Genomic DNA, 57671 nt, shown 5'->3' with positions numbered 1-57671 from the left:
TACTTTTCGCTGCATTTAGCCGCAGAAATATCCGGATTCGCGCACCAGGTCTCAGTGCAGCCCAGGACTTCCGGTATCAAATCCGTTACAAATTAGCGCCAGGCGACGTTCGGTTTAAGCAATGCGCCAATACAAGGTCGCCCAAGGAATGAGGCGCGCATTGTGCAACTGCCCCCGTTTTTTCATCCCTCAAGGAAGATCACCGTGCTCAAGCCCCTCACGCTTGCCGTCAGTCTCGCCAGCGTTCTGCTGTCCACCCAGGCCTTCGCCTATGAATACGGCGAACACGCCGCCACCACCCTCGACAAACTGATCAACGACTACCCCGGCCGCTACCGTGGCACCGCCAACTTCGCCGGTGCCGCCGACTGGATGCAGAGCCAGATGGGCAGTGCCTACGGCATCAGCCGCCAGGACTTTTCCTGGACCGCCGGCGGCAACAGCCGCAGCTCGCAAAACGTGGTGGCCTACGCCGCCGGGACCAAGCCGCAATACGTGGTGGTCGGCGCGCACTTCGATACCTATTTCGGCCGCCCGACCCTGCAAGGCCTGGACGACAACGGTTCCGGCGCCAGCGTGCTGACCGAAATCGCCCGCAACCTCGGCGGGCTGCAGCTGGAAAACGGCTTGCAGGTAGTCGGCTTCGGCGCTGAAGAGGAAGGCCTGCGTGGTTCCAGGGCGTTCGTCGACGCCCTCAGCGCCAGCCAGCGCGCCAACATGCTGGCCATGATCAACCTCGACAGCCTGATCACCGGCGACATGATGTATGCCCACGCCGGCCAGAACAGCAGCGCCAACCCGGCCCTGGCCTCGTTGCGCGAACATACCCTGCGGATCGCCAGGGAACTGCAGATCAATCTGTTCACCAACCCCGGCCTCGACCCGGCATACCCGGCGGGCACCGGCTGCTGCAGCGACGGCGAAGCCTTCGAAGGGCTGAACATCCCGATTCTCTACATCGAGGCCACCCACTGGGAAATCGGCGACCTGGACGGCTATACCCAGACCACCAACCCGGCCATCCCCGGCGGCTCCACCTGGCACGATCCCGCCGAGGACAATAAGGCGGTGCTGACCAACGCCTTCGGCCAGGAACGCATCGACCAGCGCCTGCGCGATTACTCGCGCCTGCTCAGCCGCCTGGTCCTGGAGCTGACCAATGCCGACCTGCTGGCCTCCACCGCTTCCGGCGGAGCCGTGGCGCGCAACCAGCAGGATCATCTGCAACGCCAGCATCAGGCCATGGTCCGGCTGCACGACCGGCGCTGGCTGACCTTGCAGGCGATGGGACGGGAAGTCGGCAGTTTCGATGGCGAGATCGGCATCGACGGCGAATACAGCCCCGACAGCGGTTTCGACAGCGCGCCCAATCCCGAGGCGCGTCGGCTGGGGGTGCATGCCTTGGGCGACTACCAGCTCAATTCGAGCCTGAACGTCGGCGCCAGCCTCAGCTACCAGAACGGTCGCGACAAGCTCGAGCACCGCGGCAAGCTCGACAGCGACACCTGGCAGGCGGCGGTCTACGCCTTGCTCAACGATGGCGGCCCGCAATGGCTGGCCGGCGACCTGAGCGTCGGTCGCACCCGTTTCGAGTCCAAGCGCAACCTGGTGATCCAGGCCAATGGCGGCCCGGTGCTGCTGAACCAGAAACTGACGGGCGATACCGACGCCCTGACCCTGGGCGCCCGCGTGCTCGGCGGTTACGACTTCGACTTCGGTGCGATCAAGAGCGGCCCCTTCGCCGGCCTGGATTACACCCACTACCGCATCGACCGCTTCCACGAGAAACAGGACCTGCGCACGGCGCTGAGTTATGAGGAGCAGTCATTCGATTCGCTGGAAGCCAGCCTCGGCTGGCGTGTTCGCGGTGCCGTGGCCCTGCCTTATGGCATGAGCTTGCTGCCTTATGGCGACCTGGCCTGGGTCAAGGAGTTGGCGGATGGCCGCCTGGACGACCTGGACCTGACCAGCCGCGCCGATGGTCAAGTGCGCGTGGCTCGCCTGGGCGGCGTGGACAAGAGCTTCGGCCGCGCCCAGCTCGGCAGCCAGCTGGCGATCACCCCGCAGCTGGGGCTGTACGCCGAGGTCAGCGGCCGGCTCGGTCATGCCGAAGGCAGCCAGACCGGCTACTCCCTCGGCGTGCAATGGCAGTTTTGAACGCACTTGGGTAGCCGCTGCCGAACCTGCGAGCCTGCGTACGAGGTGGGCGGTATTGCGACGCAGTCCTCGCAGGTTCGGGGTATGCGAATTGCCTGAACAGAAAGGTCGCCTGGTTTTACGGCCGCTGCGCGCCCGGGCGCAGCCTCGCGGGCTCGGCAGCGGCTACAGGGTTACGGGGTTACTGGGCGGGTTTCTTGAAGACGTAGAACAGGTTCGGTTCGCTGACCAGGTACAGGGTGCCGTCGTCGTCCATGGCAATGCCTTCGGCCTGCGGCACCGTGGCCTGCAAGCCTTGCCGGCCCTTGCGCAGCGACATGGTGCTCAGGGGCCGGCCATCCACGTCCAGTTCCAGCACCAGCCACGACTCATCCGACAGCGCCAGCAGATGCCCGGTGCGCTCGTCGTATTGCAGGCTGGACAGGTCACGCACGAACAACCCGGCATCGCGCTTGGGGTTGTTGACCACATGCACCGCGTAGGATTTCTCCGGGTCGTAATGCGGGAAACCCTTGACCTCGTAGATCAGCATCGGGTCGCGTTCCTTGGCGACGAACAGGCGCTTGCCCACCGAATCGTAGGCCAGGCCCTCGAAGCCCTTGTTGCCGCTCATATGCACGCCCAGGGTCATCTGCTCGGCGTCCGCCGCGTCGAGGAACACCGTGTCCTCCTCCAGATGGATCTTGATCAGCCGCTGCTGGCGCTCGTCGGTGATCACATAGGTGTCGGCGCTGATGAACTCGACCGCTTCCGGGTCGCCAAACCCGGTCAGGGCGATGCGCCGCAGGATGCGCCCGTCGAGCGACAGCTCGATCAGCTCGGCATTCTTGTTGGTCACGGTGAACAGGCTTTTGCGCACCGGATCGTAAGTCAGCGCCGAGACGTCATCCAGGCCTTCGATCTTTTGTGCTTCGAGGGTCACCCGATAGCCATCCAGGCCAATGGCGTCGGTGTTGGCTGGCTGCGACATGACCCGCCAGTTGAACCACAGGCGCTCGAAGTAGCGGTGGTGCTGCCCGGCAATGCCCAGCAGCACCAGCACGATAAAACACAGGAGGAGGAACAGCGGTTTGGGATAGGCGAGTCGACGCATGGTGGCAAGCTCAAATACAAATCAGGCGGATGAAATATCACGGCCGGATGAATTTAAACTTAATCGCAGCGGGCGTATGCCGGATTATGGCCTTTTGCCGCCAGAAACCTCTGAATCAGTGCTTCTCAAAGCGATAGAACAGGTTGGGTTCGCTGACCATGTACAGATTGCCCTGCTCATCCATGGCCACGCCCTCGGCCCGTGGAATGGTGTCTTTGAGGCCATTGAAACCGCCCAGCAAGGTCATGAAGCTGACCTGCTCGCCGGTTTCGTCCAGCTCCAGCAACATGTGCGAATCGGCGGATAGCACCAGGGTATGACCGGTGCGAGGGTCGATGCTCAGGGCGGACAGGTTGCGCAGATCCAGCTCATCGCTTTCCAGTTTCTGCTTGTCACCCTTGAGGGTCTGGCTGCCGTCGCTGTTCCAGGTGAACAGTGCCGGCGGACGCTCCTCGCCCAGCAGTAGCTGCTGCTTGCGTGCATCCCAGGCCACGGCCTCGAATGCCTTGTTCTGGTCCTGCGAAGGCCCCAGGTCGTATTTCGGGAAGTCGGAAATATTCAGCTCGCGGGTATTGGCATCCACCTTGACGATGGTCAGCAGGTGATCGCGCTCGTCGACAATCCCCAGCAGGCCGTTCCCCATGACCGTCACCCCTTCCGGGTTGCTCCAGCCCACCAGCGGCATCTTGCGCAGCACATCGCCCTGCAGGTTCAACTCGACCAGGAACGGGTTCTTGCCCATCACCGAAAACAGGGTCTTGGTCTGCGGGTTGTAGGCCAGGTCGGAGGCCTCGTCCTTCTCCATGCCCGGCAGTACCTTGGCGTCGATGACCGCGCGGTAATCCGGCAGCCAGACACTTTCCTGGCGCTCGGCCGGGGTTTCGAAACGCTCCAGCACCCAGAGCAGGCCACGGTCGTCCCAGTGCATGGCGATCGCGACGCCATACATCACCACGCCTGACAGCAGCAGCCAGGAGTACCAGCGCATGGCGAACAATCCGCGGCGGCGAACAGTGTGAAGCTCGGGGGTGTGAGGCACGGACATGGGACGCGTTCCAGAAAACCAGCTATGGGTAATAGCACATCGGGGCAGACTCAGACGTCTGTAATCGGAAAATTATCCAGAACGGATGTGAAAAAAACGGCAAAAGGTCGGAAATGCCCCAGCGCCGGTACTTTCGCTGAAGAGGCCCGCCCATTGCAGGCGGGCCTCGCGTCGAAAACCACTGGATCAGCTAACGCGACTCTCGAAGCGGCTGACGCCCGGCAGCTCCAGCACCAGCTCGTCGCCCACGTTCAGCGGACCGACGCCCACCGGCGTACCGGTCAGGATCACGTCGCCCGCCTGCAGGGAGAAGCAGCCGGCCATGTACTGGATCATCGGTACGATCGGGTTGAGCATGATGCTGCTGTTGCCGTCCTGGCGGACCTCGCCGTTGATGGTCAGGCGAATATTGATGTCGGTCAGGTCCGGGAACGTACTGCCGACCACAAAGGGCGCCAGCACGCAGGCGCCGTCGAAGCACTTGGAGATTTCCCACGGCAGGCCCTTGGCCTTGAGCTCGGCCTGCTTGTCGCGCAGGGTCAGGTCCAGGGCCGGGGCGAAACCGGAAATGGCATCCAGCACTTCTTCACGGCTGGGCTGGGTCGACAGCGGCTTGCCGATCAATACCGCGATTTCCGCCTCGTAATGCACAGAGCCACGCTCGGTGGGGATGGCAAAACCGCCTTCCAGCGGCACCACGCAACTGCCCGGCTTGATAAACAGCAGCGGCTCGCTCGGCACCGGATTGTCCAGTTCCTTGGCGTGCTCGGCATAGTTGCGCCCGATACACACGATCTTGCCGACCGGGAAATGAATACGGGTACCGTCGACATACTGGTGCTGATAGCTCATTACCGACTCCTGCTCGTTTGGTTCATCAGGTACCGCTGCTTGAGTGACCCTGGGGTCAAACAGCGAAAATCTTGCCCGGGTTCATGATGCCGTTCGGGTCGAACACCGCCTTGACCGCCTTCATGTAGTCGATTTCCACCGGCGAACGGCTGTAGGTCAGGTAATCGCGCTTGGTCATGCCCACCCCGTGCTCGGCGGAAATCGAGCCGTTGTACTTCTCGACAGTCTCGAACACCCACTTGTTGACGGTGGCGCACTTGGCGAAGAACTCGTCCTTGCTCAGGTCGTCCGGCTTGAGGATGTTCAGGTGCAGGTTGCCGTCACCGATATGGCCATACCAGACCACTTCGAAGTCCGGGTAGTTTTGCGCGACGATCGCGTCAATATCCTTCAGGAAAGCCGGCACCTTCGAAACCGTGACCGAAATGTCGTTCTTGTACGGGGTCCAGTGCGAGATGGTCTCGGAGATGTACTCGCGCAACTTCCACAGGTTCTGCAGTTGCTGCTCGCTCTGGCTCATCACGCCGTCCAGCACCCAGCCCTGCTCCACGCAATGCTCGAAGGTGGCCAGGGCGTCGTTGGCCACGTCCTCGTTGCTGGCTTCGAACTCCAGCAGCACATAGAAGGGGCAGTCGGTCTCGAACGGCGCTGGGACGTCGCCGCGGCCGAGGATCTTGGCCAGGGCCTTGTCGGAGAAAAATTCGAAGGCGGTCAGGTCGAGCTTGCCCTGGAAGGCATGCAGCACCGGCATGATCGAGTCGAAATCCGGCGTACCGAGCACCATCGCCGTGAGGTTGTTCGGCGCGCGTTCCAGGCGCATGGTGGCCTCGACCACGAAGCCCAGGGTGCCCTCGGCGCCGATGAACAGCTGGCGCAGGTCATAGCCGGTGGCGTTCTTGACCAGGTCCTTGTTCAGCTCCAGCAGGTCGCCCTTGCCGGTGACCACTTTCAGGCCGGCCACCCAGTTGCGGGTCATGCCGTAGCGAATCACCTTGATCCCGCCGGCATTGGTGGCGATATTGCCGCCAATCTGGCTGGAACCGGCGGAAGCGAAGTCCACCGGGTAATACAGGCCGCTTTCTTCGGCGCGGTTCTGCAACTGCTCGGTCACCACGCCCGGCTGGCAGACCGCGGTGCGGTCGGTCAGGTTCAGGTCGAGGATCTGGTTCATGTAGTCGAAAGACACCACCACTTCGCCATTGGCCGCCACGGCGGCGGCCGACAGGCCGGTGCGGCCGCCGGACGGCACCAGCGCGACCTGGTGCCGGTTGGCCCAGCGCACGATGGCCTGGACCTGCTCGATGGTCTTGGGAAAGACGATGGCGCTCGGCGCCGGGGCGAAGTGTTTGGTCCAATCCTTGCCGTAAGCATTCAGGGAGTCGGCATCGGTCAGGACCTTGCCAGCCTCGACCAGGGTCTTCAGCTCATCAATCAGCGCAGGATTGGTCATCGACAGAACTCTCGAACAATTCATGGTCATCCTGAGAACGCTTCACGTCGCAGGAACGAGTGTTTCGCGGGGTCCGTATGCTAGCATACGACCCCCCGCAGAATAGTGCCGAAGGGCGTTCTGCGGCGACGGCTTTCCTGCCGTCCGGGTCAGCATCTGTTGACCATTTCCTGCCATTTTTCTCCGGGACACAGGTTTACGCAGATGAGCAAGACTTCTCTCGATAAGAGCAAGATCAAGTTCCTTCTTCTCGAAGGCGTCCACCAATCGGCTGTCGACGTCCTCAAGGCCGCGGGCTACACCAGTATCGAGTACCTCACCGGTTCTCTGCCGGAAGCCCAGCTGAAGGAAAAGATCGCCGATGCGCACTTCATCGGCATTCGCTCCCGCACCCAGCTGACTGAAGAAATCTTCGATCACGCGAAGAAGCTCGTCGCTGTTGGCTGCTTCTGCATCGGCACCAACCAGGTCGACCTCGACGCGGCTCGCGAGCGCGGCATCGCGGTGTTCAACGCACCGTACTCCAACACCCGTTCCGTAGCCGAACTGGTGCTGGCCGAAGCGATCCTGCTGCTGCGCGGTATCCCGGAGAAGAACGCCTCCTGCCACCGTGGCGGCTGGATCAAGAGCGCGGCCAACTCCTTCGAGATCCGTGGCAAGAAGCTGGGCATCGTCGGCTACGGCTCGATCGGCACCCAACTGTCGGTCCTGGCCGAAGGCCTGGGCATGCAGGTGTTCTTCTACGACACCGTGACCAAGCTGCCGCTGGGTAACGCCACTCAGGTCGGCAACCTGCACGAGCTGCTGGGCATGTCCGACATCGTCACCCTGCACGTTCCGGAAACCGCTGCCACCCAGTGGATGATCGGCGAGAAGGAAATCCGCGCCATCAAGAAAGGCGGCATCCTGATCAACGCCGCCCGCGGCACCGTGGTCGAGCTGGACCACCTGGCCGCAGCGATCAAGGACAAGCACCTGATCGGCGCCGCCATCGACGTGTTCCCGGTGGAGCCACGCTCCAACGACGAAGAGTTCGAAAGCCCGCTGCGTGGCCTGGACAACGTGATCCTGACCCCGCACATCGGCGGCTCGACCGCCGAAGCCCAGGCCAACATCGGCCTGGAAGTGGCGGAGAAGCTGGTCAAGTACAGCGACAACGGTACTTCGGTATCGTCCGTGAACTTCCCGGAAGTGGCCCTGCCGGCTCACCCTGGCAAGCACCGCCTGCTGCACATCCACGAGAACATCCCGGGTGTGATGAGCGAGATCAACAAGGTCTTCGCCGAAAACGGCATCAACATCTCCGGTCAGTTCCTGCAGACCAACGAGAAGGTGGGCTACGTGGTGATCGACGTCGACGCCGAATACTCGGAGCTGGCGCAAGAGAAGCTGCAACACGTCAACGGCACCATCCGCAGCCGCGTGCTGTTCTAAGCACTCGCTGGCAATAAAAAGGGAGGCCCTGGGGCCTCCCTTTTTGTTTACAGGCAGTTTCGTTTACAGGCAGTTTTTACCGTCCGCGCTTACTTGACGGTGATGGTGATCTTTTCCGAAACGATTGGCGGGTCGAACGGCACGTGGTTCTTGTCGCCCAGCTCCAGCTGCAGGGTGTGCTTGCCCGGGGCCAGGGTCAGCTCGGTTTCGGTCTGGGCCTTGCCGAAGTGGATATGCTGGGCGTCGGCCGGGATCGGCATGTTTTCGGCTGGCAGTTTGTCGACGTCGACCAGCAGGTGGTGGTGCCCGGTGTGCGGAGTCTGGTCGCCGGCGGGCGCCAGGGAGATGTCGCTGACGCCGAACTTGACCTTGAAGGTCTTGGCCACGGTATCGCCATTGACCGGGGTGACGATAAATACAGAAGCGCCTTCCGGCGCCTTGGTGCGAGGAATATCCGCCGCACAAGCCAGCATCGAAGCCCCCAGCATCAGGCCGGCCAATGCAGCACGAGATATAAAGGTTTTCATTCTACTCTCCAGTTTTTCCGCAAAATCGGTACGGTTATGACAACTTCGTGGCATATCGTTGTCGAAGGGCAATCAACACCATAGCAAAGCGAGCCTGAACAGCGCATCGCACATATAAATTCAAGGAGTGACCATGCGTTTCCTGCCTGGCCTGATACTTTTGCTACCTCTTGTGAGCACTTACGCTCAAGCCGAACTGATCGACGATGTGAACGATCGCGGGGAACTGCGTATCGCGCTGGAAGCCAACACCCCGCCCTTCAATTTCAAGGACGACGGCAAACTCACCGGCTTCGAAGTCGAGCTGGGCCAACTGCTCGCCCGGGAACTGGATGTGCGGGCGGACTTCGTGGTCGCCGACGCTGCCGACCTGCTACCTGGCGTCGAAAGCGGCCGCTACGACATCGCCATCAATCACGTAGCAATGACCCCGGAACTCAAGGATCGTTTCGACTTCAGCGAGCCTTACAGTTATTCCAGCGCACAATTGATCGTACGCAAGGAAGAACAGCGCGCGCTGGGCAGCCTGCAGGCGCTCCAGGGCCAGGCCCTCGGTGTGGCCCAGGGCAGCCAGTTCGCCGAGCAGGCACGCACCGTGGAAGGCATCGACCTGCGCAGCTACCCGAACGCCCAGCAACCCATCAAGGATGTGGCCGACAAGCAGCTCGACGCCGCCATCAGCGACCGCCTGCTGATCCCCTACGCCATTCGCGACAGCCGCTTGCCGGTGAAGGAAGGCGCCAAGGTCGGGCCGACCCTGAGCCTGGCGATCCCGTTCCAGAAAGGTAACCCGGCGTTCCAGGCGAGCCTCGATGGCGCGCTGCAACGCATCAAGGCCGATGGTCGGTTGATGGCGTTGTCGGAAAAATGGTTCGGCATGGATGCGAGCAAGCCGCCCAAGCCTTGATGTGGTAGTCGCTGCCACAGGCTGCAGCCGCGGAAAACTTGATATCGCAGAGCTCCTGCGGAGCTTTCGCAGCCTGCGGCAGCGGCTACAGGGGCTAGAGCGCCGCCAGGGCCGCGGCGGCCTCGGCCAGTTCCAGCTCGCTGAACACTTGCACCCCGGCGCGCTTGAGCAAGGCGGCGGTGACGCCCTCGCCGCTGACCTTGACCGCGCTGAAGCTGCCGTCATAGGTCAGCAGATTGCCGCAGGACGGGCTGTTGGCCTTGAGCACGGCGATGCGAATCCCGTGCTCGCGTACCAACTCCAGCGCCTGCCGGGCGCCACTGAGGAACTCGGCGCTGACATCCTCGCCCTCGGTAGTAATGACCTGTGCCAGGCCATCGAGCACTTCACCGCCCTGCCCGCCGGGTATTTCCGCAGCCGCCCGTGGCGTCGGCAAGCCGCCGGCGACTTCCGGGCACAACGCAACCACCCGGCCCTCGGCCTGCCAGCTCGCCAGTTGATCGAACGGCCCGCTGGCGCCACCGTCGTAACGCACGCGGTGGCCCAACAGGCAGCGACTGACCAGGATCTTGTGCATGATCAGAACGGCTCGTTGCCACGCCGGCGGAACCAGCCCGTCAAGGACAGGCGCTCCCGAGTCGCGGGCAGGACTTCGTGGGGCACCTCGCCGGAGAGGAACACCACCAGCCGGCCGCCGGCGGGATCCACGTCGTATTCGCTCTCGCCATCGAAGTACATGCGCAGTTGCCCGCCCTGCTCCGGCAGCCAGTCCTGGTTGAGGTAGATCACCGCCGACACCATGCGCCGGTCATCGTCGCGGAAACGGTCGACGTGCTTGAGGTAGAACGCCCCTGGCGGGTACAGCGCGAAGTGGCTTTCGAAGTCTTCCAGGCCGAGGAACAACCCACGGTTCAGCGCCTCGCGCAGGCTGTCCATCAAGCCCAGGTAGGTATCACAGCAGTCGGCCTGGCCGGGCTCGAGCCACTGGATGTGATCGCCACGGATCCCCTCGCGAATCTCCTGCGCCGGGCCACGGCCAACCGCCGCTGGCGCCAGCCCGCCTTCGGCCGCGCGCTTACGGCACTCGGCCGCCAGCTCCAGGGTCAGGGCTTCTGGCAGGAAGATGTTCTGCTGCGACCAGCCACGGGTGGCCAGGTCATCGACAATGCGTAACAGCAGGGGGTGATCAGAGGGTATTTGCATGGCGCGCATAGTATCCACACCCAGATGAATTCGACAGATCCGCGAGATAATTCTGACCAAGCAGCCTGGCGCCGCCTCTGTTCGTCGTTCGATCGGACAGTTTGCGTACTGAACCTGATACGAATTCTCGACAACCATCGCCTCGCCCCGGAGAATAGTGGGCTGCCGACAGGAGTCCTTATGCGCCGTTTGCTTTTTTCACTGTTGATGTTCTGTGTGTTGCCCGCCTGGGCAGACGGCCACGACCAGTTGTACAAGGTCGCCGGCTGGCCGGAACAACGCGCGCATTTCAACGATGCCCTCACCGCCGCCCAGCAGCGTTACCAGAATAGCCTGCCACCAGCGGTCTATCAGGCCCTGGTCAATAACAGCAACCAGCGCTTCGCGCCGCAGGCCATGGACCGCCGCGCCCAGGCGCAGTTGCGGCAGAACCTCACCGACCCGAAACCGGCCCTGGCGTTTTTCCAGTCGCCGCTGGGGCGCAAGATCGTTGCCGCCGAACTGCTGGCAACCCGCCGCGACCAGTTGGCGAAAAACGCCCAGGGCCTGCCGAAGATGCAGGCCAGCGATACCCGCCAGCTGATCATCGGCCACCTGGCCCAGGCGCTGCCGGCCCGTGAAGCCGGTGCGGAAGTCAGCCTGGCGATCGCCGGCGTGGCTGCCGACAGCCTGAGCCAGATGATCCCCGGCCTGCTGGGTGCCGGCCAGGCGCAGAACATGCTCAACGGCCAGCGCCAGCGGCTGATGGCGCAGATCGGCAACGACCTGAACAACACCCTGCTGTACGTCTATCGCGACCTGTCCGACCCCGAGCTGGAAGAGTTCGCCAACTTCGCCGAGTCCGCCGAAGGCAAGGCCTACTACCAGGCCGCCCTCGCCGCGATCCGCGCCGGGCTGGCCGTCGGCCAGAGCACTTCCAGCCTCACGCCCTAAACACCTCTTGTAGCCGCTGCCGCAGGCTGCGATAGGTCCGTAGGACCTCAGTGGTCGCAAGATCGGCGCGACCGTGCCGGTCGATCGCAGCCTGCGGCAGCGGCTACAGGCGCGTGAATACCGTCAAAGATGCTGGTTCAGGAAGGCGAAGTATTCCTGGCGAATGCGCGCCGCCTCGTTCGCCAGGTGATGCCGTGCCTCGGGCAGCATCAGCACCTGGGGCTGCTGGAACTTCTGCCGGATCACCTGCAGGTTGTGCTGCCAATCCACTGTCATGTCTGCCTGCCCCTGAACGATCAGCGGCTGCCGGCTGCTGCGCGGGGCCAGCTCGATGCGCTTGATCCACTGCGCCAGCGCGCCGACCCAGGCGGTCGGCAAGCGCAGGGGCTGCAACGGGTCGCGCTGCAGGAACGGCAGGAAATCGGGGTCGGTGGAGTTCTCGCTGAAGCGCCGGGCAATGCCTTTGACGAAAGGCCGGAGCATGTAATAGCTGAGCTTCGACCAGCCCCAGGCGCGCGGGCGCACCAGCGGCGAGAGCAGGATCACCTGGCCCTGGGCCGGGCTCTGCGCGCCCTGGTTGAGCAGATGATCGATCACGATCGCCCCGCCCGTGCTTTGCCCGCACAGGTGCCAGGGCTGGGGCAGATCGAGGGACCTGGCTTCGTCGAACAAGCCTTGCAGCACCGCCTGGTACACCGCGAAATCATCGATGCTGGCCCGCTCGCCGCTGGACAGGCCATGGCCCGGCAAGTCGCAGGCAATCACCGCCCACTGCCGCTCCAACGCCCACTCGATCACATGCCGGTACAAGCCCATGTGATCGTAGAAACCGTGTAACAGAAACAAGGTCGCCACCGGCTGCTCGGGCCACCAGACCTGGCCAACCACCTCAAAACCACCGACCGCGAAACGCCCCAGCCCACGCTTGACCGGCAGATCCAGCCCATAGAAACGCTGATAGGCCTGCGCCTGGGCCGAGAGCGGTTGCGCCTCGGCCAGGGGCCGCAGGCTGGCGCGCAGAAGGTCGGGGTCGAAGGTCGCAGGCATAAGGGTTTTCCCAGGGTGGCGCGGAACGCGAAACAGGCTTTATCGGCCTGCGATATTCATCTGTCGGGGCAAGCATGGCAAGCTACGCGACCTTCGAGGAATGATCCGTATGCGTCTGCCCTACCGCACGACCCTGCTTGCCAGCCTGCTCGCCCTCCTGTGCGCCGGGGTGCTGTGGGTCGCCTACGACTGGTTCCAGGGACGTTTTCTGCGCACCTTCAGCGAACACACCGCGGTGTTTTCCGGCGACCCGCTGCAACTGCCGCCCGGGCTGGCCGGCGAAGGCGCCATCCGCCTGGTGCATTTCTGGGACCCGGCCTGCCCGTGCAATGTCGGCAACCAGCAGCACCTGGCCGAGTTGATCGAACACTACGGTCCGCAGGGCGTGGAGTTCTACTCGGTGCAGAAGGCCGGCAGCCACGGCCAGTTGCCCGCCACCCTGAGCCGCCTGAAAATCCTCGACGGCCTGCCCGGCTCGGAGCAGATCCCCGCCAGCCCGGCCGTGGCGATCTGGGACCGCAACGGCACCCTGGCCTACTTCGGCCCCTACAGCGAAGGCCTGACCTGCAATTCCAGCAACAGCTTTATCGAACCTATCCTCCAGGCCCTGCACGAAGGCCGCGCGGTCAGCGCCACCCACACCTTGGCGGTGGGCTGTTATTGTCCATGGCCGAAACAGACGGATTAAGGCATTCCTGACTTTTCGCAGACAACGGATGCCCGGCACAGAAGGCCTGTGCTAAATGTTTGCCTTCCCTACGGCAGGCAAATCGCAGAAAGAACAAGGAGTCGCCATGAAACGCAGCCTGACCGTACTCGTCGTCCTGATCCTCGCCCTTGCTGCCGGAGGGGGCTGGTACCTGTACAGCAAGCAGCCATCGCGCCAGGGCCAGGTCGAGCTGGAGCGCCTGCAGGGCTCGGTCACGGTGCGCTACGACGAACGCGGCGTGCCGCATATCCGCGCGGAAAACGAAACCGACCTGTACCGCGCGCTGGGCTATGTCCATGCCCAGGACCGGCTGTTCCAGATGGAAGTCATGCGGCGCCTGGCCCGCGGCGAGTTGGCCGAGATACTCGGCCCCAAACTGCTCGACACCGACAAACTGTTCCGCAGCCTGCGCATCCGCGAACGCGCCGACAGTTACGTCGCCGGGCTGGACCGCCAGTCCCCTGCCTGGAAGGGCCTGCAAGCCTACCTGGACGGGGTCAACCAGTATCAGAACAGCCATCCGCAACCGATCGAATTTGATGTCCTGGGGATTCCCAAGCGTTCCTTCACCGCCGAAGACAGCATCAGCGTGGCCGGCTACATGGCCTACAGCTTCGCCGCGGCCTTCCGCACCGAACCGCTGCTGACCTACGTGCGCGACCAGCTCGGCAGCGACTATCTGAAAGTCTTCGACCTCGACTGGCAGCCCAAGGGCGCCCTGGCCAAGGGCCGCGGCCCGCTGGCGCCAAGCCTGGCCGCCAGCGACTGGCAGGACCTCGGTGCCATAGCCCGGCTGAGCGAACAGGCCCTGGCCGACGCCGGCCTGCCGCAATTCGAGGGCAGCAACGCCTGGGCGGTGTCCGGCAGCCGCACCAAGAGCGGCAAGCCATTGCTGGCCGGCGACCCGCACATCCGCTTCGCGGTGCCGTCGGTGTGGTACGAGGCCCAGCTGTCGGCACCGGGCTTCGAACTCTACGGTCATCACCAGGCGCTGGTGCCCTTCGCCTTTCTCGGCCACAACCTGGACTTCGGCTGGAGCCTGACCATGTTCCAGAACGACGATCTGGACCTGATCGCCGAGAAGGTCAACCCGAACAATGCCAACCAGGTCTGGTACCGCGGCAAGTGGGTCGACTTGGTCAACAGCGAGCAGCAGATCGCGGTGAAGGGCCAGCCGCCGGTCACCCAGATCCTGCGCCAGTCGCCCCACGGGCCGATCGTCAACGACGTGCTCGGGGCCAATGCCGGCAAGACGCCGATCGCCATGTGGTGGGCCTTCCTCGAAACGCCGAACCCGATCCTTGACGGCTTCTACCAGCTCAACCGCGCCGACACCCTGGCCAAGGCCCGCAGTGCCGCGTCCAAGGTCCAGGCGCCGGGCTTGAACATCGTCTGGGCCAATGCCAAGGGCGACATCGGCTGGTGGGCCGCGGCGCTGTTGCCGAAGCGCCCGATTGGCGCCAAGGGCACGTTCATCCTCGACGGCAGCACCTCGCTGGCGGACAAAGAGGGCTTCTACCCGTTCAGCGCCAACCCCCAGGAAGAAAACCCGGCGCGCGGCTATATCGTTTCGGCCAACTTCCAGCCGGTCTCGCCCACCGGCATGGAGATTCCTGGCTACTACAACCTCGCCGACCGTGGCCAGCAACTGGACCGCCAGCTCGGCGACAAGAGTGTGAAATGGGATATCGACGCCAGCCAGAAACTCCAGCTGGGCACCACCACCGCCTATGGCCCACGCCTGCTGGCACCGCTGCTGCCGGTCCTGCGCGAGGTGGTGAGCGACCCGCAGGAGCTCAAGCTGGTGGAGCAACTGGCGCAGTGGAAAGGCGACTACCCGCTGGACTCCACCAGCGCCACCCTGTTCAACCAGTTCCTGTTCAACCTCACCGACGCGGCCTTCCATGACGAGCTGGGCGACGCCTTCTTCGACACCCTGCTGTCCACCCGGGTGATCGACGCCGCGCTGCCACGCCTGGCCGCCTCCGCCGACTCGCCGTGGTGGGACAACCGCAACACCCTGGGCCAGGAGAGCCGCGCCGACACCGTCAGGGTCGCCTGGCGCGCCAGCCTCGCTCATCTCAAGGCGACCTTTGGCGACGACTCGACGAAGTGGCTGTGGGGCCAGGCGCATACCCTGACCCACGGCCATCCGCTGGGCCTGCAGAAGCCCCTGGACCGGGTGTTCAACGTCGGCCCGTTCGCCGCGCCGGGCACCCACGAAGTACCGAACAATCAATCGGCCAAGATCGGCCCGGCGCCCTGGCCGGTGACCTATGGTCCGTCCACCCGGCGTCTGATCGACTTCGCCGACCCGGCCCACAGCCTGAGCGTCAACCCGGTCGGGCAAAGCGGCGTGCTGTTCGACAAGCACTATCAGGACCAGGCCGAGGCCTATATCGAAGGGGTGTACCAGCAGGCGCACTTCAACGAAGAAGAGGTCACGGCCAATACCCACAGCACCCTGAAGCTGTTGCCGGCGCGGACGGCGCAGTAACCTCCGTGGTGAACGACGCCTGACCCGCAGCAGCCAGCTTGGCTGGCAATCCAGTCGACGCGGCACTCAAGGCCGGGGCCACCCGTGAAGAGATTGCCGCCACCCTGGCCACCGCCATCTCACTGAATGCCGGAACGGCCTATGTCTATTCACTGCACGCCCTGGCGGCATACGACTCGCTGAAGAGCCGAGGCGTTTTCTGCTGTAGCCGCTGCCGCAGGCTGCGATAGGTCCGAAGGACCTCGGCGACCTTGAGACCGCTGCGACCGTTCCGGTCGATCGCAGCCTGCGGCAGCGGCTACCCCCGAAAACGACATCGCCCCTGAACAGGGGCGATGTCTTGTCGCGGTCAACGCCTTCCGGCTGTCGCGTATCAGGCCGCTTCCGGGGCCTGTGCGCGGCGCACGTCCGGCTGCTTCCAGGAATCGGCCGCGGCCTCTTCGATGGCTTGCTGGATGGCGCGCTTGCGGCGCTCTTCGGCCTGGCGGCTGAAGTACCAGACGAGGAAGGTCACCAGCGACACCGCCAGCAGGATCAGGCTGGCCACAGCGTTGATCTCCGGTTTCACCCCGAGACGCACCGCCGAGAACACTTCCATCGGCAAGGTGGTGGAACCCGGGCCGGAGACGAAGCTCGCCAGCACCAGATCGTCCAGGGACAGGGCGAAGGACATCATGCCGCCGGCCGCCAGCGATGGCGCGATCATCGGGATGGTGATCAGGAAGAACACCTTCCACGGCCGCGCGCCCAGGTCCATGGCCGCCTCTTCGATGGACAGGTCCAGCTCACGCAGACGCGCCGACACCACCACCGCCACATAGGCCGCGCAGAACGTGGTGTGGGCGATCCAGATGGTGACGATGCCACGCTCCTGCGGCCAGCCGATCATCTGCGCCATGGCCACGAACAGCAGCAACAGCGACAGGCCGGTGATCACTTCCGGCATCACCAGCGGCGCGGTGACCAGGCCGCCGAACAGGGTGCGGCCCTTGAAGTGGGTGATACGGGTCAGGACGAAGGCCGCCAGGGTGCCCAAAGCCACCGCGGCGATCGCGGTGTAGCAGGCGATCTCCAGGGAGCGCACCACCGAGCCCATCAGTTGCGAGTTGTCCAGCAGCCCGACGTACCACTTCACCGACCAGCCACCCCAGACCGTCACCAGCTTGGAGGCGTTGAACGAGTAGATCACCAGGATCAGCATCGGCAGGTAGATGAACACCAAGCCCACCACCAGCATCAGGTTCGAGAAACTGAAGCGCTTCATTCCTTGCCCTCCATTTCTTTAGCCTGACTGCGGTTGAAGAGAATGATCGGCACAATCAGGATCGCCAGCATCACCACTGCCAGGGCCGATGCCACCGGCCAGTCACGGTTGTTGAAGAACTCTTGCCAGAGCACTTTACCGATCATCAGGGTTTCCGGACCGCCGAGCAGTTCCGGGATCACGAACTCGCCCACCACCGGGATGAACACCAGCATGCAGCCGGCGATGATGCCGTTCTTCGACAGCGGCACGGTGATTTTCCAGAAACTGTTGAAGGTGCTCGAACCCAGGTCCGAAGCGGCTTCCAGCAGGCTGGTATCGTGCTTCACCAGGTTGGCATAGAGCGGCAGGATCATGAACGGCAGGTACGAATAGACCACGCCGATATACACCGCCAGGTTGGTGTTGAGGATCTGCAGCGGCTCGTCGATCAAGCCCATGCTCATCAGGAAACCGTTGAGCAGGCCGTTGTTGCTGAGGATGCCCATCCAGGCATAGACGCGGATCAGGATCGCGGTCCAGGTCGGCATCATGATCAGCAGCACCAGCACGGTCTGCAGCTCTTTGCGGGCGCTGGCGATGGCATAGGCCATCGGGTAGCCGATCAGCAGGCACAGCAGCGTGCTGAAGAACGCCATCTTCAGCGAGCCAAGGTAGGCGGCGATATACAGTTCGTCGTCGCCGAGCATCGCGTAGTTGCCCAGGTTGAGCAGCACCTGCAGCTTCTGGTCGATGAAGCTGTAGATCTCGGTGTACGGCGGAATGGCCACGTCCGCTTCGGCGAAGCTGATCTTCAGGACGATGAAGAACGGCAGCATGAAGAACAGGAACAGCCAGAGGAACGGAACCCCGATGACCATCTGGCGGCCACCGGGAATTATTCGATTGAGGCGGCGCTTGAGCTTTCGCATGTTCATGAGCGCAGTACCACGCCGCTGTCGTCTTCCCACCAGACGTACACCTGGTCGCCCCAGGTCGGACGCGCGCCGCGCCGCTCGGCGTTGGCCACGAACGACTGCACCAGCTTGCCGCTCGGCAGCTCGACGTAGAACACCGAGTGGCCGCCGAGGTAGGCGATGTCGTGCACCTTGCCGCTCGACCAGTTGTATTCGCAGGTCGGCATGTCCGGGGTCACCAGGAGTTTTTCCGGGCGGATGGCGTAGGTCACCGACTTGTCCTGCACCGAGGTGCTGATGCCGTGGCCCACGTAGATGTTGCGGTCCAGGTCCTTGCAGGTGATGGTCGCGTGGCCTTCGGCGTCGTCGATCACTTCACCTTCGAAGATGTTGACGTTGCCGATGAACTCGCAGACCAGGCGGCTGGTCGGGGTTTCGTAGATGTCGATCGGGCTGCCGATCTGGGCGATCCAGCCCAGGTGCATGATCGCGATGCGCTCGGCCATGGTCATGGCCTCTTCCTGGTCGTGGGTCACCATCACGCAGGTCACGCCGACCCGCTCGATGATCTCCACCAGTTCCAGTTGCATCTGCGAGCGCAGCTTTTTATCCAGGGCGCCCATGGGTTCGTCGAGCAGCAGCAGCTTCGGCCGCTTGGCCAGGGAGCGGGCCAGGGCCACGCGCTGGCGCTGGCCGCCGGAGAGCTGGTGCGGCTTGCGCTTGGCGTACTGGCTCATCTGCACCAGCTTGAGCATCTCGGCCACGCGGGCATCGATCTCGGCCTTGGGAATCTTGTCCTGCTGCAGGCCGAAGGCGATGTTCTGCGCCACGGTCATGTGCGGGAACAAGGCATAGGACTGGAACATCATGTTGATCGGCCGCTCGTAGGGCGGCATGTCGGTGATGTCCACACCGTCCAGGTAGATGCGCCCCTCCGTGGGCCGTTCGAACCCCGCGAGCATCCGCAGCAGGGTGGACTTACCCGAGCCAGAACCGCCGAGCAGGGCGAAGATCTCGCCTTTCTTGATTTCCAGGGACACATCGTCCACGGCAATCGTCTCGTCGAACTTCTTCGTGACCCGGTCGATTTTGACCAACACCTGCTTCGGTGTCTGGTCGCCCTCGAGGGCTTTCTTGTAGGCGCCGGAGGCAACTGCCATTTACGAAACTCCCAACAGAATTTGCAGTTCGCCCCATGCGGGCGAACTCTGGATAGTTTGAGCGATTGACGCTATTTGCCCGACTTGACCTTGGTCCAGCTGCGGGTCATGAGTCGTTGGATCTTGGGCGGCAACTCTGAGTTGACGTACAGCTTGTCGACAATCTCCTGCGCCGGGTAAACGGCTTCGTCCTTGCGGACCGACTGGTCCATCAGCTCGCCCGCCTTGGGGTTCGGGTTGGCATAACCGACGGAATCGCTGACCTGGGCGATCACCTCAGGCTTGAGCAGGTAATTGATGAAGGCATGGGCCTGCTTGACGTTACCGGCGTCCTTGGGAATGGCCAGCATGTCGAACCAGAGGTTGCCGCCTTCCTTGGGAATCACATAGGCGATTTCGATGCCCTTGCCGGCTTCGGCGGCGCGCGCCTTGGCCTGGAACACATCGCCGGAGAAACCCGCGGCCACGCAGATTTCGCCATTGGCCAGGTCGGAGATGTATTTCGAGGAGTTGAAGTAGGTCACGTAAGGCCGCACCGCCAGCAACTTGGCTTCAGCCTTCTTGTAGTCGTCGGGGTTCTGGCTGTTGGGGTCCAGGCCCATGTAGTTGAGCACCGCCGGGAGCATTTCATCGGCGGAGTCGAGGAAAGCCACGCCGCAGCTCGACAGCTTCTTGATGTTTTCCGGCTCGAACAGCATGGCCCAGGAGTCGATCTTGTCCACGCCCAGCGCGGCCTTGACCTTCTCGACGTTGTAGCCGATGCCGTTGGTGCCCCACAGGTAAGGCACGGCGTACTGGTTGCCCGGGTCGTTCTTTTCCAGACGCTTGAGCAGCACCGGATCGAGATTGGAATAGTTGGGCAGCTGCGCCTTGTCGAGCTTCTGGAACGCCCCGGCCTTGATCTGCTTGCCCAGGAAGTGGTTGGACGGCACGACCACGTCATAACCGGTACGACCGGCGAGCAACTTGCCTTCCAGGGTTTCGTTGGAATCGAACACGTCGTACAGCGGCTTGATGCCGGTGGCCTTTTCGAAGTCCGCCAATGTGCTCTGACCGATATAGTCAGACCAGTTATAAATATGCACGGTCGGCGCGGCATAAGCGCTGACGGCCAGCGTCAGCCCGGCGCCCACCAGCATGGCTTTGCGAAATAAAGAAATAGGCAAGTGGAGGTCCTCTCAACAATTGGGCCTGAGTTGCCCGCACTACATGACAGCCAAGAGCTGCCCAGCAACAAAACCGGCGCGCAACTTACCTTCGATAAACCGATCCAGCAAAACTTTCTGTCATTTAATTGCACCGCTGACCGCCCTCGCGGGGACGACGGCCAGCGGTTGCTGCCTCAAACCGGTTTATTTGCCGGATTTGATCTTGGTCCAGCTGCGGGTCAGCTCACGCTGGGTGGCGGCCGGCAGATCGGCGATCGCATACAGCTTGGCCTGCACGTCTGCGGGTGGGTAGATGCCCGGATCGCTGGTGATGTCTTTTTCTACCAGTGCCGTTGCGGCGGCGTTGCCGTTCGGGAAACGCACGGCGTTGGTGATGCTGGCCATGACTTCAGGCTTCTGCAGGTAGGTCATGAACTTGTAGGCGCCCTCGACGTTTTCCGCATCCTTGGGGATAGCGACCATGTCGTAGAAGGTGCCGGCGCCTTCTTTCGGAATGACGTAGCTGACTTTCACCTTGTCGCCGGCTTCGGCGGCGCGGGACTTGGCCTGCTGCACGTCACCCGAGTAACCGACCGCTACGCAGATGTTGCCGTTGGCCAGGTCCGAGATGTACTTGGAGGAGTGGAAGTAGGTGATCGAAGGACGGATCTTGAGGAACAGCTCTTCGGCTTTCTTGATGTCGTCTTTCTTCTGGCTGTCGGTCGGCAGGCCCAGGTAATGCAGGGCGACCGGGAGCATTTCGGTTGGCGAGTCGAGGAAGCTCACGCCGCAGCCCTTGAGCTTGGCGATGTTCTCGGGCTTGAGCAGGGTGTCCCAGGAATCGATCTTGTCGACGCCCAGCGCAGCCTTGACCTTCTCCGGGTTGTAACCGATGCCGATGGAACCCCACATGTATGGGAAAGCGTGCTTGTTGCCCGGGTCACTGACCGAAACCGCCTTGAGCAGATCCTGGTTCAGGTTTTTCCAGTTGGGCAACTTGGAGACGTCCAGCTCCTGATAAACACCGGCCTTGATCTGCTTGGCCAGGAAGTTGTTCGACGGCACGACCACGTCGTAACCGGACTTGCCTGCCAGCAGTTTGGCTTCCAGGGTCTCGTTGCTATCGAAAACGTCGTAGACCACCTTGATCCCGGACTCTTTCTCGAAGTTCGCGATGGTGTCAGGTGCGATGTAGTCGGACCAGTTGTAAACGTGCAGCACTTTGTCGTCTGCCTGGGCCACTGCCGCCATCGCGCCCATCAGGGACATGGCGAGGAGGGTCTTGCCAGCTTTCTTCATACCTATTGCCTTCATGCGTCATGCTCCAATTATTCTTTTTAACCTTGTGTTCAGCGACCGGTTGCCAGGCAACTAAAAACAGGCGGTAGTCTGGCAAGTTCCAAGGCGGGCTTTCAACAGAAGACCCCATCCTTTATGGCCGCCCCGAGCGAAGTACCGTGGGTACTCCGCTCAGAGCCTAGCACTTAGCCCTGTAACGCACTCAAGGTCAGGTCCAGGCACTTGCGGGCCTTGCTCACCAGCTCATCGATCTCCTCCCTGGTGATCACCAGGGGCGGAGCAATGATCATGGTGTCGCCCACGGCGCGCATGATCAGGCCGTTGTCGAAGCAGAACTGCCGGCAGATCATTCCGACGCCTTTTCCGACATACCGCGCACGGGTGGCCTTGTCCTGAACCAGCTCGATGGCGCCCAACAGGCCGACTCCGCGAACCTCACCCACCAGCGGGTGATCGTTCAGTTCCCGCAGGCGTTTCTGCAAATACGGTGCCGTTTCTGCCTTGACGCGCTCGATAATTTTTTCGTCGCGCATGATGCGGATGTTTTCCAGGGCCACGGCGGCGGCCACCGGGTGCCCGGAATAGGTGAAACCGTGATTGAAATCGCCACCCTCGTTGAGCACCGCCACCACTTCGTCGCGCACGATCAGGCCACCCATGGGGATGTAGCCGGAGGTCAGGCCCTTGGCGATGGTCATCATGTCCGGCTTGAGGTCGTAGAAATCGCTACCGAACCACTCACCGGTACGCCCGAACCCACAGATCACCTCGTCGGCGACGAACAGGATGTCGTACTTGGCGAGGATTTCCTTGATCCGCGGCCAGTAGCTTTCTGGCGGCACGATCACGCCGCCCGCGCCCTGGATCGGCTCGGCAATGAAGGCGCCGACGTTATCGACGCCGACTTCGAGAATTTTTTCTTCCAGCTGGTTGGCCGCCCAGATCCCGAACTCGCCCGGGGTCATGTCGCCGCCTTCACCGAACCAGTAAGGCTGCGGGATATGCACGATGCCCGGGATCGGCAAGTCGCCCTGTTCGTGCATATAGGTCATGCCGCCCAGGCTCGCGCCGGCCACGGTGGAGCCGTGATAGCCGTTGACGCGGCTGATGATGGTTTTCTTCTTCGGCTGGCCCTTGATCGCCCAGTAGTGGCGAACCATGCGCAGCATGGTGTCGTTGCCTTCGGAACCGGAGCCGGTGAAAAACACATGGTTCATGCCCTTGGGGGCCACATCGGAGATGGCCTTGGCCAGTTCCAGCGCCGGCGGGTGGGCGGTCTGGAAGAACAGGTTGTAGTACGGCAGCTCGCGCATCTGCTTGCTGGCGGCGTCGGCCAGTTCTTCGCGGCCGTAGCCGATGGCCACGCACCACAGCCCGGCCATGCCGTCGAGGATCTTGTTGCCCTCGCTGTCCCAGAGATAAACGCCCTCGGCGTTGGTGATGATCCGCGGGCCCTTCTCCTTCAATTGCTTGAAGTCGCTGAACGGGGCCAGGTGGTGCTCGCTGCTGAGGGTTTGCCACTCACGGGTTTGCGGGTTGTTGCTGATCATTGGAACTCTCCTGATTTTCCGGTGAGGGCGCCGCCAGTGACAGCGGCGCCCCGCGCATCAGACGGCGAAGAGCAGGAATTCCCGCTCCCACGAACTGATGACGCGCTTGAAGTTTTCATGCTCGGCCCGCTTGACCGCGACGTAGCCAGTGATGAATTTCTTGCCCAGGTACTTCTCGATGGTCTTGCTGTTTTCCATGCGCTCCAGGGCGTCCTCGATGGTCAACGGCAGGCGCAGGTTGCGGCGCTCGTAACCGCGGCCGACCACCGGCGCGCTCGGGTTGTGGCCTTCGACCATGCCGATGAACCCGCACAGCAGGCTGGCGGCGATGGCCAGGTAAGGGTTGGCGTCGGCGCCCGGCAGGCGGTTTTCCACCCGGCGGTTCTGCGGCCCGGCATCCGGCACGCGCAGGCCCACAGTGCGGTTCTCTTCGCCCCACTCCACGTTCACCGGTGCCGAGGTGTCCGGCAGGAAGCGGCGGAACGAGTTGACGTTGGGCGCGAACAGCGGCAACAGCTCGGGGATGAACTTCTGCAGGCCGCCGATGTGGTTGAGGAACAGCTGGCTCATGGTCCCGTCTTCATTGGAGAAGACGTTCTTGCCGGTCTCGATGTCGATGATGCTCTGGTGCAGGTGCATGGCGCTGCCCGGCTCGCCGGTCATCGGCTTGGCCATGAAGGTGGCGGCCACCTCGTGCTTGAGCGCGGCTTCGCGCATGGTGCGCTTGAACACCAGGATCTGGTCGGCCAGGGACAGGGCGTCGCCATGACGGAAGTTGATCTCCATCTGCGCCGTGCCGTCTTCGTGGATCAGCGTGTCGAGGTCCAGCTCCTGCAGTTCGCACCAGTCGTAGACGTCCTCGAACAGCGGGTCGAATTCGTTGGCCGCTTCGATGGAGAACGACTGGCGACCGGTTTCCGGGCGCCCGGAACGACCGACCGGTGGCTGCAACGGGTAGTCCGGGTCGTCGCTGCGCTTGGTCAGGTAGAACTCCATCTCCGGCGCCACGATCGGCTGCCAGCCGTGGTCGGCGTAAAGTTTCAGGACCTTCTTGAGCACGTTGCGCGGCGACAGCTCGATCGGGTTGCCCTGCTTGTCGTAGGTGTCGTGGATCACCTGGGCGGTCGGCTCGATGGCCCAGGGCACGAGGAATACCGCGTTCTGGTCCGGGCGGCAGACCATGTCGATGTCGGCCGGGTCCAGCAGTTCGTAATAGATGTCGTCTTCGACATAGTCGCCGGTCACCGTCTGCAACAGCACACTCTCGGGCAGGCGCATGCCTTTTTCGGCGATGAACTTGTTGGTCGGCGAGATCTTGCCCCGGGTAATCCCGGTCAGGTCGCCAATCATGCATTCGACTTCTGTGATCTTGTGGTCTTTCAACCAATCGGTGAGCTGGTCGAGGTTGTTACTCATAAATGCCTCTAGGCGTGAGTTTCCTGGCTCTTATAAGCCAGGTTTTTGTGACGCATTGGCGTCGCGTTGCATTACCCGCTGGCGACAGGCATCGCCAAATGCCTGGAAGATGGCGAGGTAGTGAGGGTTAGAGCTTACCTGCCATTCGGGGTGCCATTGCACCCCCAAAGCAAAAGCCTTGCCTCCCTCGATCGGCGCCCCCTCGACAGAGAAGGCTTCAATCAACCCGTCGGGTGCCAGGGCCTCTATCTTCAGGCCCGGCGCCAGACGTTCAACGCCTTGGCCATGAATCGAATTGACTTCAATCTGCGCCGGCAGGCCGAGGCCGGCCAGCACCCCGCCCGGCTGTACATGCAGCGCATGGGCCGGAGCGTATTGCACTTCCACCGGCTGGCTATCGTCCTCGCGGTGGTCCATGAACGGGCCGGCTTCGTGGACCCGCTGATGCAGGCTGCCGCCGAAGGCCACATTCATTTCCTGAAAACCGCGGCAGATCCCCAGTACCGGAACCCCGGCCGCCACCGCGGCGCGGATCAGCGGCAGGGTGCTGGCATCACGGGCAGGGTCGTGCGCGGTTCCCGGCGCGCTGGCGGGACCGCTATAGTGAAAAGGTTCGATATTGGAGGGTGAACCGGTAAAGAGGATGCCATCCAGACCGTCCAGAATATCGGACGGGCTCAGAATATCGGCCAGGGACGGGAGGATCATGGGCACGCCCTTGGCTGCTACTGCCACTGCGCGGACGTATTTGTCGCCACTGATGTGATAAGCATGCAGACCGATCTGCCTGGAGCAGGCGGTGACGCCGATTAACGGCAGGCGAGACATGAAACACCCCGGTATTATTGCTGTTATGGGTTTAAATCGAGCTTAGCCTTGTTCATTTTTTTACACAACACCCCCGTAAAAAATACAACACGGCCCGCTCAAGGCCGTGGCGGCCAAGCCCTCCGAAGCCATAAAAGCGCCCCAAAAATGCCCCGCAGGCGCTTTTTTAGGGCAAAAAAGGCCTCGCTTGACTTCGGCATGCCGTTCGGGTTGACTGAAACCTGAAAAGATCAATGATTGATATTTTTAACAACAAAGGTGTTGCATCATGTCGGTACCCCCGCGTGCCGTTCAGCTTAACGAAGCGAACGCGTTCCTTAAGGAACATCCTGAGGTTCTGTACGTTGACCTTCTGATTGCGGATATGAATGGTGTGGTGCGCGGCAAGCGCATCGAACGCACCAGCCTCCACAAGGTTTACGAGAAAGGCATCAACCTGCCGGCCTCTTTATTTGCTCTGGATATCAATGGCTCGACGGTGGAAAGCACCGGCCTGGGCCTGGACATCGGCGACGCCGATCGAATCTGCTATCCAATCCCCGATACCCTGTGCAATGAACCCTGGCAGAAGCGCCCCACCGCGCAACTGCTGATGACCATGCACGAACTCGAAGGCGACCCTTTCTTCGCCGACCCACGCGAAGTGCTGCGCCAGGTCGTTGCCAAGTTTGACGAGCTGGGCCTGACCATCTGCGCGGCTTTCGAGCTGGAGTTCTACCTGATCGACCAGGAGAACGTGAATGGCCGGCCACAGCCACCACGCTCGCCAATCTCCGGCAAACGCCCGCATTCGACCCAGGTCTACCTGATCGACGACCTCGACGAGTACGTCGACTGCCTGCAGGACATTCTCGAAGGCGCGAAAGAACAAGGCATCCCGGCCGACGCCATCGTCAAGGAAAGTGCTCCGGCGCAGTTCGAAGTGAACCTGCACCACGTCGCCGACCCGATCAAGGCTTGCGACTATGCGGTACTGCTCAAGCGTCTGATCAAGAACATCGCCTACGACCATGAGATGGACACCACCTTCATGGCCAAGCCTTACCCAGGCCAGGCGGGTAATGGTCTGCACGTCCACATTTCGGTCCTGGACAAAGACGGCAAGAATATTTTTGCCAGCGAGGATCCCGAGCAGAACGCCGCACTGCGTCACGCGATCGGCGGTGTGCTCGAGACCCTACCGGCGCAGATGGCTTTCCTCTGCCCGAACGTCAACTCCTACCGTCGTTTCGGCGCGCAGTTCTATGTGCCGAACTCGCCGAGCTGGGGCCTGGACAACCGTACCGTGGCCATCCGCGTACCGACCGGTTCTTCCGATGCCGTGCGCATCGAACACCGTGTCGCCGGTGCCGATGCCAACCCGTACCTGCTGATGGCTTCGGTGCTGGCGGGCGTGCACCACGGTCTGGTCAACAAGGTCGAGCCGGGCGCGCCAACCGAAGGCAACTCCTACGAGCAGAACGAGCAGAGCCTGCCGAACAACCTGCGCGATGCATTGCGCGAGCTGGACGACAGCGAAGTCATGGCCAAGTACATCGATCCGAAATACATCGATATCTTCGTGGCCTGTAAAGAAAGCGAGCTGGAGGAGTTCGAGCACTCGATCTCCGACCTCGAGTACAACTGGTACCTGCACACCGTGTAAGCGGCTGCAGCAAAAAAACGCCACCGGCCGCAAAGGCCCGTGGCGTTTTTTTATGGCCGCTGTAGCCGCTGCCGCAGGCTGCGACCGGCTCCGCAGGAGACGCGCTCTTGAGGGCCTCGGAAGGCCCTTCGGGCCTTGTCGCAGCCTGCGGCAGCGGCTACAACGATCGCGCCTGACCGTGCCTCATGACCTCGCGTACAATGCCCGCTGCCCCGCAGGAGACTCCCATGACACGCGTAGCCACCCCCCGCAAACCCCGCGCACGCAGCCAGGCCCGGATCGACTCGATACTCGATGCCGCCCGCACCCTGCTTGCCGCCGAGGGCGTGGCCAGCCTGTCGATCTACAGCGTGGCCGAGCGCGCGGAGATCCCGCCCTCCTCGGTCTACCACTTCTTCGCCAGCGTTCCCGCCCTGCTCGAAGCCCTGACCGCCGACGTCCACGCCGCCTTCCGCGCCTGCCTGCAAGAGCCCATCGACCACGCCGCCCTGGGCAGTTGGCATGACCTGTCGCGCCTGGTCGAACAGCGCATGCTCGCCATCTACAGCGCCGACGCCGCGGCCCGCCAGTTGATCCTGGCCCAGCATGGCCTCACCGAGGTCACCCAGGCCGACCGCCAGCACGACATCGAACTGGGCGACCTGATGCACAAGCTGTTCGACCAGCACTTCCAGCTGCCTGCGCTGCCCACGGACGTCGATGTGTTCGCCCTGGCCATGGAACTGGGCGACCGCGTCTACGCGCGCTCGGTCCAGCAACATGGGCAGATCACTGAGCGCATGGCCGAGGAAGGCATGCGGGTGTTCGATGCCTACCTGGGGCTGTACCTGCCGCCTTACCTGCCCAAGCGCACGGCCCTGTAGCCGCTGCCGAGCTAGCGAGGCTGCGCCCGGCCGCAACGCGGCCGTGAAACCTGGCCATGCATTCCTTCAGATAAACCGGCTGGCGAAGGCTGCGTCGGAATGCCGCCCACCTCGATCGCAGGCTCGGCAGCGGCTACAGCCGTCATCGCCCACAAAAAAGCCCCGAAGGGCTCACGCCATCCGGGGCCGGTTGTCGCGCACCGATTACAACTTGGCGATCGACACCTCGGTGGACTTCACGAACGCGATTACTTCGCTGCCGATCGCCAACTCCAGCTCCCGGACCGAACGGGTGGTGATCACCGACGTGACGATGCCGGAGGCGGTCTGCACGTCGATTTCCGAGAGCACGTCGCCTTCGACGATTTCCTTGATGGTGCCTTTGAACTGGTTGCGAACGTTGATGGCCTTGATAGTCATGATGTTGATTCCTGTCGTGGTAGAGGGTGTGAGGTTGTTACTGAGCCCAACGCAACTGCGTGGGCAAGGGTGAAACGGGTTCCGGCTCGGGCGGCGACCCGGGCAGCGACAACACGCGGTTGAGTACTTCGGCTTCCAGCGCCGCCAATCGATGGGAGCCACGCACCCGTGGGCGCGGCAGCTCCACCAGCAGATCGAGACCGACCTCGCCTTCTTCGATCAGGATCACCCGGTCGGCCACCGCCACCGCTTCGCTGACGTCGTGGGTCACCAGCAGGACGGTGAAGCCATGCTGCTGCCACAGGCGCTCGATCAGTTGCTGCATCTCGATCCGGGTCAGGGCATCCAGCGCGCCCAGGGGCTCGTCCAACAGCAACAGGCGTGGCTGGTGGATCAGCGCCCGGGCCAGGGCCACCCGCTGCTTCTGGCCACCGGACAAGGCGGCCGGCCACTCATTGGCGCGATCGGCCAGGCCTACCGCCTCCAGGGCTTCCAGGGCCTGGGGGCGCCAGTCGCCCTTGAGGCCCAGGCCGACGTTGTCGATGACTTTCTTCCAGGGCAGCAGGCGCGCCTCCTGGAACATCAGGCGGGTGTCCTCGATGGCCTGGCTCAGCGGCGCGGCACCGGCCAGCAATTCGCCGCCGGTGGGTTTGTCGAGGCCGGCCAGCAAGCGCAGCAAGGTGCTCTTGCCGCAGCCGCTACGGCCGACCACCGCGACGAATTGCCCGGCCGGAATGTGCAGGTCGATCTCGCGCAGCACCTGGCGCGAACCGAAGGTCTTTTGCAGTTTGCGCACCACCAGCGGAATACCGCGCAGCAGGCGTGGAGGTTGTTGAGCCGTCATTGCGCACCTCCCTTGGCCACTTGATAGGCCGGATGCCAACGCAGCCAGGCACGTTCCAGGCCGCGCGCGGCGAGGTCCGCCAATTTGCCGAGCACGGCATACAGGACGATGGCCAGTACCACCACGTCGGTCTGCAGGAACTCCCGGGCGTTCATCGCCAGGTAGCCAATGCCGGAGCTGGCGGAGATGGTTTCCGCGACGATCAGCGTCAGCCACATAAAGCCCAGGGCGAAACGCACGCCCACCAGGATCGAAGGCAAGGCGCCCGGCAGAATCACCTGGCGGAACAGGGCGAAGCCGGACAGGCCATAGCTGCGCGCCATTTCCACCAGCGCCGGGTCGACGTTGCGGATGCCGTGATAAGTGTTCAGGTAGATCGGGAACAGGGTGCCCAGGGCCACCAGGAAAATCTTCGCCGACTCATCGATGCCGAACCACAGGATCACCAGGGGAATCAGCGCCAGGTGCGGCACGTTGCGGATCATCTGCACCGAGCTGTCCAGCAGGCGTTCGCCCCACTTCGACAGGCCGGTGATAAAGCCCAGGGCCAGGCCGATGCCGCCGCCGATCAGGAAACCGATCGCCGCGCGCCAGCCGCTGATAGCCAGGTGGGTCCAGATTTCGCCGCTGCGCACCAGGCCGACCCCGGCTTCGATTACCGCGCTGGGTGCCGGCAGGATCCGCGTCGACAGCCAGCCGGCCGAGACCGACAACTGCCACACCGCCAGTAACAGCAGCGGCAGGGCCCAGGGCGCCAGGCGATGGAACAAGGTTTGTCTGTTCATGGCCACGCCTCAGCTCTGGGACGCAGCTTTGGGGATGATGTCGTTGGCGACCATTTCGCCGAACGGGCTGACGTAGCCGGCGCCCCTGGGCAGCTCGGAACGTTCGATATCCAAGTGCGGGAACAGCAGTTCGGCCACCCGGTACGACTCTTCCAGGTGGGGGTAACCGGAGAAGATAAAGGTGTCGATACCGAGGTCCGCGTATTCCTGCATCCGCGCCGCCACGGTCGGGCCATCGCCGACCAGCGCGGTGCCCGCGCCGCCCCGCACCAGGCCGACGCCGGCCCACAGGTTGGGGCTGACTTCCAGCTTGTCACGGCGCCCGCCGTGCAGGGCCGCCATGCGTTGCTGGCCGACCGAATCGAAACGCGCCAGGGACGCCTGGGCGCGGGCGATGGTGTCGTCGTCCAGATGGGAGATCAGGCGCTCGGCCGCCTGCCAGGCCTCGGCGTTGGTTTCACGCACGATCACATGCAGGCGAATGCCGAAGCGCACGCTGCGCCCCTGCTTGGTGGCCTTGGCCCGGACCTGCTCGATCTTCTCGGCCACCGCGGCCGGTGGTTCGCCCCAGGTCAGGACCATGTCCACCTGCTCGGCGGCCAGGTCCTGCGCGGCTTCCGAAGAGCCGCCGAAGTACAGCGGCGGACGCGGTTGCTGGATCGGCGGATAAAGCAGCTTGGCGCCCTTCACGCTGATGTGCTGGCCGTCGTAGTCGACGGTTTCGCCTTCCAGCACCCGGCGCCAGATGCGGGTGAATTCCACCGAAGCCTGGTAGCGCTCTTCATGGCTGAGGAACAGGCCGTCGCCGGCCAGTTCGTCCGGGTCGCCGCCGGTCACCAGATTGAACAGCGCCCGGCCGCCGGACAGGCGATCCAGGGTTGCCGCCTGGCGTGCTGCCACCGTCGGAGAAATGATCCCCGGACGCAGGGCGACCAGGAACTTCAGGCGCTGGGTCACCGGGATCAGCGAGGCCGCCACCAGCCAGGAGTCCTCGCAGGAACGTCCGGTGGGGATCAGCACGCCGCCGAAACCGAGGCGGTCGGCCGCCTGGGCGATCTGCTGCAGATAGCCGTGGTCGACGGCGCGAGCGCCTTCGGCGGTGCCAAGGTAATGGCCGTCGCCGTGGGTAGGCAGGAACCAGAAAATATTGAGGCTCATGGAGTTGTCTCCTAAGGGGATCGAGTTACGGCGCTTTGGCAACGGCGGCTGGAGGCGTCCAGATCACGTCTTTGATGCTCAGGGGTTTGGGAATCAGCTTGAGCTGGTGGAAGCTGTCGGCGATTTTCTGCTGGGCCGCCACCACGTCCGGGGTCAGAAAGTGCGCGCCATAACCCTGGCGTTTCACCGAGGTCAGGGTGATGTCCGCCGGCAGGCCGAGCAGTGGCGCCACCTGCTGGGTCACCTCGTCCGGGTTGGCCTTGGACCACTCGCCCACCGCGCGCACTTCTTCCACCAGGGTCTTGATCACCTCGGGGTGCTGCTGCGCGTAGGGTTTGGTCGCCAGGTAGAACTGGTGGTTGTCGACGATGCCGCTGCCGTCACGCAGGGTGCGGGCTTGCAGCTGCTTCTCGGCCGCCGCCTGATAGGGGTCCCAGATCACCCAGGCATCGACGCTGCCACGCTCGAAGGCGGCGCGGGCATCGGCGGGCGGCAGGAACACGGTCTGGATGTCGCTGTACTTGAGGCCGGCGTCTTCGAGGGCGCGGACCAGCAGGTAGTGCACGTTGGAGCCCTTGTTGAGGACCACCTTCTTGCCCTTGAGCTCCGCCACCGACTTGATCGGCGAATCCTTGGGCACGAGGATCGCTTCGCTGGTCGGCGCCGGTGGCTCGTAGGCCACATACAACAGGTCGGCACCGGCGGCCTGGGCGAATACGGGCGGGGTCTCGCCGGTGACGCCGAAGTCGATGGAGCCGACGTTCAGCCCTTCCAGCAGCTGCGGGCCGCCGGGGAATTCGGTCCATTGCACCTGCACGCCCTGCTCCGCCAGGCGCTTCTCCAGCGAGCCCTTGGCCTTGAGCAGCACCAGGGTGCCGTATTTCTGATAGCCGATACGCAGGGTTTCGGCCGCTTGGGCTTGAACGATGGCGCCGAAGGACACAGCCGCAGCAAACAGAGCGACCAGACCACGACGCAAAATCACAGGGCGCATGGCGCTCTCCTTTTTGCTGTTGGGTTTTGGCTGCACCTGCTAGGCCGTTGGCGGCTAAGTAAGGCCAGTACTTCAGATTCGGGTAGGACTCAAATACTCCAGCGAGCACTCAACAAACGGTCATTCAACAGATTCGGGTCCAGCGGCTTGGGACGCCGCGCCATGGCGCTGTGGAACTGTTCCAGGGCTTCGCGCAGACGCTGCTCCAGCGCCGGCGCCAGCTGCGCCTGGGCGCTACCCTCGCCGTAGGCGATCTGGCTGTCTTCGGCGAAGATGCCCTGGAGCATCTCCTGGGCCTTGAGGGCCGACAGCACCGGCTTGAGCGCGTAGTCCACCGCCAGCATGTGGGCGATGCTGCCGCCCGTGGCCATCGGCAGCACCACCTTGTGGTTCAGGGCGCGTTCCGGCAGCAGGTCGAGCACGGTTTTCAGCGCGCCGGAAAACGATGCCTTGTAGACCGGGGTGGCGATCAGCAGGCCGTCGGCCTGTTCGATCTGTTGCAACAGGTCGATCACCATCGGGCTGTCGAAGCGCGCGTGGAGCAGGTCCTCGGCCGGGAAATCCCGCACCTGATAGTCGACCACTTCCACACCTTGTTGCTGCAACCAGCGTTTGGCGTGTTCCAGCAGCACCCCGGAGCGGGAGCGTTGGCTGGGACTGCCACCGAGTGAGACGACCAGCATGCAGAGGTTTCCTTTAGCGGTAATGGGCGATTCGCGGTTTGCGATCTCGCTGAGCTGAGCAGACCTTAACAGCCTATTTATATATCCATAAATCTTATTTTTTCATTTGTTTATTCTTTAAATGAATATAAGAAAAGCCGTTTTCCAGGCAAAAAAATAGGCCGTCGAAACGGCCTTAAAACCCCTGCTTTGTGGATACATCAATCTTTGTAGGAGCGAGCTTGCTCGCGAAGCGGCGTACCTGACACGCCGCGTTGACCCCATCGCCAGCAAGATGGCTCCTACAGCAACACGCCGCCGCGTAATCGAAAACGGCTTAGCGATTCGGTTGCGGAGTCAGGCGCAGGTAGGGTTTGACCGCGCGATAGCCTTTGGGAAAGCGTTTCTTGATTTCCTCTTCGTCCTTGAGCGACGGCACGATCACCACTTCATCACCGTCCTGCCAGTTGGCCGGGGTGGCCACCTTGTAGTTATCGGTGAGCTGCAGCGAGTCGATCACCCGCAGGATCTCGTGGAAGTTGCGCCCGGTACTGGCCGGGTAGGTGATGGTCAGGCGCACCTTTTTGTTCGGGTCGATGACGAACAGCGAACGCACGGTCAGGGTGTCGTTGGCATTCGGGTGGATCAGGTCGTACAGGTCCGAGACCTTGCGGTCGGCGTCGGCCAGGATCGGAAAGTTGACGAGGGTGTTCTGGGTTTCGTTGATGTCCTCGATCCACTTGTGGTGCGAGTCCACCGGATCCACCGACAGGGCAATGGCTTTCACGCCGCGCTGGGCGAACTGCTCCTTGAGCTTGGCGGTGAATCCCAGTTCGGTGGTGCATACCGGGGTGAAGTCCGCCGGATGGGAAAACAGCACGCCCCAACTGTCGCCGAGCCACTCGTGGAAGCGAATCTTGCCGGCACTGGAATCCTGTTCGAAGTCGGGGGCGATGTCGCCAAGTCTGAGGCTCATGTTGCTGCTCCTGTGAGTGCGTTATGAGCCCTACTGTGCCTGCGCCTGGGAATATTTAAAAAGAATAAATATCGATTTATTTAGACCGTAAATGAATATTAAAAATCTCTTCACTGGATTCGCACACGCCCAGGGCACACCATCCTCGACAAGGTTCGAGAAGGCCTTGAGTAGCTGTAAAGAGGGGTTTCGGGGAGGACCTGCGGGGGTGGGTCCGACCTGGATGACAACACCTCGCCCGGCATTGCGCCGGGCGAGGTTTTAACGTCGGATTACAACAGCGGGATCGAGTAGCTGACGATCAGGCGGTTTTCGTCCTGTGAGCGCTGGCCCGGAATGTCGTTACGCCACATGGCGTTTTTCCAGGTCAGGCCCAGGTTCTTCAGCGGACCTTCCGGAATCACGTAGGCCACGGTCAGGTCGCGTTCCCACTCGCTGGCGTTGGTCGCCGAAACAGTCCGCTGAGGGGTAACGGAACCCTCTTTGCCGGAAGTGTCGATGTTGTCGCCACGCAGATAGATCACACCAGCGGTCAGGCCAGGCACGCCTACCTTGGCGAAATCGTAGGAGTAGCGAGCTTGCCAGGTACGTTCGCCAGCACGGGCGAACTTGGCGATCTGCATGTCGGTAGTCAGGTAAGCCGACGAACCGTCACCCTGGTTCAGCCAAGGGAAATCGCTGTCACCGTTACTGACCTGGTAGCCACCACCGAAGGTATGGCCGGCAACCGAGTACAGGAACAAGCCGCTGATCAGGTTGTTATCAACCTTGCCCTTGGTGATGCCGGTACCGTAGTCGCCCGTGGTGTAGTAGGCCGAGTCGTGGCCGTTGGCACCGTCGTCACGGCTGTTGAAGTAGCGCAGGTCAGACTTCAATACGCCCGGGCCGATAGCCCAGTTGTGCAGCAGGCCAACGAAGTGCTGCTTGTAGAAGTCTTTCAGGTTGCCGTAGTAGTACTGAGCGGTCAGATCTTTAGTGATCTTGTAGTCACCACCACCGTAGATGAACTTGTTGCTGTCGCGACCAGCAGCGGTGTGCGCGTTGGCACCGGCAATCGACAGTTCTTCGTTGTTGCTGGAGTTACGACCCTTGGCATGCTCGATCTGACCGCCAACCAGTGTCAGGTCCTTGATGTCGTTCGAGGTGATCTGACCGCCCTGGAAGGTTTGCGGCAGCATACGACCATCGTTGGTCACGATAACCGGCAGTTTTGGCTGCAGGGTACCGAGCTTAAGCTCAGTCTGAGAAATCTTGGCTTTGGCAGTCAGGCCCAGGCTGGAGTAGTTATCGACTGCTTTGCCGTTGGACTCGCTCGGGAAGACGGTGCCGCCGTAAGAAGTAGCAGAGGCGCCGTTGGTACCGCCGCCCGAATCCAGCTTGATACCCAGCAGGCCGATGGCGTCGAGACCGAAACCGACGGTGCCTTCGGTGTAACCGGAAGTGAAGTTGAGCTGGAAGCCTTGGCCCCACTCTTCCTGCTTGCTCTGCGCACCGGACGCCTTGGTATCGGCATCACGGTTGTCGGTATTGATATAGAAGTTACGCAGACCCAGAGTGGCCTTGCTGTCTTCGATGAAACCGGCGGCGCCTGCCTGCTGCGCCAGAACCCCAACGGCCACAGCCAGGGCCAAGGTGGACTTGTTCATGTTTCGCTCCTCTCGTTTCTAATTCTTGTGTACTCAGGCCCAGGGTCTGATGCCCCGGGTCCATCGGTGGGCGATTAGCGCCAGACCGTGACTCATAAGTCAATCGTAACCAACTGTGTCTACGACCAAGGTCTAATCGCGATGATTTGCGCCTTGCAGGGTAATGAGTTTTCCATAATCCCAAAAAGAATTATTTCATTCTTTTTCATACCGTTCGGGAATATCGACAGGTATGCCTGCTTGAGCCGTGGCACAAGGTATCGGCGTACCGTCTGATTCCTGAATGGTATTTCCCCGCTGATCTTTAGATCGATCAGTTAAAACATAAGCCAGATACGTCAACCAGTATCAAAAAAGCGACGCAATAATGGCTTCGCGCCGATGGTCGCGTCAATTTGTTACAGTTTTTGTGTCACGCAGATTTATTTTTCTGAAACACAAATCGCGTGCAGCCGGACGCAGCAAAAACCCGCTCCTGTCAAGAGCGGGTTGCCGAAGGGAGTGATGCTCAGAGGGCTTTTTCGAAGATCTTCGAGTTGCGCTGATAGTTGTACAGAGACGCCCGCGCGGAAGGCAGACGCTCGACGCTGCTAGGGGCAAAACCGCGTTCGCGGAACCAGTGGGCGGTACGGGTGGTGAGGACAAACAGGGTTTTCAGGCCCTGGGCCCGGGCCCGGGTTTCGATCCTTTCCAACAGTTCGTCGCCACGACCGCCGTGACGGTATTCCGGGTTCACCGCCAGACAGGCCAGCTCCCCGGCGTCGGAATCGGCGATCTGGTAGAGCGCGGCACAGGCGATGATCATCCCCTCGCGCTCGACCACGCTGAACTGTTCGATCTCACGCTCCAGCACCTCGCGGGAACGCCGCACCAGAATCCCCTGCTCTTCCAGCGGGCTGATCAGATCCAGCAGACCGCCGACGTCCTCGATGGCCGCCTCGCGGACCAGTTCGAACTGCTCCTGGGCCACCAGCGTACCGCCACCGTCACGAGTGAACAGCTCGGTCAGCAGCGCACCGTCTTCGGCGTAGCTGACGATATGGCTGCGCCCCACTCCGCCCCGACAGGCTTCGGCCGCGGCATCCAGCAGTTCCGCCTGATAGTTGCCGCCCAGACGCTGCAAATGCGCCGGCACCTGCTGCGGACGCAGTTCGCGCACCAGGTTGCCGCTTTCATCCAGCAGGCCACGCTCGGCGCCGAACAACAGCAGTTTGTCGGCGGCCAGGTCGATGGCCGCGCGGGTGGCGACGTCTTCGCAGGCAAGGTTGAAGATTTCCCCGGTCGGCGAGTAGCCCAAGGGCGACAGCAGGACGATCGAGCGCTCGTCCAGCAGGCGATTGATGCCCTTGCGATCGACCCGGCGCACTTCGCCGGTGTGGTGATAGTCGACGCCTTCGAGCACGCCGATCGGCCGGGCGGTCACCAGGTTGCCGCTGGCGACCCGCAGCCGCGAACCCTGCATCGGCGAGGACGCCATGTCCATGGACAGCCGCGCTTCGATGGCGATGCGCAACTGGCCGACGGCGTCGATCACGCATTCCAGGGTCGCCGCATCGGTGATGCGCATGCCGTGGTGGTAATGCGGGGTCAGGCCGCGCGCGGCCAGGCGGGCTTCGATCTGTGGACGCGAGCCGTGCACCAGCACCAGGCGCACGCCCATGCTGTGCAGCAGCACCAGGTCATGGACGATGTTGCCGAAGTTCGGATGTTCTACGCCGTCGCCGGGCAGCATGACCACGAAGGTGCAGTCGCGGTGGGCATTGATATAAGGAGAAGCGTGACGAAGCCAATTGACGTAATCGGGCATAACCTGAGCCTGTAAATAAGAAGCAGCCTATAAAAGGACGAAACGGGAAAACGCACAGCGGGCTGGTGGTTATCGTCGGAACAGGCTTGGCGACACGCTCGCTCTCCTTGAGGTACGGGCTTGGCCGTCGGTGATTTAGTAGAAATCAGGCCGGCGTCAGGCAGTAATGGTTAATCAGTTCACGTAGTAGATGCACGGTAGGCTGCAAGCGTGACATTTCGAGGTATTCCCCCGGCTGGTGAGCACAGGCGATGTCGCCCGGGCCCAGTACCACTGTCTCGCAGCCAAGGCGCTGAAGATAAGGCGCTTCGGTGCCGAACGCCACTGCTTCGGCGCGATGGCCGGTCAGACGCTCGGCCACCCGCACCAGTTCGCAGTCTTCGGCCTGCTCGAAGGCCGGCGCCTCGGGGAACAGCGGCGCGTAGTCGATCTGCACCTGATGCCGCTCGGCCACGGGCACCAGCTTCTGTCGGATGGCCGCCCGCAGCGCCTGCGGGTCCATGCCCGGCAACGGCCGCAGGTCGAACTCCAGCGAGCACTGACCGCAGATCCGGTTCGGGTTGTCGCCACCGTGGATACACCCAAGGTTCAGGGTCGGCTGCGGCACGCTGAACTGCGGATTGCGGAATTCGCGCTGCCACGCCAGGCGCAGGCCGCGCAGTTCGCCGATGGCATCGTGCATGGCTTCCAGGGCGCTATGGCCCAGGCTCGGGTCGGAGGAGTGGCCGCTGCGCCCGAGAATATCGATGCGCTCCATCATCACGCCTTTGTGCATGCGGATCGGCCGCAGCCCGGTCGGCTCGCCGATCACCGCGGCGCGCCCCAATGGCCGGCCGGCTTCGGCCAGGGCCCGGGCGCCGGCCATGGAGCTTTCCTCGTCACAGGTGGCGAGGATCAGCAGAGGTTGCTTGAAGGGCTGGTCCAGCAGCGGCCGGACCGCCTCGATGACCAGGGCGAAAAAGCCTTTCATGTCGCAGCTGCCCAGGCCGACCCAGCGTCCGTCGACCTCGGTGAGCTTCAGCGGGTCGGTCTGCCACAGCGCGCCGTCGTAGGGCACGGTATCGCTGTGCCCGGCCAGCACCAGGCCACCGGGGCCGCTGCCGAAACTGGCGAGCAGATTGAACTTGCCGGGGCTGACCTGTTGGATGTCGCAGGCAAAACCCAGGTCGCCAAGCCAGCTCGCCAGCAGGTCTATGACCGCACGATTGGACTGATCCAGCGCCGGCTGGGTACAGCTGACCGAAGGTGTGGCAATCAGCGCAGCGAACTGCTCTTTCATCGACGGCAATGGCATGCGCTGGCTCCAGGGTTCCAAGATGAAGTCCATCATAGAGCCATCCTGCGACAGGAATAAACCGCCACGGCACCTCGACGCGGCGAGTCCTGTACACTGCACGGCCTTGGCAGCCACACATTTCCCCCGGCTGCGCTCCCGATCCTGGATTTTCCGGCCATGCAGAAAGAAACCGAAATCAAACTCCGCGTCAGCCGCGAAACCCTCGCCGCCCTGCGTGAGCACCCGCTCCTGAAAAAACGCAACAAAAGTGGCTGGGAACACCGCGAACTGATGAACCAGTACTTCGACACGCCCGAGCGCGACCTGGCCCGCGCCAAGGTCGCCCTGCGCCTGCGCCGCGACGGCGAAGAAGTGATCCAGACCCTCAAGACCCGCGGCCAGAGCGTCGCCGGCCTGTCGGAACGCAACGAGTACGACTGGCACCTGGCCAAAGCCAAGCTCGACCTGAAGAAACTCGACGGCGAATGCTGGCCCGAGCAACTGGCCGAGCTGGACAAGAAGACCCTCAAACCGATCTTCACCACCGATTTCGTCCGCGAACGCGCGGAAATCGCCTGGGGCCGCGGCAAGGCCAAGGTAGTGATCGAAGCCGCCCTGGACCTGGGCCACGTGATCGCCGGCAAACAGAAGGAAGAGATCTGCGAGCTAGAACTGGAACTGCGCGAAGGCGAACCGGCCGCCCTGCTGGAACTGGCCGCCGAACTGGCCGCCACCCTGCCGCTGATGCCCTGCGACATCAGTAAAGCCGAGCGCGGTTACCGCCTGTTCGACGCCAACAGCTACTCCCTGAGCCTGCCGGCCCCGGAACTGAGCGCGCAAACGCCGCTGGACGACGCCTTCGCCGCACTGACCTGGCACCTGCTGGGCAGCAGCCAGCGCCTGGCCGAGCAATATCGCTTCAACGGACACTGGCGCCTGCTGCAGGACTGGGTCGAGAACCTGGCGGAACTGCGCGCCCTGGTCAGCAGCCTGGGCCAGGCCGCGCCGCGCCAGGCGACCGCCGAGTTGCGCGCGTCGCTGGACGGCCTGCTGGAAGACTGGCGTCCGCTGGTGCAAGCCGGCCTGGACGACGAAGACGTGCGCAAGGCCGCGCCCGAACAGTTCATCGAAGAGCTGCAGGACGTGCGCTGGGGCCTGTTCTCGTTGAACACCTCGCGCTGGTTGCTGGCCCGCAGCTGGACCGCCGAGCGCAACACCCGTGGCAACCGCCAGGGTGCGGCGCAACTGGGCAGCTGGTTGCCGCGCCTGCTGGCCGACGAAGCCAGCGCCCTGCAACTGCCACGCTACCAGCAACAGCCGGAAGACCTGGCCGAGCAACTGCCGCGCATCGAACGCATCCAGTCCTGGTTGCATCACGCGCGCAACGTGCTGGAAATCCCGGAGCTGGATCGCCTGTACGGCGAGTTGAACAAGCTGGCGCAACTGGCCAACGAGCCGATCACCGACGAAACCCTGGATGCCCGCAAGCAACAGGCGATCACGGTGTTCCAGAACCGTGCATGGAAAACCTTGCTGCGCATGTAACGGCCTGATCGCGAGCAAGCTCGCTCCTACAGGTTGGCGGTAACCCCTTGTAGGAGCGAGCTTGCTCGCGATAGCGCCAACGGCATCAACGCAGGACCGGCAGGCTGGTCGTGGACTTGATCTCCGACAGCGCCACGATCGAATTCACTTCCTGGATCCCCGGCACCATCGACAGTTTCTCGAAGAAGAAACGCTCATACGCCTCGATGTCCGCCGTGACGATGCGCAACAGGAAATCCACCGCGCCCATCAGCACATAACACTCCAGCACCTCCGGAAAACCGCGGATTGCCTCGGTGAATTCGGTGAAGTTGGAACGGCCGTGGGCGTTGAGTTTGACCTCGGCGAAGATCTGCGTGTTGAGGCCGATCTTCTTGCGGTCGAGCAAGGTCACCTGGCCACGGATCACCCCCTCCTCCTTGAGCCGCTGGATCCGCCGCCAGCAAGGTGACTGCGACAAGCCCACCTGCTCGGCGATCTGCGCGCTCGACAGCGAAGCGTCCTCTTGCAGCAGCGCCAGAATGCGACGGTCGTAAGCGTCCAGCTCGCTATGCATAGAAAACCCTCAATAATCCTTAAGGACGAATCATCCAATTCGATAATTCGGAAAATACGTTCATCTTAGATAAGAAATACCCGCAACCGAATGTAAAAATTTCTCCATTGATCTGGAGAACCCCATGCCCTCTCTCGAAGCCGTCAGTTCCCGCGCCGATGTGTGGAATGTCGCCAACACCCATTGCCGGGTGCATTACCAACTGGTCACCGACGCCGAAGCCGATGTGCTGTGCCGGGTGCTCAATCATTTCGCCTTGCAGTCCCTGCTGCCGCAGCAGGTCCAGGTGCAACAGCAGGACGGTTCGCTGCTGATGGAAGTGCTGCTCGACGGCCTGAGCTGGCACCGCGCCCAGGTCATCGCGGAAAAACTGCGCAACCTGATCAGCGTGTGTTCGGTACAGCTGCAACTGGCCGAGCGCGAGCCGTTGCAGGCCGCCGGCTGAGGGCGCCAGGCAAAACCCTGCAACGCTTGGGCGACTGGCGGTCGCCATCCCGGGACTATTCTTGGCATTGCGTGGTCAGAGGCGCATCTAACCCGCCTGCTGCCGGATTGTTCACAAGGAGCCCGCATGTCCGTTCCTCTCGTTACCCAGGACCACTGGCTGGATCTCAACGATCTGCTGCGCGACCTGGTCGCCCAGGGTTTCATCAGCCAGGACTCGGCCGAACACGCCCTGACCACCCGTCGTAATGCCGCCAACAGCCAGCTGCATCCGCTGGAGTTTCTCGCCAGCCAGCACCTGGACGACCTCAGCCGGCCCGGCAGGCGCCTGGACCTGGAAAGCCTGACCCTGTGGCTGGCGCAACAGGCCGGCCAGCCGTACCTGCGCATCGACCCGCTGAAAATCGACGTCGCCGCCGTCACCCCGCTGATGTCCTACGCCTTCGCCCAGCGCCACAAGATCCTCGCGGTGTCGATCGATGCCGAGGCGATCACGGTGGCCAGCGCCCAGCCTTATGTCAGTGCCTGGGAAGCCGACCTGACCCACGTGTTGAAACTGCCGATCAAGCGGGTGGTGGCCAACCCGGTGGAAATCCAGCGCCTGACCGTGGAGTTCTTCCGCCTGGCCAAGTCGGTCACCGGCGCCAGCGCCGACCAGAAAAGCCACGCCCCAGGCAACTTCGAACAACTGCTCAACCTCGGCGCCAGCGATCAGGAGCCCGACGCCAACGACGCGCACATCGTCAACATCGTCGACTGGCTGTTCCAGTACGCGTTCCAGCAACGGGCCAGCGATATCCACATCGAACCGCGCCGCGAACAAGGCACCGTGCGCTTTCGCATCGACGGGGTGCTGCACAACGTCTATCAGTTCCCGCCCCAGGTCACCATGGCCGTGGTCAGCCGCCTGAAAAGCCTGGGCCGGATGAACGTCGCGGAAAAACGCAAACCCCAGGACGGCCGGGTCAAGACCAAGACCCCGGAAGGCGGCGAAGTGGAATTGCGCCTGTCGACCCTGCCCACCGCCTTCGGCGAAAAAATGGTCATGCGCATCTTCGACCCCGAGGTGCTGCTCAAGGACTTCGATCAGCTGGGGTTCTCCAGCGACGACCTGCGGCGCTGGCAGGAAATGACCCGCCAGCCCAACGGCATCATCCTGGTCACCGGCCCCACCGGTTCGGGCAAGACCACCACCCTGTACACCACCCTGAAGAAGCTGGCGACGCCGGAGGTCAACCTCTGCACCATCGAGGACCCGATCGAGATGGTCGAGCCGGCGTTCAACCAGATGCAGGTCCAGCACAACATCGAGCTGACCTTCGCCAGCGGCGTGCGCGCGCTGATGCGCCAGGACCCGGACATCATCATGATCGGCGAGATCCGTGACCTGGAAACCGCGGAGATGGCGATCCAGGCGGCGCTCACCGGCCACCTGGTGCTGTCGACCCTGCACACCAACGACGCGCCCGGCGCCATCAGCCGTCTGCTGGAACTGGGCGTCGCGCCTTACCTGATCAAGGCCACGCTGCTGGGAGTCATGGCCCAGCGCCTGGTGCGCACCCTGTGCCCGCACTGCAAGACCCCGCTGACCCTGGACGAAGGCGACTGGCAAAGCCTGACCCGGCCCTGGCAGGCACCGCTGCCCAGCCATGCCCACGGCGCCACCGGCTGCCTGGAATGCCGCGATACCGGCTACCGGGGCCGCGCCGGGGTGTATGAAATCATGCAGTTGAGCGACAGCCTCAAAGCCCTGATCAGCGCCGACGCCGACCTGCTCGCCATACGCCGCCAGGCCTTCTTGGAAGGCATGCGCAGCCTGCGCCTGTCCGGGGCGCAGAAAGTCGCGGCCGGGCTGACCACCCTCGAGGAAATATTGCGGGTCACGCCACAAAGCGAGCAGCGATGAGCTATCCCGCTACCAGTCGAGTACACCCAACCCGGCATTGGGCTTGATCCACAGCACCGCGCCGCTTTCCCGGCGTTGCTGTATCGAGTGCCCGGCGTCGAGCGTTTCCCCCGTGCGCAGGTTCTGCGCGCGGTCCGACTTGCTCGGGCTGAACATCAGGGTTCCCGGCGTGTCCTGGCGAACCCTCATGCCGCGGGGGTAGTGCCAATCGCCCAGGGTCAGGTCTTGCGCCAGTTGCCCGCGCCAACGTCCGGGTTGCCGCTGCTCGTCGAGGTCCAGGCTCAGGTCCGACAGCGCTATCCCCTGGATAACCACCGCCGGTGAAGCCAGACCGATGGTGTCGATGCTGAACCTGCCGTCGTACTGCCTGACCTCGCTGGAGTCCGGCCACTTCACCCCTGCCACATCGGCCCCGGTCACCAGAGCGCAGGCAGAGAAACGCCAGCGGCTGGGTTGCAAGCGGTCCTCGTCGGCAATGTCCAGCGTTACCCAGGTGCCGCCGGCGCAGGGCCAGCCCGCAACGACCTGGTCACGGCTCAGCAGCATCTTTGAGAAAGGGCCGCTGCCGTACATCTGCAACTCTGTAACCTCCACACCGTTGATCGCGTGTGGTGAAGCGAATTTGGCGTAAAAGAGGCTGCGCAGTCCATGAGGTTGCGGCCGGCCTTGCGCATCCAGAGGTTCAAGCGTTCTCAGATTCAGCTTGGCACCTGCGGGCAATGGCAGGCCATCAAGCTGTACGTCCTGCTCAAGTTGCGGGTGGTGCGCCTTATTCAGTTGATTGTCCCGGTGGATTTTCCACAGTACGCAAACCACGATGACGGCACATACCCCGCCAAGTGCGCCGAACCGCAGGGGCTGGCGGCGCATCTGGCGTCGGTAGGTCGGAATGAGCAAGGCAGCCAACAACAAAGGAAGTCCGATAAAGGACAGAAACACCAGATTCATCAGGGTTACATACATCATCGCGCCAAAGGTCAAGGCAAGCATCCGTGCAGTCGAGAAAGTCGCCCATGGTGTCAAACGCCACTGCTGCATTCCAGTGCGCCGACTCGACGCCGAAGCACCGCTCAGCCCCTGTCCACACAGGCGAAAGCTTGTTGGGGCAGCAGGGAACTCAATCGAGCCAATGCCTATCAAAGGGCTCAGTTTTCCCCCCTAGTTTTGGAGTCACCCACCATGCGTCTCAAAACAGCTGTCGCCACCCTGGCCCTGCTTTCCCTGCCTGTAGGTTCGGCAATGGCCGACAGCTTCTGGCGTAACGTCCTTTCCACCGGCGCCACCACCGCTTCCACCTATCTGACTTCCAAGGATCACAAGCTGATCGCCGCCGCCCAGGACGACGCCAGCAGCTTCGTCGCCAGCGAAGGCAACATCCGCGGTCCGTACCTGGAATCCGCGATGCAGAAAGTCCGTGCCGACAACCCGGGCCTGCAGGCCACCGATATGGAGCTGGCCAACGCGATCCTGGCGAAAAACGCCGTCGCCCAGCAGTGACCGCCAGCCTGTAGCCAGGCTGACGCAACGAAAAATGCCGCTCACGAGAGCGGCATTTTTTTGCCCGCCGTTCGAGCTCAGCGGTAGGCATCCACCGGCACGCAGGCACAGAACAGGTTGCGGTCGCCGTAGACATTGTCGACCCGGTTCACCGACGGCCAGTACTTGTGCGCCCTGGCGTGGGGGCTGGGGATTACCGCCTGTTCGATGCTGTAGGGCCGCTCCCAGACCCCGGCGATATCCGCCAGGGTATGGGGCGAGCGCTTGAGCGGGTTGTCTTCGGCCGGCCAGTTGCCTTCCTGAACCTGGGCGATTTCGGCGCGAATGCTCAGCATGGCCTCGATAAAACGGTCCAGCTCGGCCTTGGACTCGCTTTCGGTGGGTTCCACCATCAGCGTGCCCGGCACCGGGAACGACATGGTCGGCGCGTGGAAACCGTAGTCCATCAGGCGCTTGGCCACGTCCTCTTCGCTGATGCCGGTCTGCGCCTTGAGCGGCCGCAGGTCGAGAATGCATTCGTGGGCGACCCGGCCGTTGCGCCCGCTGTAGAGCACCGCAAAGGCCCCGCTCAGGTGTTCGGCCAGGTAGTTCGCCGAGAGGATCGCCACCTCGCTGGCATCCGCCAGCTGCGGGCCCATCAGGGCGATGTACATCCAACTGATCGGTAGGATGCTGGCGCTGCCCCAGGGCGCCGCGCTGACCGCGCCGTTCTGCGGCAGCGGCCCGTCGATGGCCACCACCGGGTGGTTGGCCACGAACGGCGCCAGATGCGCCCGCACGCCGATCGGCCCCATGCCCGGGCCACCGCCGCCGTGGGGAATGCAGAAGGTCTTGTGCAGGTTCATGTGGGAAACGTCGGCGCCGATATCGGCCGGCCGTGTCAGCCCGACCTGGGCATTGAGGTTGGCGCCGTCCATGTACACCTGGCCGCCGTGGCTGTGGATCACCTCGCAGATCTCACTGATGCCCTCTTCGTACACCCCGTGGGTCGAAGGATAAGTGGCCATCAGGCACGCCAGGTGTTCGCCCGCAATCTGCGCCTTGTCCTTGAGGTCTTGCAGGTCGACGTTGCCGGCGGCGTCGCAATCGACGATCACCACCTGCATGCCGGCCATCTGCGCCGAGGCCGGGTTGGTGCCGTGGGCCGAGGCGGGAATCAGGCAAATATTGCGCTCTCCCTGCTGGCGGCTCTCGTGGTATCTGCGGATCGCCAGCAACCCGGCGTACTCGCCCTGGGCCCCGGAGTTGGGCTGCATGCAGATCGCATCGAAGCCGGTAATGGCGCATAACCAGCGCTCCAGCTCCTCGATCATCAGCGAATAGCCGAGGGCCTGCTCCGGCGGGACAAAGGGATGCAGGTTGGCGAAGCCGGGCCAGGTGATGGGAATCATCTCGCTGCTGGCATTGAGCTTCATGGTGCAGGAGCCCAGCGGGATCATCGACTGGTTCAACGCCAGGTCCTTGTTCTCCAGCTGCTTGAGATAGCGCAGCATCTCGGTTTCGCTGTGATGGCTGTTGAACACCGGATGGCTCAGGTAAGACGTGCTGCGCAGCAGGTCCTGGGGGATGCCCGGGACCAGGGTTTCAGCATCCAGTTGCGCGACGTCCAGCCCGTGGTCGGCGCCGAGGAACACATCGAACAGCCGGGCGACGGTGCTCTCGTCGCAGGTTTCATCCAGGCTCAGGCCCAGGTGCCCGCGCCCGAGGATTCGCAGATTGATCTGCGCGGCCTTGGCGCTCTCGATGATGGCCGTCTGGCTACCGCCGACCTCCAGCGTCAGGGTGTCGAAGAACTGCCGGTTCAGCCGCTCGATGCCCTTGCGTTCAAGGCCGGCGGCGAGGATGCAGGTCAGGCGATGGACCCGCTGGGCGATGCGCCGCAAGCCTTCCGGGCCGTGATAGACCGCGTAGAAACTGGCGATATTGGCCAGCAGCACCTGGGCGGTGCAGATATTCGAGTTGGCCTTCTCGCGACGGATATGCTGCTCGCGGGTCTGCAGGGCCATGCGCAGCGCCACGTTGCCGCGGGCATCCCTGGACACGCCGATGATCCGTCCCGGAATCGCCCGCTTGTACTCCTCGCGGCTGGCGAAGAACGCCGCGTGGGGCCCGCCGTAGCCCATGGGCACGCCAAAGCGCTGGGACGAACCGAACACCACGTCGGCCCCCAGCTCGCCCGGCGGCGTCAGCAGCAACAGGCTCAACAGATCGGCCGCCACGCAGGCCAGCGCCTGCTGCGCGTGCAGATGATCGATCAGCGGCCGCAGGTCGCGAATCTCGCCGTGGGTGTCCGGGTATTGCAACAAGGCGCCGAACACCTGGTGCCGCTTGAGGTTGTCCAGGCTGTCGACCACCAACTCGAAGCCGAACCCTTCGGCACGGGTCTGCACCACCGAGAGGGTCTGCGGATGGCAGTTCTGGTCGACGAAGAACAGATTGCTTTTCGACTTGGCCACGCGCTTGGCCAGGGCCATGGCTTCGGCGGCGGCCGTGGCTTCGTCCAGCAGCGAGGCGTTGGCCAGTTCCAGGCCGGTGAGGTCGATGGTCAGTTGCTGGAAATTGAGCAGGGCTTCGAGCCGGCCCTGGGCGATTTCCGGTTGGTAGGGCGTGTAGGCGGTGTACCAGCCGGGATTTTCCAGCACGTTGCGCAGGATCACCGTGGGGGTCAGGGTGCCGTGATAACCCATGCCGATCAGGCTGGTCCAGACCTGGTTCTGTTCGGCATAACCGCGCAATTTGGCCAGGGCGGCCTGCTCGTCCAGCGCTGGCGGCAGGTCCAGCGGACGATTGAAACGGATGCCCGGCGGCACGGTCTGTTCGATCAGCTCGACCCGGCTGCCCAGGCCCAGGCTGTCGAGCATCGCTTGCTGCTCGGCGGCGTCGGGCCCGAGGTGACGCCGCAGAAAGGCATTGGGATCGCGTAACTGGCTCAAGGACGGCAACTGGGACATGACGGGCTCTCTCTCAGGCGGCGCTCGGCGTCGATGGAACACGGTCAAAGCAGCATAGCAGCCGATCCCGGACGCCGACGGTGTGGCCCCCCGGGCGAACCGGTAGCATGATGCTCGACTCCGGCGCGGCCCGCCGCCCTGCCTCGACCACTGTTTATCGGGTATCCCATCGTCATGAGCCAGCTGCCTTTCCTGCCGTTCTCCAAACCCACCATCGATGAAGCCACCATCGCCAGCGTCGGCGAAGTGCTGCGTTCGGGCTGGATCACCAGCGGGCCCAAGGTCCAGGCCTTCGAGGCGCAACTCTCGCAGTACTGCGGCGGGCGCCCGGTGCGCACCTTCAATTCCGGCACCTGCACCATGGAGATCGCCCTGCGTATCGCCGGCATCGGCCCTGGAGATGAAGTCATCACCACGCCGATCTCCTGGGTGGCCACGGCCAACGTGATTCTCGAAGTCGGCGCCACCCCGGTGTTCGCCGACATCGACCCGATCACCCGCAACATCGACCTGGCCCAGGTGGAAGCAGCCATCACGCCCCGGACCAAGGCCATCATCCCGGTGTTTCTCGCCGGCCTGCCGGTCGATATGGCACGCCTCTACGCCCTGGCGCGCAAGCACGGCCTGCGGGTCGTGGAAGATGCTGCCCAGGCACTGGGCTCAAGCTGGAATGGCGAGCGCATCGGCGCTGGCGGCGACCTGGTCTCTTTCAGTTTCCAGGCCAACAAGAACGTCACCTGCAGCGAAGGCGGCGCCCTGGTGCTGAACACCGCCGAAGAGGCTCGCCTGGCAGAGAAGTACCGACTGCAGGGCGTGACCCGCCACGGCTTCGACGGCCTGGACGTGGACGTGCTGGGCGGCAAATTCAACATGACCGACGTCGCGGCCGCCATCGGCCTGGGCCAGTTCGCCCACCTCGAAACCCTCACCGCTCATCGCCGCGAACTGGCCCGGCATTACTTCGAATGCCTGGGCAGCGACTTCGAAGCCCGCTACGGCGCCCAGCTGCCCCCGGCGGACTTCAGCAACAGCAACTGGCACCTGTTCCAGCTGGTACTGCCGGAGCGGCATGACGGCAAGCCGGCGCGGGCGACCTTCATGGAGCAGATGCAGCAACGCGGGATCGGCATCGGCTATCACTACCCGCCGATTCACCTGCTGAGCCTGTACCGCGAGCGCGGTTTCAAGGAGGGGATGTTCCCGGTGGCGGAACGGGTGGGACGCCTGATCGTCTCGTTGCCGATGTTCACGGCCATGAGCAAAGGCGATGTCGAACGCTCGGTAGCGACGGTGAAGGCTGTCTTGCAAGATACATAAATAGATACCCAGCCCTTGAACGGCTGGTTTCTGCAATATTCAAGACGCTCAATATCCCGTATTGGGCGTTTTTTATTTCAGCAATAAATACAGTTGCCAATAGTTATATAAATGTCCACTTGTCTGATCCTTGGCGCCAAAAACCAGACTCCCGGCAGCACTCACTTTAACCGCACATATAAGCACATGATAAATCAGCACGAACCCATACATAAAATTTCCGAAATACAGACGAATTTAAAACAATAGCCAATCATTCTATAGGTCCACTTTCCGCCTGCTATGTTTACTTGTGACTGCGCAAGGGAGGCAAAAAATCACTACGCAGTTGCAAGTTACAACCTGCAAAGACCGTTACAAAAATCCATGTTTCAATCTACTCGAAATGGAGTTCAAAGAAATGAGCAGCCAACAAATAGTTGTATACATCGAAGAAGAACAGTTGATTGCGCAAAAGAACAACAACTACAGCCTCTATCTGGCCAAGAAAGTAAACAATGACTTTACGGTCATCTGGCAATCAAAAGGCCCTGTTGCCACAGTCAATAACCCTAGTTACCAATATAGAAACACCTTTGATATCGCTACCCCGTCCTTCATGGTCAACTTCACCAATGACCCGGTCAGCAGTGGCGATGTCACCTTCACCTCCGGCGGCAGAAACCTGCCCATCAGTACTGGCCAGACCACGACGCTCGATGCGAACGGCGTGTTCACTCCGGCCAAGAATGGCGGCGTACCCTCGGATGTTCTCATCAAAAATGAGCTGCAAGGCAATCCGCATGCAATCCTCCTGGATTCCAACGGCAACAACATCTGGGTGAACCGTCAGAGCGGCATGAACATCGGCCCTGCGACGCTGACACCAAAGAGCCAATATCAACTCTGGTTCGGCAACATTCAGGAAACCGGTTCGTTGATCGCCATCAACCTGTCCAACCCCTATGTAGCGACCCTGCAGGATGGCGGCAGCGTCACCATCACCTATAACGACAGTGGTGTCTGGGTGACCGGCGAACCGGCCAGAGTCCTGAGCGCCTCTGAAGTCAGGGCGCTGCACGCCAGGCTCGGGATCGCGGCATAGTCCGCCGGGCGGATCGAGCATCGGTTGCGCGAAGGACTTAGAGCACTGCGCGATGCCATTGGCAGTCTTCCGTTCGCACGTTGCGCTCATGCAAGAAAAACCCTGTATATCGTAGATCTACAGGGTTTTTTATTGATGGCGTCGAACTCATCGTCGAACGGGCCAGGTGGAGTCGAGACTCTGTACCTAAATCATCCACAGGATGAGCGTGAGATTAGCCATGAGTAAGCAAACCATAATTATCTACATTGAAGAAGAGCAACTTGTTGCACAAAAGGTAAATAACTACAGCCTCTACCTGGCCAAGAAAGTAAACAGTTCCTTCACTGTCATCTGGCTTTCAAAACCCCCATTCGCCGCCCCCAACCAACCGACTTATCAATACAAGAACATCTTCAATATCACCAATGATTCCTACATGGCGAATTTCACCAACACACCGCTACAGGAAGGAGACGTCAACTTTACTTCAGGCGGAAAGAACCTACCCATCAACACAGGCCAGATAACCACTCTGGATCAATATGGTGTATTCAGCCCGGCAAAAAATGCTGGAACGCCAGGAGATGTTTCAATAAATAACGAACTTCCGGCCCACCCCAGCAATATATTATTGGACTCCACCGGACTTAGTCTCTGGGTGAACCGCTCAGGTGGCATGAATATAGGCATAGCCACCATGACCCCCCAAAACGAGTTTCAACTCTGGTTCGGTCCGGCCCAAGCGGCGGGTTCGCTGATCCCCAGCAGCCTGTCCAATCCTTACAACATGAGGGTGAACGACGGAGAAACCAAAACCGTCACCTACACCAATCAGGGCACCTGGGTTAGCGGCGAGCCCGCGACGAGTTTGACGGCAGAAGAAGTGGCAGAGCTGCACATCAGGGTGAACAAAGCCGTGCTGCGGGCCAGATTGCTCCGCCGCTAGGCCAACCCCCAGGTGTCGCCTCCTGCAAACGAAAAACGCCGTGTACCCGATAAGGGCAACACGGCGCTCTTGTAGCGGATTCGCGTCTGGCAGGGATTATTCGCCGATAGCGGCCTTATAACCGGCTGCGTCGAGCAGCTTCTCAAGATCAGCAGCGTTGGCCGGCTTGAGCTTGAAGATCCAGGCGCCGTACGGGTCGCTGTTGAGCAGCTCCGGGCTGCCGCTCAGGTCGTCATTGACCGCGATCACTTCGCCGGCCACTGGCGCGTAGATGTCGGAAGCGGCCTTCACCGATTCCACCACACCGGCCTGGTCGCCAGCGCCGAAGACATTGCCGACTTCGGTCAGCTCGACGAACACCACGTCGCCCAGGGCTTCCTGAGCGTGGTCGCTGATGCCCACAGTCACGGTGCCATCGGCTTCCAGACGGGCCCATTCGTGACTTTCGGCAAAACGCAGGTCAGCAGGGATATCGCTCATGTTCTGTGTCCTCAAGAAGAAATGTCAGCGGTAGATCCCGCCGGAAATAAGTTAGATCAGGGTTTTGCCATGACGCACGAAGGTCGGTTTTACCACCCGGACCGGGTACCACTTGCCACGGATTTCCACTTCTGCGCGGTCGGCGGTAGCCATGGGCACCCGCGCCAGGGCGATCGATTTGCTAAGCGTAGGAGAGAAACTACCACTGGTGATCTCTCCTTCGCCAACATCGGCGATGCGAACCACCTGATGGGCACGCAGCACGCCGCGTTCTTCCAGCACCAGGCCGACCAGTTTGTGCTTCACCCCACCCGCGCGCTCGGCCTCCAGCGCGGTGCGCCCGATGAACTTGCGCGACGCCGGCTCCCAGGCGATGCTCCAGGCCATGTTGGCCACCAGCGGTGAAACCTCCTGGTGAATGTCCTGGCCGTACAGGTTCATGCCGGCCTCCAGGCGCAAGGTATCGCGGGCGCCGAGGCCGATCGGCGAGATACCCGCGCCTACCAGATCGTTGAAGAACGCCGGGGCCTGGTCGGCCGGCAGGACGATTTCCAGGCCATCCTCACCGGTGTAACCGGTGCGCGCGATGAACCAGTCGCCATCGGCCTGGCCCTCGAAGGGCTTGAGTTGCTGGATCAGCGTGCCGCGCGACTGGGTCACCAGCTCGGCGATCTTGTGGCGGGCGTGGGGCCCCTGGATCGCCAGCATCGCCAGCTCGGAGCGTTCGTGCAGTTGCACCTGGAAAGCGCCCAGCTGCGCCTGCATCCAGGCCATGTCCTGGTCACGGGTGGCGGCGTTGACCACCAGCCGGTAACCGGCTTCGGTGCGGTAGACGATCATGTCGTCGACGATACCGCCGTGCTCGTTGAGCATGGCGCTGTACAAGGCCCTGCCGGGGCTTTGCAGGCGTTCGACATCGTTGGCCAGCAGGTGCTGGAGCCAGGCCTTGGCCTGGGGGCCGTCGACATCGATCACGGTCATGTGGGATACATCGAAAACCCCGCAATCGCGTCGCACCTGATGGTGCTCCTCGACCTGCGAGCCGTAATGCAGAGGCATATCCCAACCGCCAAAATCGACCATCTTCGCGCCTAGGGCGAGATGAAGGTCATACAGAGGCGTGCGCTGTCCCATGGGTTTCTCCTTCCGGGCGTGGCGAAGGTGCGGGCGGTCGCTGTATGAGCTGGAAGCCTTGAAATAGATGGCTCTCAGATAATTCAAAAGACCCGATCAGAAAGATCGACCGCACCGAATGCCGCGCATTGTAGCCGCAAGGTGTGACACTGGCACCTAACCGATTCGATGAGCGGAGCGTCGGATCAGCCCGATCACCGGCAGCAATCCCACCAGGACCAGGGTCAGGGCCGGCAACGCGGCACGCGCCCACTCGCCCTCGCTGGTCATCTCGAAGATCCGCACCGCCAGCGTGTCCCAGCCGAACGGGCGCATCAGCAAGGTGGCGGGCATTTCCTTGAGCACATCGACGAACACCAGCAGCGCCGCGCTCAGGGTGCCGGGCAGCAACAGCGGCAGATACACTTTGAAAAACAGTCGCGGTCCGCTGACCCCCAGGCTGCGCGCCGCCTCCGGCAACGACGGGCGGATCCGCGCCAGGCTGCTTTCCAGCGGCCCGTAGGCCACCGCGATAAACCGCACCAGATAGGCCAGCAGCAACGCCGCCAGGCTGCCCAGCAGCAACGGCTTGCCCGCCCCACCCAGCCAGCCCGACAGCGGGATCACCAGTTCGCGGTCCAGATAACTGAAGGCCAGCATGATCGACACCGCCAGCACAGAGCCCGGCAAGGCGTACCCCAGGTTGGCCAGGCTGACGCCGGAACGGATCGCCCGGGTCGGCGCCAGCCGTCGGGCGAACGCCAGCAGCAGGGCCACGCTGACCGTGATCAGGGCCGCCATGGCGCCCAGGTACAGGGTGTGCAGGATCAATCCGGCATAACGTTCGTCGAGGTCGAAACGGCCACGCTGCCAGAACCACACCAGCAGTTGCAGCACTGGGATGACAAAGGCGCAGGCGAACACCAGCGCGCACCAGCTGGTGGCCGCCAGGGCCTTGATGCCATGCAGGTGATACAGCGCCTTGCCTCGCGGCCGCTCGTTACCCGAGCGACTGGCGCCGCGGGCGCGACGCTCGCCGTACAGCACCAGCATCACCGCCAGCAGCAACAGGCTGGCCAGCTGCGCGGCGCTGGACAGGCTGAAGAAGCCATACCAGGTCTTGTAGATGGCGGTGGTGAAGGTGTCGAAGTTGAACACCGCCACCGCGCCGAAGTCCGCCAGGGTTTCCATCAGCGCCAGGGCCACACCGGCACCGATGGCCGGCCGCGCCATGGGCAGGGCCACGCGCCAGAACGCCTGCCAGGGCGTCTGCCCAAGCACCCGCGCGGCTTCCATCAGGCCTTTGCCCTGCGCCAGGAACGCGGTGCGCGCCAACAGGTACACATAGGGATAGAACACCAGCACCAGAACCAGGATCACCCCGCCGGTGGAGCGTACCCGCGGCAGGCGCAGGCCCGTGCCGAACCATTCGCGCAGCAGGGTCTGCACCGGGCCGGAAAAATCCAGCAGGCCGACGAAGACAAAGGCCAGCACGTAGGCCGGAATCGCAAAGGGCAGCATCAGCGCCCAGTCCAGCCAGCGCCTTCCGGGAAACTCGCAGAGGCTGGTCAGCCAGGCCAGGCTCACGCCCAGCAGCGTCACGCCGACGCCGACGCCCAGCACCAGGGTCAGGGTGTTGCCCAGCAGGCGCGGCATCTGGGTCTCCCACAGGTGCGACCAGATCTGCTGGTCGATCACCTGCCACGACAGCAGCAGCACGCTCAGCGGCAGCAGCACCAGGGCGGCGACGGCAAAAACCAGCGGGTACCAGCGACGTTGGGCGGGATGGGCCACGAAAGACTCTCGAACGAGATGGATCAATAAAAGGCAATTACGAACCGGTTAAACAAAACGCCCCGCAAAAGCGGGGCGCAGTATAACCAGCGGATCAGTTCCAGCCAGCACGGTCCATCAGGCGAATAGCCTCGGCCTGGCGCTTGCCGGCGACTTCCACCGGCAGGGTGTCGGCCACGAACTTGCCCCAGGCGGCCACTTCGGCGGACGGCGGCACGCTCGGGTTGGCCGGGAATTCCTGATTCACATCGGCGAAGATCTTCTGCGCTTCCTCGGTGGTCATCCACTCCACCAGGGCCTTGGCGGCTTCCGGGTGCGGGGCGTGCTTGGTCAGGCCGATGCCCGACAGGTTGACGTGCACGCCGCGGTCGCCCTGGTTCGGCCAGAACAGCTTGACCGGCAGATCCGGCTTCTGCTTGTGCAGGCGGCCATAGTAGTAAGTGTTGACGATGCCCACGTCGCACTGGCCGGCACTGATCGCCTCGAGCACCGCGACGTCGTCGGAGAACACGTCGGTGGACAGGTTGTTGACCCAGCCCTTGACGATTTCTTCGGTTTTCGCCGCGCCATGGGTTTCGATCAGGGTCGCAGTCAGCGACTGGTTGTAGACCTTCTTCGCCGTGCGCAGGCACAGGCGGCCTTCCCACTGCTTGTCAGCCAGGGCTTCGTAGGTGGTCAGTTCGGACGGTTTCACCCGCGCGGTGGAGTAGGCGATGGTCCGCGCCCGCAGGCTCAGGCCGGTCCAGGCGTGCGAGGCGGCGCGGTATTGCAGGGGGATGTTGGCCTTGATCACCTTGGAGGTGAACGGCTGCAGGATACCCATCTGCTCGGCTTGCCACAGGTTGCCGGCATCGACGGTGAGCAGCAGGTCGGCGGTGGCGTTCTCGCCCTCGGCCTTGATCCGCTGCATCAGCGGCGCTTCCTTGTCGGTGATGAACTTCACCTGGACCCCGGTTTTCTGGGTGTAGAGATCGAAGACCGGCTTGATCAACTCGTCGATACGCGAGGAGTAGACCACCACTTCGTCGGCTGCCTGAACAGTGCCGCCAATGAGGGTGAGGGCCAGGGCGGTCAGTAGACGCTTCGGTGCCAACATGGGAGCGGTCTCTCGAAATCAAAGGGGGACTAAATGATAAGGACTACTATTTAGCTTCTCAAACTGAACCGAAGGCCGAGGCGTTACGAGATGTTGCTGAGGCATCGCCAGCGTGGGTTAAGAGCAGACGCGCGCCCACACATGTCCGCGCGGCCCCTGCGGGAGCCGCCGGTTGAGCGGTTCGACTACTCGCGATAGCGGTCAGGCCTTGGCCAGTTCCGGCAGGTCTCCGCTGAGGCCCAACGCCTGGCGCACGAACAGCGCCTTGGCCTCGGGCATCTGGTCGACCATTTTCAGCCCGGTATTACGCAACCAGCGCAGCGGCAGCGGATCGGCCTGGAACAGCCGTTCGAAGCCTTCCATCGCCGCCATCAACGCCAGGTTGTGCGGCATGCGCCGCCGCTCGTAACGGCTGAGCACCTTGGTGTCGGCCAGGCGTTCGCCACGGCTGGCCGCCTGCAGCAGCACCTCGGCCAGCACCGCGGCATCGAGGAAACCCAGGTTGACCCCCTGCCCGGCCAGCGGATGGATGGTATGGGCCGCGTCGCCGATCAGGGCCAGGCCTTGCGCCACGTAACGCTTGGCATGGCGCTGGCGCAAAGGTACGCAGAGCCGCGGATCGGCGCTCAACACCGCGCCCAGGCGACCTTCGAAGGCGCGCTCCAGCTCACGGCAGAAGTCGCTGTCGTCCAGCGCCATCAGGCGTTCGGCCTCGCTGGGCGTGGTCGACCAGACGATCGAACACCAATCGTGCAGCCCGTCGCGCTCCAGCGGCAGGAACGCCAGCGGGCCGTTGTCGGTGAAACGCTGCCAGGCGGTCCTCTGGTGCGTCTCGGCGCAACGCACGCTGGTGACGATGGCGTGGTGCAGGTAATCCCATTCGCGGGTAGCGCAGCCGGTCAGGCGCCGCACCGCCGAATTGGCGCCGTCGGCGGCGATTACCAGCGGGGCGCGCAGGCTGCGGCCATCGGCCAGGGTCAGCAGCCAGTCGTCGCCGGAACGGCGCATCTGCTCCAGGCGGGCGTTGGCCAGCAGGCCGATGTCGCAGTTGTGCAGACGCTCCAGCAGCGCGTCCTGAACCACGCGATTTTCCACGATGTGGCCCAGCACCTCGGCATGCACGCTGGCGGCCGAGAAGTGAATCTGCCCGGTGCCGCTGCCATCCCAGACCTGCATCTCGGCATACGGGCTGCTGCGCCGCCGGGTCACCCCTTCCCAGACACCCAGGCGCTCGAGAATCCGCTGGCTGGCCACCGACAATGCGCTCACCCGCGGCTCGAACGGTGCTTCGTCGTCGAAGGGCTTGACCTTCAGCGGGCTGCCATCGAGCAGCAGCACTTCCAGGCCGCTGTCCTGCAACGCCAGCGCCAGGGCGCTTCCGACCATTCCGGCCCCGACAATCAGCAGATCTGCACGCATTTCCATGCTTTAAGCCTGTCTCGCTTGCGGCTTGAGCCGCACGTAAAGGGTTTTGTCGAACCGCGCTACCTGGCTGCCGACACTGTGCTGGATTTCCATGCCCGGTCGCGGGCTCAACCACTCACGCATCGGGACGGGTACCCAGGCCCATGGCTTGCCGCGCGAACCAGCGTTTGGCCGGTGGCAGCAGGTCCAGGCCCAGCAGCCCGATATTGCGTCCCAGGGACACCAGCGGCAGCTTGCTGCCGAACAGCCGGGTGACCTGGTCGGAGAAGCCCACGGTCAGGTCCTGGTCCAGGCGCTGCCGCTCGCGGTAGGCCTGCAAGATACTGAAGTCGCCCGGCGACGTCGGGCTGACCAGCAAGGCATCGGCCAGCGCCTGGGCGTCGCGCAACGACAGGTTGAAACCCTGCCCGGCAATCGGGTGCAGGCTATGGGCGGCGTTGCCCAGCACCACCAGGTGAGGACGCACCTGCTCCTCGGCCTCCACCAGCGCCAGCGGGTAAAGATGCCGCGCGCCGACCTGTTTCAGGGTTCCCAGGCGATAACCGAATACCCCCTGCAATTCGCTGAGGAAGCTGCGTTCGTCCAGCGCGGCCAGACGCTGCGCGTCCATGCCCAGGCGGGTCCAGACCAGTGCGCAGCGGTTGTCCGGCAGCGGTAGCAGGGCCATCGGGCCGTCGTCGGTGAAGCGCTCGAAGGCCATGCCGTTATGGGCTTCGCTCGGGGTGATATTGGCGATCAGCGCGCTCTGGTTGTAGGGGCGCTTTTTCACCCCGATCCCCAGTTGCTCGCGCAGCCCCGAGCGACCGCCGTCGGCCAGTACCGCCAGTTCGCAATCCAGGCTGGTTTCATCGTTGAGAGTCAGGCGGTAGCCATCTTCCAGCGGCTCCATGCGCGTGACCTCGGCCGGGCAGCGCCAGCTCACCACGTCCTTGTCCAGCCCCTGCCACAGGCATTGGCCGAGCCAGGCGTTTTCCACCACATAACCCAGGGCGGGAACGCCCTCCTCCATGGCCGACAGCCGCGCGGTGGAAAACCGCCCGCGGT

50 protein-coding genes (1 of these 50 only partly in view) are annotated in these 57671 nt (G+C 62.8%); 15 read left to right on the top strand and 35 right to left on the bottom strand.

Annotated features, from left to right (window positions below; translation table 11 throughout):
- Positions 1–204: 204 nt before the first annotated feature.
- Positions 205–2157 carry an autotransporter domain-containing protein gene (locus BMY68_RS16595; protein WP_085532951.1) on the top strand — a complete coding sequence of 651 codons (1953 nt, stop codon included), beginning with the start codon at positions 205–207 and terminating at the stop codon, positions 2155–2157.
- Between the two features lie 181 nt (positions 2158–2338).
- On the opposite strand, the gene BMY68_RS16590 is transcribed toward BMY68_RS16595, so the two are convergent.
- The 4 genes from BMY68_RS16590 to BMY68_RS16575 form a co-directional block, all read right to left on the bottom strand.
- Complete coding sequence (locus BMY68_RS16590; protein ID WP_009046073.1) at positions 2339–3250, bottom strand: SdiA-regulated domain-containing protein; 912 nt, start codon at positions 3248–3250, stop codon at positions 2339–2341.
- Positions 3251–3365: 115 nt separating this feature from the next.
- Positions 3366–4295, bottom strand: a complete 930-nt coding sequence (locus BMY68_RS16585) for an SdiA-regulated domain-containing protein (protein WP_009046074.1) — start codon at positions 4293–4295, stop codon at positions 3366–3368.
- Positions 4296–4481: 186 nt separating this feature from the next.
- A complete protein-coding gene (locus tag BMY68_RS16580) occupies positions 4482–5147 on the bottom strand; it encodes a fumarylacetoacetate hydrolase family protein (protein ID WP_053263025.1) in 666 nt (221 codons plus the stop codon).
- Between the two features lie 55 nt (positions 5148–5202).
- Positions 5203–6597, bottom strand: a complete 1395-nt coding sequence (locus tag BMY68_RS16575; protein WP_085532949.1) for an FAD-binding oxidoreductase — start codon at positions 6595–6597, stop codon at positions 5203–5205.
- Positions 6598–6801: 204 nt separating this feature from the next.
- Here BMY68_RS16575 and serA point away from each other — a divergent pair, with 204 nt between their 5' ends.
- Positions 6802–8031 carry a phosphoglycerate dehydrogenase gene (gene serA / locus BMY68_RS16570; protein ID WP_007932850.1) on the top strand — a complete coding sequence of 410 codons (1230 nt, stop codon included), beginning with the start codon at positions 6802–6804 and terminating at the stop codon, positions 8029–8031.
- A gap of 89 nt (positions 8032–8120) precedes the next feature.
- Here serA and BMY68_RS16565 read toward each other — a convergent pair whose 3' ends face one another.
- Positions 8121–8558, bottom strand: coding sequence for a DUF4399 domain-containing protein (locus BMY68_RS16565; RefSeq protein WP_009046077.1), 438 nt, complete (start codon positions 8556–8558; stop codon positions 8121–8123).
- A gap of 133 nt (positions 8559–8691) precedes the next feature.
- Here BMY68_RS16565 and BMY68_RS16560 point away from each other — a divergent pair, with 133 nt between their 5' ends.
- The gene (locus BMY68_RS16560) at positions 8692–9465 is read left to right on the top strand and encodes a transporter substrate-binding domain-containing protein (RefSeq protein WP_009046078.1); all 774 of its coding nucleotides are present in this window, start codon (positions 8692–8694) and stop codon (positions 9463–9465) included.
- A gap of 94 nt (positions 9466–9559) precedes the next feature.
- On the opposite strand, the gene BMY68_RS16555 is transcribed toward BMY68_RS16560, so the two are convergent.
- Positions 9560–10042: a 2-thiouracil desulfurase family protein gene (locus tag BMY68_RS16555; protein ID WP_085532947.1), complete on the bottom strand. Its 483-nt coding sequence runs from the start codon at positions 10040–10042 to the stop codon at positions 9560–9562.
- Between the two features lie 2 nt (positions 10043–10044).
- Entirely contained in the window at positions 10045–10677 is a 633-nt protein-coding gene (locus BMY68_RS16550; protein ID WP_085532946.1) for a 2OG-Fe(II) oxygenase, read from the bottom strand.
- A gap of 171 nt (positions 10678–10848) precedes the next feature.
- Here BMY68_RS16550 and BMY68_RS16545 point away from each other — a divergent pair, with 171 nt between their 5' ends.
- Positions 10849–11601, top strand: a complete 753-nt coding sequence (locus BMY68_RS16545) for a DUF2059 domain-containing protein (RefSeq protein WP_085532944.1) — start codon at positions 10849–10851, stop codon at positions 11599–11601.
- A 123-nt stretch (positions 11602–11724) separates the two neighbouring features.
- Here the strand turns inward: BMY68_RS16545 and BMY68_RS16540 are convergent, their stop codons facing one another.
- Entirely contained in the window at positions 11725–12648 is a 924-nt protein-coding gene (locus tag BMY68_RS16540) for a phospholipase BipL (protein ID WP_009046082.1), read from the bottom strand.
- 109 nt (positions 12649–12757) lie between these two features.
- Here BMY68_RS16540 and BMY68_RS16535 point away from each other — a divergent pair, with 109 nt between their 5' ends.
- Positions 12758–13336, top strand: a complete 579-nt coding sequence (locus tag BMY68_RS16535; RefSeq protein WP_007932728.1) for a DUF6436 domain-containing protein — start codon at positions 12758–12760, stop codon at positions 13334–13336.
- 106 nt (positions 13337–13442) lie between these two features.
- On the top strand, positions 13443–15854 hold the full coding sequence (locus tag BMY68_RS16530) for a penicillin acylase family protein (RefSeq protein ID WP_085532942.1): 2412 nt from the start codon (positions 13443–13445) through the stop codon (positions 15852–15854).
- Between the two features lie 373 nt (positions 15855–16227).
- Here BMY68_RS16530 and BMY68_RS16520 read toward each other — a convergent pair whose 3' ends face one another.
- The 8 genes from BMY68_RS16520 to BMY68_RS16485 all read right to left on the bottom strand — a co-directional run bounded on the left by BMY68_RS16520 (position 16228) and on the right by BMY68_RS16485 (position 25415).
- Positions 16228–17118, bottom strand: a complete 891-nt coding sequence (locus BMY68_RS16520) for an ABC transporter permease subunit (protein ID WP_009046085.1) — start codon at positions 17116–17118, stop codon at positions 16228–16230.
- Complete coding sequence (locus BMY68_RS16515; RefSeq protein ID WP_169916015.1) at positions 17115–17996, bottom strand: ABC transporter permease subunit; 882 nt, start codon at positions 17994–17996, stop codon at positions 17115–17117. The genes BMY68_RS16520 and BMY68_RS16515 overlap by 4 nt, the downstream gene beginning before the upstream one ends.
- 35 nt (positions 17997–18031) lie before the next feature.
- A complete protein-coding gene (gene potA, locus BMY68_RS16510) occupies positions 18032–19174 on the bottom strand; it encodes an ABC transporter ATP-binding protein (RefSeq protein ID WP_007928322.1) in 1143 nt (380 codons plus the stop codon).
- A 71-nt stretch (positions 19175–19245) separates the two neighbouring features.
- The gene (locus tag BMY68_RS16505) at positions 19246–20340 is read right to left on the bottom strand and encodes a polyamine ABC transporter substrate-binding protein (protein WP_009051375.1); all 1095 of its coding nucleotides are present in this window, start codon (positions 20338–20340) and stop codon (positions 19246–19248) included.
- 186 nt (positions 20341–20526) lie between these two features.
- Entirely contained in the window at positions 20527–21621 is a 1095-nt protein-coding gene (locus BMY68_RS16500) for a polyamine ABC transporter substrate-binding protein (RefSeq protein WP_062824304.1), read from the bottom strand.
- Positions 21622–21806: 185 nt separating this feature from the next.
- Entirely contained in the window at positions 21807–23171 is a 1365-nt protein-coding gene (locus BMY68_RS16495) for an aspartate aminotransferase family protein (protein WP_085532938.1), read from the bottom strand.
- Positions 23172–23228: 57 nt separating this feature from the next.
- Positions 23229–24587: a glutamine synthetase family protein gene (locus tag BMY68_RS16490; RefSeq protein WP_007928318.1), complete on the bottom strand. Its 1359-nt coding sequence runs from the start codon at positions 24585–24587 to the stop codon at positions 23229–23231.
- Between the two features lie 30 nt (positions 24588–24617).
- The gene (locus tag BMY68_RS16485) at positions 24618–25415 is read right to left on the bottom strand and encodes a gamma-glutamyl-gamma-aminobutyrate hydrolase family protein (protein ID WP_062824302.1); all 798 of its coding nucleotides are present in this window, start codon (positions 25413–25415) and stop codon (positions 24618–24620) included.
- A 268-nt stretch (positions 25416–25683) separates the two neighbouring features.
- Between BMY68_RS16485 and BMY68_RS16480 the strand changes: the two genes are divergently transcribed.
- Together BMY68_RS16480 and BMY68_RS16475 are read left to right on the top strand one after the other, a co-directional pair.
- On the top strand, positions 25684–27060 hold the full coding sequence (locus BMY68_RS16480) for a glutamine synthetase family protein (RefSeq protein WP_007928314.1): 1377 nt from the start codon (positions 25684–25686) through the stop codon (positions 27058–27060).
- A 227-nt stretch (positions 27061–27287) separates the two neighbouring features.
- Positions 27288–27923, top strand: a complete 636-nt coding sequence (locus tag BMY68_RS16475) for a TetR/AcrR family transcriptional regulator (protein ID WP_085532936.1) — start codon at positions 27288–27290, stop codon at positions 27921–27923.
- Between the two features lie 204 nt (positions 27924–28127).
- Here the strand turns inward: BMY68_RS16475 and BMY68_RS16470 are convergent, their stop codons facing one another.
- From BMY68_RS16470 to argE, 10 genes are all read right to left on the bottom strand, one after another.
- A complete protein-coding gene (locus tag BMY68_RS16470) occupies positions 28128–28343 on the bottom strand; it encodes a TOBE domain-containing protein (RefSeq protein ID WP_007928303.1) in 216 nt (71 codons plus the stop codon).
- Positions 28344–28380: 37 nt separating this feature from the next.
- Positions 28381–29187, bottom strand: a complete 807-nt coding sequence (ssuB, locus tag BMY68_RS16465) for an aliphatic sulfonates ABC transporter ATP-binding protein (RefSeq protein WP_053281330.1) — start codon at positions 29185–29187, stop codon at positions 28381–28383.
- The gene (gene ssuC / locus BMY68_RS16460; RefSeq protein ID WP_175534848.1) at positions 29184–29978 is read right to left on the bottom strand and encodes an aliphatic sulfonate ABC transporter permease SsuC; all 795 of its coding nucleotides are present in this window, start codon (positions 29976–29978) and stop codon (positions 29184–29186) included. The genes ssuB and ssuC overlap by 4 nt, the downstream gene beginning before the upstream one ends.
- 3 nt (positions 29979–29981) lie before the next feature.
- Complete coding sequence (gene ssuD / locus BMY68_RS16455) at positions 29982–31130, bottom strand: FMNH2-dependent alkanesulfonate monooxygenase (protein ID WP_085532934.1); 1149 nt, start codon at positions 31128–31130, stop codon at positions 29982–29984.
- Between the two features lie 25 nt (positions 31131–31155).
- Positions 31156–32124 (bottom strand): sulfonate ABC transporter substrate-binding protein, encoded by a 969-nt coding sequence (locus tag BMY68_RS16450; protein WP_009046094.1) that lies wholly within the window; start codon positions 32122–32124, stop codon positions 31156–31158.
- Between the two features lie 89 nt (positions 32125–32213).
- Positions 32214–32807: an NADPH-dependent FMN reductase gene (gene ssuE, locus BMY68_RS16445; protein ID WP_007928287.1), complete on the bottom strand. Its 594-nt coding sequence runs from the start codon at positions 32805–32807 to the stop codon at positions 32214–32216.
- Between the two features lie 316 nt (positions 32808–33123).
- Positions 33124–33762, bottom strand: a complete 639-nt coding sequence (locus tag BMY68_RS16440) for a peroxiredoxin (protein ID WP_007928285.1) — start codon at positions 33760–33762, stop codon at positions 33124–33126.
- Positions 33763–34034: 272 nt separating this feature from the next.
- A complete protein-coding gene (locus BMY68_RS16435; RefSeq protein ID WP_085532932.1) occupies positions 34035–35408 on the bottom strand; it encodes an OprD family porin in 1374 nt (457 codons plus the stop codon).
- Positions 35409–35916: 508 nt separating this feature from the next.
- Entirely contained in the window at positions 35917–37215 is a 1299-nt protein-coding gene (argA, locus tag BMY68_RS16430) for an amino-acid N-acetyltransferase (protein WP_009046098.1), read from the bottom strand.
- Between the two features lie 145 nt (positions 37216–37360).
- Positions 37361–38509 carry an acetylornithine deacetylase gene (gene argE / locus BMY68_RS16425; RefSeq protein WP_009046099.1) on the bottom strand — a complete coding sequence of 383 codons (1149 nt, stop codon included), beginning with the start codon at positions 38507–38509 and terminating at the stop codon, positions 37361–37363.
- 159 nt (positions 38510–38668) lie between these two features.
- Here argE and BMY68_RS16420 point away from each other — a divergent pair, with 159 nt between their 5' ends.
- Positions 38669–40036: a CYTH domain-containing protein gene (locus tag BMY68_RS16420; protein ID WP_085532930.1), complete on the top strand. Its 1368-nt coding sequence runs from the start codon at positions 38669–38671 to the stop codon at positions 40034–40036.
- An 85-nt stretch (positions 40037–40121) separates the two neighbouring features.
- Here the strand turns inward: BMY68_RS16420 and BMY68_RS16415 are convergent, their stop codons facing one another.
- Entirely contained in the window at positions 40122–40592 is a 471-nt protein-coding gene (locus BMY68_RS16415) for an Lrp/AsnC family transcriptional regulator (protein ID WP_007928270.1), read from the bottom strand.
- A 124-nt stretch (positions 40593–40716) separates the two neighbouring features.
- Between BMY68_RS16415 and BMY68_RS16410 the strand changes: the two genes are divergently transcribed.
- Both BMY68_RS16410 and BMY68_RS16405 read left to right on the top strand, forming a co-directional pair.
- The gene (locus tag BMY68_RS16410; RefSeq protein WP_009046101.1) at positions 40717–41037 is read left to right on the top strand and encodes a hypothetical protein; all 321 of its coding nucleotides are present in this window, start codon (positions 40717–40719) and stop codon (positions 41035–41037) included.
- A 126-nt stretch (positions 41038–41163) separates the two neighbouring features.
- A complete protein-coding gene (locus tag BMY68_RS16405; protein WP_085532928.1) occupies positions 41164–42942 on the top strand; it encodes a type IV pilus assembly ATPase TfpB in 1779 nt (592 codons plus the stop codon).
- Positions 42943–42951: 9 nt separating this feature from the next.
- On the opposite strand, the gene BMY68_RS16400 is transcribed toward BMY68_RS16405, so the two are convergent.
- A complete protein-coding gene (locus BMY68_RS16400) occupies positions 42952–43932 on the bottom strand; it encodes a hypothetical protein (protein WP_085532926.1) in 981 nt (326 codons plus the stop codon).
- A gap of 189 nt (positions 43933–44121) precedes the next feature.
- Between BMY68_RS16400 and BMY68_RS16395 the strand changes: the two genes are divergently transcribed.
- A complete protein-coding gene (locus BMY68_RS16395; protein ID WP_009046104.1) occupies positions 44122–44439 on the top strand; it encodes a DUF2388 domain-containing protein in 318 nt (105 codons plus the stop codon).
- Between the two features lie 77 nt (positions 44440–44516).
- On the opposite strand, the gene gcvP is transcribed toward BMY68_RS16395, so the two are convergent.
- Entirely contained in the window at positions 44517–47390 is a 2874-nt protein-coding gene (gcvP, locus tag BMY68_RS16390; RefSeq protein ID WP_085532924.1) for an aminomethyl-transferring glycine dehydrogenase, read from the bottom strand.
- Positions 47391–47564: 174 nt separating this feature from the next.
- Here gcvP and BMY68_RS16385 point away from each other — a divergent pair, with 174 nt between their 5' ends.
- The 3 genes from BMY68_RS16385 (at position 47565) to BMY68_RS16375 (ending at position 50719) form a co-directional block, all read left to right on the top strand.
- Positions 47565–48707, top strand: a complete 1143-nt coding sequence (locus tag BMY68_RS16385) for a DegT/DnrJ/EryC1/StrS family aminotransferase (protein WP_085532922.1) — start codon at positions 47565–47567, stop codon at positions 48705–48707.
- A 400-nt stretch (positions 48708–49107) separates the two neighbouring features.
- Positions 49108–49791 carry a hypothetical protein gene (locus tag BMY68_RS16380; RefSeq protein ID WP_009046107.1) on the top strand — a complete coding sequence of 228 codons (684 nt, stop codon included), beginning with the start codon at positions 49108–49110 and terminating at the stop codon, positions 49789–49791.
- A 220-nt stretch (positions 49792–50011) separates the two neighbouring features.
- A complete protein-coding gene (locus BMY68_RS16375) occupies positions 50012–50719 on the top strand; it encodes a hypothetical protein (RefSeq protein WP_085532920.1) in 708 nt (235 codons plus the stop codon).
- 96 nt (positions 50720–50815) lie between these two features.
- On the opposite strand, the gene gcvH is transcribed toward BMY68_RS16375, so the two are convergent.
- The 6 genes from gcvH to ubiH all read right to left on the bottom strand — a co-directional run.
- Positions 50816–51199 (bottom strand): glycine cleavage system protein GcvH, encoded by a 384-nt coding sequence (gene gcvH / locus BMY68_RS16370; protein WP_025807096.1) that lies wholly within the window; start codon positions 51197–51199, stop codon positions 50816–50818.
- Between the two features lie 51 nt (positions 51200–51250).
- Entirely contained in the window at positions 51251–52333 is a 1083-nt protein-coding gene (gene gcvT / locus BMY68_RS16365) for a glycine cleavage system aminomethyltransferase GcvT (protein WP_085532918.1), read from the bottom strand.
- Between the two features lie 156 nt (positions 52334–52489).
- Positions 52490–54106 (bottom strand): ABC transporter permease, encoded by a 1617-nt coding sequence (locus tag BMY68_RS16360; protein WP_085532916.1) that lies wholly within the window; start codon positions 54104–54106, stop codon positions 52490–52492.
- 94 nt (positions 54107–54200) lie between these two features.
- Positions 54201–55202 (bottom strand): extracellular solute-binding protein, encoded by a 1002-nt coding sequence (locus BMY68_RS16355; RefSeq protein ID WP_085532914.1) that lies wholly within the window; start codon positions 55200–55202, stop codon positions 54201–54203.
- A gap of 201 nt (positions 55203–55403) precedes the next feature.
- Entirely contained in the window at positions 55404–56621 is a 1218-nt protein-coding gene (locus BMY68_RS16350; RefSeq protein WP_175534851.1) for a 2-octaprenyl-3-methyl-6-methoxy-1,4-benzoquinol hydroxylase, read from the bottom strand.
- 121 nt (positions 56622–56742) lie between these two features.
- A protein-coding gene (gene ubiH, locus BMY68_RS16345; RefSeq protein ID WP_062824289.1) for a 2-octaprenyl-6-methoxyphenyl hydroxylase crosses the window boundary here: on the bottom strand, positions 56743–57671 show its 3' portion. Its footprint extends 259 nt past the window's final position; 929 of the gene's 1188 nt are visible here — the last part of the coding sequence; its start codon lies off the right edge, out of view; it ends in the stop codon at positions 56743–56745.

Source organism: Pseudomonas sp. NFACC41-3, from assembly GCF_900109505.1.
Taxonomy (GTDB): domain Bacteria; phylum Pseudomonadota; class Gammaproteobacteria; order Pseudomonadales; family Pseudomonadaceae; genus Aquipseudomonas; species Aquipseudomonas chlororaphis.
The sequence above is the reverse complement of the archived record's forward strand: the minus strand, read 5'-3'. Positions and strand labels throughout refer to the sequence as shown.

What these genes read in the sequence shown, in the direction of transcription:
- ssuB (WP_053281330.1), bottom strand. Translation starts at nt 29,187, where the DNA reads ATGACGGCTCAACAACCTCCACGCCTGCTGCGCGGTATTCCGCTGGTG.
- BMY68_RS16530 (WP_085532942.1), top strand. Translation starts at nt 13,443, where the DNA reads ATGAAACGCAGCCTGACCGTACTCGTCGTCCTGATCCTCGCCCTTGCT.
- potA (WP_007928322.1), bottom strand. Translation starts at nt 19,174, where the DNA reads ATGGCAGTTGCCTCCGGCGCCTACAAGAAAGCCCTCGAGGGCGACCAG.
- gcvT (WP_085532918.1), bottom strand. Translation starts at nt 52,333, where the DNA reads ATGGGACAGCGCACGCCTCTGTATGACCTTCATCTCGCCCTAGGCGCG.
- BMY68_RS16580 (WP_053263025.1), bottom strand. Translation starts at nt 5,147, where the DNA reads ATGAGCTATCAGCACCAGTATGTCGACGGTACCCGTATTCATTTCCCG.
- BMY68_RS16490 (WP_007928318.1), bottom strand. Translation starts at nt 24,587, where the DNA reads ATGAGTAACAACCTCGACCAGCTCACCGATTGGTTGAAAGACCACAAG.
- BMY68_RS16550 (WP_085532946.1), bottom strand. Translation starts at nt 10,677, where the DNA reads ATGCGCGCCATGCAAATACCCTCTGATCACCCCCTGCTGTTACGCATT.
- BMY68_RS16470 (WP_007928303.1), bottom strand. Translation starts at nt 28,343, where the DNA reads ATGACTATCAAGGCCATCAACGTTCGCAACCAGTTCAAAGGCACCATC.
- BMY68_RS16385 (WP_085532922.1), top strand. Translation starts at nt 47,565, where the DNA reads ATGAGCCAGCTGCCTTTCCTGCCGTTCTCCAAACCCACCATCGATGAA.
- BMY68_RS16500 (WP_062824304.1), bottom strand. Translation starts at nt 21,621, where the DNA reads ATGAAGAAAGCTGGCAAGACCCTCCTCGCCATGTCCCTGATGGGCGCG.
- ssuD (WP_085532934.1), bottom strand. Translation starts at nt 31,130, where the DNA reads ATGAGCCTCAATATTTTCTGGTTCCTGCCTACCCACGGCGACGGCCAT.
- ssuE (WP_007928287.1), bottom strand. Translation starts at nt 32,807, where the DNA reads ATGCTGGTCGTCTCACTCGGTGGCAGTCCCAGCCAACGCTCCCGCTCC.
- BMY68_RS16590 (WP_009046073.1), bottom strand. Translation starts at nt 3,250, where the DNA reads ATGCGTCGACTCGCCTATCCCAAACCGCTGTTCCTCCTCCTGTGTTTT.
- BMY68_RS16565 (WP_009046077.1), bottom strand. Translation starts at nt 8,558, where the DNA reads ATGAAAACCTTTATATCTCGTGCTGCATTGGCCGGCCTGATGCTGGGG.
- BMY68_RS16420 (WP_085532930.1), top strand. Translation starts at nt 38,669, where the DNA reads ATGCAGAAAGAAACCGAAATCAAACTCCGCGTCAGCCGCGAAACCCTC.
- BMY68_RS16400 (WP_085532926.1), bottom strand. Translation starts at nt 43,932, where the DNA reads ATGCTTGCCTTGACCTTTGGCGCGATGATGTATGTAACCCTGATGAAT.
- BMY68_RS16495 (WP_085532938.1), bottom strand. Translation starts at nt 23,171, where the DNA reads ATGATCAGCAACAACCCGCAAACCCGTGAGTGGCAAACCCTCAGCAGC.
- BMY68_RS16350 (WP_175534851.1), bottom strand. Translation starts at nt 56,621, where the DNA reads ATGCGTGCAGATCTGCTGATTGTCGGGGCCGGAATGGTCGGAAGCGCC.
- BMY68_RS16415 (WP_007928270.1), bottom strand. Translation starts at nt 40,592, where the DNA reads ATGCATAGCGAGCTGGACGCTTACGACCGTCGCATTCTGGCGCTGCTG.
- BMY68_RS16380 (WP_009046107.1), top strand. Translation starts at nt 49,108, where the DNA reads ATGAGCAGCCAACAAATAGTTGTATACATCGAAGAAGAACAGTTGATT.
- BMY68_RS16375 (WP_085532920.1), top strand. Translation starts at nt 50,012, where the DNA reads ATGAGTAAGCAAACCATAATTATCTACATTGAAGAAGAGCAACTTGTT.
- gcvP (WP_085532924.1), bottom strand. Translation starts at nt 47,390, where the DNA reads ATGTCCCAGTTGCCGTCCTTGAGCCAGTTACGCGATCCCAATGCCTTT.
- argA (WP_009046098.1), bottom strand. Translation starts at nt 37,215, where the DNA reads ATGCCCGATTACGTCAATTGGCTTCGTCACGCTTCTCCTTATATCAAT.
- BMY68_RS16540 (WP_009046082.1), bottom strand. Translation starts at nt 12,648, where the DNA reads ATGCCTGCGACCTTCGACCCCGACCTTCTGCGCGCCAGCCTGCGGCCC.
- argE (WP_009046099.1), bottom strand. Translation starts at nt 38,509, where the DNA reads ATGCCATTGCCGTCGATGAAAGAGCAGTTCGCTGCGCTGATTGCCACA.
- BMY68_RS16480 (WP_007928314.1), top strand. Translation starts at nt 25,684, where the DNA reads ATGTCGGTACCCCCGCGTGCCGTTCAGCTTAACGAAGCGAACGCGTTC.
- BMY68_RS16575 (WP_085532949.1), bottom strand. Translation starts at nt 6,597, where the DNA reads ATGACCAATCCTGCGCTGATTGATGAGCTGAAGACCCTGGTCGAGGCT.
- BMY68_RS16355 (WP_085532914.1), bottom strand. Translation starts at nt 55,202, where the DNA reads ATGTTGGCACCGAAGCGTCTACTGACCGCCCTGGCCCTCACCCTCATT.
- BMY68_RS16535 (WP_007932728.1), top strand. Translation starts at nt 12,758, where the DNA reads ATGCGTCTGCCCTACCGCACGACCCTGCTTGCCAGCCTGCTCGCCCTC.
- BMY68_RS16520 (WP_009046085.1), bottom strand. Translation starts at nt 17,118, where the DNA reads ATGAAGCGCTTCAGTTTCTCGAACCTGATGCTGGTGGTGGGCTTGGTG.
- BMY68_RS16405 (WP_085532928.1), top strand. Translation starts at nt 41,164, where the DNA reads ATGTCCGTTCCTCTCGTTACCCAGGACCACTGGCTGGATCTCAACGAT.
- BMY68_RS16410 (WP_009046101.1), top strand. Translation starts at nt 40,717, where the DNA reads ATGCCCTCTCTCGAAGCCGTCAGTTCCCGCGCCGATGTGTGGAATGTC.
- BMY68_RS16440 (WP_007928285.1), bottom strand. Translation starts at nt 33,762, where the DNA reads ATGAGCCTCAGACTTGGCGACATCGCCCCCGACTTCGAACAGGATTCC.
- serA (WP_007932850.1), top strand. Translation starts at nt 6,802, where the DNA reads ATGAGCAAGACTTCTCTCGATAAGAGCAAGATCAAGTTCCTTCTTCTC.
- gcvH (WP_025807096.1), bottom strand. Translation starts at nt 51,199, where the DNA reads ATGAGCGATATCCCTGCTGACCTGCGTTTTGCCGAAAGTCACGAATGG.
- BMY68_RS16395 (WP_009046104.1), top strand. Translation starts at nt 44,122, where the DNA reads ATGCGTCTCAAAACAGCTGTCGCCACCCTGGCCCTGCTTTCCCTGCCT.
- BMY68_RS16555 (WP_085532947.1), bottom strand. Translation starts at nt 10,042, where the DNA reads ATGCACAAGATCCTGGTCAGTCGCTGCCTGTTGGGCCACCGCGTGCGT.
- BMY68_RS16450 (WP_009046094.1), bottom strand. Translation starts at nt 32,124, where the DNA reads ATGCGCCCTGTGATTTTGCGTCGTGGTCTGGTCGCTCTGTTTGCTGCG.
- BMY68_RS16545 (WP_085532944.1), top strand. Translation starts at nt 10,849, where the DNA reads ATGCGCCGTTTGCTTTTTTCACTGTTGATGTTCTGTGTGTTGCCCGCC.
- BMY68_RS16485 (WP_062824302.1), bottom strand. Translation starts at nt 25,415, where the DNA reads ATGTCTCGCCTGCCGTTAATCGGCGTCACCGCCTGCTCCAGGCAGATC.
- BMY68_RS16435 (WP_085532932.1), bottom strand. Translation starts at nt 35,408, where the DNA reads ATGAACAAGTCCACCTTGGCCCTGGCTGTGGCCGTTGGGGTTCTGGCG.
- BMY68_RS16585 (WP_009046074.1), bottom strand. Translation starts at nt 4,295, where the DNA reads ATGTCCGTGCCTCACACCCCCGAGCTTCACACTGTTCGCCGCCGCGGA.
- BMY68_RS16475 (WP_085532936.1), top strand. Translation starts at nt 27,288, where the DNA reads ATGACACGCGTAGCCACCCCCCGCAAACCCCGCGCACGCAGCCAGGCC.
- BMY68_RS16560 (WP_009046078.1), top strand. Translation starts at nt 8,692, where the DNA reads ATGCGTTTCCTGCCTGGCCTGATACTTTTGCTACCTCTTGTGAGCACT.